Source organism: Archangium violaceum (genome assembly GCF_016887565.1).
In the GTDB taxonomy this organism is placed as follows: Bacteria; Myxococcota; Myxococcia; order Myxococcales; family Myxococcaceae; genus Archangium; species Archangium violaceum_B.
Window position 1 is genome coordinate 8,732,648 of record NZ_CP069396.1, and the last position, 56,999, is coordinate 8,789,646.

At 69.2% G+C, this 56,999-nt stretch carries 47 protein-coding genes (2 of these 47 running past the window's edge); 15 read left to right on the forward strand and 32 right to left on the reverse strand.

Annotated features, from left to right (window positions below):
• The 4 genes from JRI60_RS34760 to JRI60_RS34775 all read right to left on the reverse strand — a co-directional run.
• Nucleotides 1-368 carry the 5' portion of a hypothetical protein gene (locus JRI60_RS34760; protein WP_204220218.1) on the reverse strand. The gene continues 376 nt to the left of window position 1, outside the view, so the window shows 368 of its 744 coding nt (coding positions 1-368); its start codon is at nt 366-368; its stop codon lies off the left edge, out of view.
• Nucleotides 369-418: 50 nt separating this feature from the next.
• Nucleotides 419-1,978, reverse strand: coding sequence for a hypothetical protein (locus JRI60_RS34765; protein WP_204220219.1), 1,560 nt, complete (start codon nt 1,976-1,978; stop codon nt 419-421).
• A gap of 176 nt (nt 1,979-2,154) precedes the next feature.
• Nucleotides 2,155-3,552: an MFS transporter gene (locus JRI60_RS34770; RefSeq protein ID WP_204220220.1), complete on the reverse strand. Its 1,398-nt coding sequence runs from the start codon at nt 3,550-3,552 to the stop codon at nt 2,155-2,157.
• Between the two features lie 54 nt (nt 3,553-3,606).
• Nucleotides 3,607-4,281: an NUDIX hydrolase gene (locus JRI60_RS34775; RefSeq protein ID WP_204220221.1), complete on the reverse strand. Its 675-nt coding sequence runs from the start codon at nt 4,279-4,281 to the stop codon at nt 3,607-3,609.
• 121 nt (nt 4,282-4,402) lie between these two features.
• Between JRI60_RS34775 and JRI60_RS34780 the strand changes: the two genes are divergently transcribed.
• The 4 genes from JRI60_RS34780 to JRI60_RS34795 all read left to right on the forward strand — a co-directional run bounded on the left by JRI60_RS34780 (nt 4,403) and on the right by JRI60_RS34795 (nt 10,912).
• On the forward strand, nt 4,403-6,772 hold the full coding sequence (locus JRI60_RS34780; RefSeq protein ID WP_204220222.1) for a bifunctional metallophosphatase/5'-nucleotidase: 2,370 nt from the start codon (nt 4,403-4,405) through the stop codon (nt 6,770-6,772).
• Nucleotides 6,772-8,781, forward strand: a complete 2,010-nt coding sequence (locus tag JRI60_RS34785) for a hypothetical protein (protein ID WP_204220223.1) — start codon at nt 6,772-6,774, stop codon at nt 8,779-8,781. Before JRI60_RS34780 ends, JRI60_RS34785 begins: the two co-directional genes overlap by 1 nt.
• A gap of 125 nt (nt 8,782-8,906) precedes the next feature.
• Entirely contained in the window at nt 8,907-10,406 is a 1,500-nt protein-coding gene (locus JRI60_RS34790) for a hypothetical protein (RefSeq protein ID WP_204229223.1), read from the forward strand.
• Between the two features lie 149 nt (nt 10,407-10,555).
• Nucleotides 10,556-10,912, forward strand: a complete 357-nt coding sequence (locus tag JRI60_RS34795) for a VOC family protein (RefSeq protein ID WP_204229224.1) — start codon at nt 10,556-10,558, stop codon at nt 10,910-10,912.
• 16 nt (nt 10,913-10,928) lie between these two features.
• Here JRI60_RS34795 and JRI60_RS34800 read toward each other — a convergent pair whose 3' ends face one another.
• The 10 genes from JRI60_RS34800 to JRI60_RS34845 form a co-directional block, all read right to left on the reverse strand.
• Nucleotides 10,929-11,276 carry a hypothetical protein gene (locus tag JRI60_RS34800; protein WP_204220224.1) on the reverse strand — a complete coding sequence of 116 codons (348 nt, stop codon included), beginning with the start codon at nt 11,274-11,276 and terminating at the stop codon, nt 10,929-10,931.
• Nucleotides 11,277-11,367: 91 nt separating this feature from the next.
• A complete protein-coding gene (locus JRI60_RS34805; RefSeq protein WP_204220225.1) occupies nt 11,368-12,702 on the reverse strand; it encodes a TldD/PmbA family protein in 1,335 nt (444 codons plus the stop codon).
• Nucleotides 12,703-12,713: 11 nt separating this feature from the next.
• Nucleotides 12,714-14,270 (reverse strand): TldD/PmbA family protein, encoded by a 1,557-nt coding sequence (locus tag JRI60_RS34810; protein ID WP_204220226.1) that lies wholly within the window; start codon nt 14,268-14,270, stop codon nt 12,714-12,716.
• A gap of 174 nt (nt 14,271-14,444) precedes the next feature.
• Nucleotides 14,445-16,286, reverse strand: a complete 1,842-nt coding sequence (locus JRI60_RS34815) for a GspE/PulE family protein (RefSeq protein ID WP_204220227.1) — start codon at nt 16,284-16,286, stop codon at nt 14,445-14,447.
• Entirely contained in the window at nt 16,271-18,043 is a 1,773-nt protein-coding gene (locus JRI60_RS34820; protein ID WP_204220228.1) for a dickkopf-related protein, read from the reverse strand. Before JRI60_RS34820 ends, JRI60_RS34815 begins: the two co-directional genes overlap by 16 nt.
• Nucleotides 18,044-18,126: 83 nt before the next feature.
• Nucleotides 18,127-18,888: a uroporphyrinogen-III synthase gene (locus JRI60_RS34825; RefSeq protein ID WP_204220229.1), complete on the reverse strand. Its 762-nt coding sequence runs from the start codon at nt 18,886-18,888 to the stop codon at nt 18,127-18,129.
• Between the two features lie 103 nt (nt 18,889-18,991).
• A complete protein-coding gene (gene hemC, locus JRI60_RS34830; protein ID WP_204220230.1) occupies nt 18,992-19,933 on the reverse strand; it encodes a hydroxymethylbilane synthase in 942 nt (313 codons plus the stop codon).
• Entirely contained in the window at nt 19,930-21,243 is a 1,314-nt protein-coding gene (hemA, locus tag JRI60_RS34835; protein WP_204220231.1) for a glutamyl-tRNA reductase, read from the reverse strand. The genes hemC and hemA overlap by 4 nt, the downstream gene beginning before the upstream one ends.
• A 2-nt stretch (nt 21,244-21,245) precedes the next feature.
• On the reverse strand, nt 21,246-22,055 hold the full coding sequence (locus JRI60_RS34840) for a cytochrome C assembly family protein (RefSeq protein ID WP_204220232.1): 810 nt from the start codon (nt 22,053-22,055) through the stop codon (nt 21,246-21,248).
• A gap of 29 nt (nt 22,056-22,084) precedes the next feature.
• Complete coding sequence (locus JRI60_RS34845; RefSeq protein WP_204220233.1) at nt 22,085-22,459, reverse strand: hypothetical protein; 375 nt, start codon at nt 22,457-22,459, stop codon at nt 22,085-22,087.
• A 193-nt stretch (nt 22,460-22,652) separates the two neighbouring features.
• Between JRI60_RS34845 and trxA the strand changes: the two genes are divergently transcribed.
• Complete coding sequence (gene trxA, locus JRI60_RS34850) at nt 22,653-22,982, forward strand: thioredoxin (RefSeq protein ID WP_204220234.1); 330 nt, start codon at nt 22,653-22,655, stop codon at nt 22,980-22,982.
• Between the two features lie 59 nt (nt 22,983-23,041).
• Here trxA and JRI60_RS34855 read toward each other — a convergent pair whose 3' ends face one another.
• The gene (locus JRI60_RS34855; protein WP_204220235.1) at nt 23,042-23,824 is read right to left on the reverse strand and encodes a PilZ domain-containing protein; all 783 of its coding nucleotides are present in this window, start codon (nt 23,822-23,824) and stop codon (nt 23,042-23,044) included.
• Nucleotides 23,825-23,920: 96 nt separating this feature from the next.
• Between JRI60_RS34855 and mgtE the strand changes: the two genes are divergently transcribed.
• Complete coding sequence (gene mgtE, locus JRI60_RS34860) at nt 23,921-25,300, forward strand: magnesium transporter (protein WP_204220236.1); 1,380 nt, start codon at nt 23,921-23,923, stop codon at nt 25,298-25,300.
• On the opposite strand, the gene JRI60_RS34865 is transcribed toward mgtE, so the two are convergent.
• The 5 genes from JRI60_RS34865 to mreC form a co-directional block, all read right to left on the reverse strand.
• Entirely contained in the window at nt 25,275-27,710 is a 2,436-nt protein-coding gene (locus tag JRI60_RS34865) for a PAS domain-containing sensor histidine kinase (RefSeq protein ID WP_204220237.1), read from the reverse strand. The genes mgtE and JRI60_RS34865 overlap by 26 nt on opposite strands.
• A gap of 228 nt (nt 27,711-27,938) precedes the next feature.
• Nucleotides 27,939-29,090 carry a rod shape-determining protein RodA gene (gene rodA / locus JRI60_RS34870; RefSeq protein WP_204220238.1) on the reverse strand — a complete coding sequence of 384 codons (1,152 nt, stop codon included), beginning with the start codon at nt 29,088-29,090 and terminating at the stop codon, nt 27,939-27,941.
• Nucleotides 29,074-31,071 (reverse strand): penicillin-binding protein 2, encoded by a 1,998-nt coding sequence (mrdA, locus tag JRI60_RS34875; protein ID WP_204220239.1) that lies wholly within the window; start codon nt 31,069-31,071, stop codon nt 29,074-29,076. The genes rodA and mrdA overlap by 17 nt, the downstream gene beginning before the upstream one ends.
• A complete protein-coding gene (locus JRI60_RS34880) occupies nt 31,068-31,577 on the reverse strand; it encodes a hypothetical protein (protein ID WP_204220240.1) in 510 nt (169 codons plus the stop codon). The genes mrdA and JRI60_RS34880 overlap by 4 nt, the downstream gene beginning before the upstream one ends.
• Nucleotides 31,577-32,437 carry a rod shape-determining protein MreC gene (mreC, locus tag JRI60_RS34885; protein WP_204220241.1) on the reverse strand — a complete coding sequence of 287 codons (861 nt, stop codon included), beginning with the start codon at nt 32,435-32,437 and terminating at the stop codon, nt 31,577-31,579. The genes JRI60_RS34880 and mreC overlap by 1 nt, the downstream gene beginning before the upstream one ends.
• Nucleotides 32,438-32,678: 241 nt before the next feature.
• On the opposite strand from mreC, the gene JRI60_RS34890 reads away from it, so the two are divergent.
• Nucleotides 32,679-34,250: a peptidylprolyl isomerase gene (locus tag JRI60_RS34890; protein WP_204220242.1), complete on the forward strand. Its 1,572-nt coding sequence runs from the start codon at nt 32,679-32,681 to the stop codon at nt 34,248-34,250.
• Between the two features lie 65 nt (nt 34,251-34,315).
• Here JRI60_RS34890 and JRI60_RS34895 read toward each other — a convergent pair whose 3' ends face one another.
• The gene (locus JRI60_RS34895) at nt 34,316-35,407 is read right to left on the reverse strand and encodes a GGDEF domain-containing protein (protein ID WP_204220243.1); all 1,092 of its coding nucleotides are present in this window, start codon (nt 35,405-35,407) and stop codon (nt 34,316-34,318) included.
• Nucleotides 35,408-35,453: 46 nt separating this feature from the next.
• On the opposite strand from JRI60_RS34895, the gene JRI60_RS34900 reads away from it, so the two are divergent.
• Nucleotides 35,454-36,053 carry a Maf family protein gene (locus tag JRI60_RS34900; protein ID WP_204220244.1) on the forward strand — a complete coding sequence of 200 codons (600 nt, stop codon included), beginning with the start codon at nt 35,454-35,456 and terminating at the stop codon, nt 36,051-36,053.
• Nucleotides 36,050-36,715, forward strand: coding sequence for a YggS family pyridoxal phosphate-dependent enzyme (locus tag JRI60_RS34905; RefSeq protein WP_204220245.1), 666 nt, complete (start codon nt 36,050-36,052; stop codon nt 36,713-36,715). The genes JRI60_RS34900 and JRI60_RS34905 overlap by 4 nt, the downstream gene beginning before the upstream one ends.
• A gap of 25 nt (nt 36,716-36,740) precedes the next feature.
• Here the strand turns inward: JRI60_RS34905 and JRI60_RS34910 are convergent, their stop codons facing one another.
• On the reverse strand, nt 36,741-36,947 hold the full coding sequence (locus JRI60_RS34910; RefSeq protein WP_204220246.1) for a hypothetical protein: 207 nt from the start codon (nt 36,945-36,947) through the stop codon (nt 36,741-36,743).
• A 293-nt stretch (nt 36,948-37,240) separates the two neighbouring features.
• Here JRI60_RS34910 and JRI60_RS34915 point away from each other — a divergent pair, with 293 nt between their 5' ends.
• From JRI60_RS34915 to JRI60_RS34925, 3 genes are read left to right on the forward strand one after another with little or no spacing between them, the layout of a single operon-like run.
• Nucleotides 37,241-38,047, forward strand: a complete 807-nt coding sequence (locus JRI60_RS34915; RefSeq protein ID WP_204220247.1) for a DUF3108 domain-containing protein — start codon at nt 37,241-37,243, stop codon at nt 38,045-38,047.
• A 36-nt stretch (nt 38,048-38,083) separates the two neighbouring features.
• On the forward strand, nt 38,084-39,766 hold the full coding sequence (locus tag JRI60_RS34920; RefSeq protein ID WP_204220248.1) for a DUF4091 domain-containing protein: 1,683 nt from the start codon (nt 38,084-38,086) through the stop codon (nt 39,764-39,766).
• Between the two features lie 32 nt (nt 39,767-39,798).
• On the forward strand, nt 39,799-40,683 hold the full coding sequence (locus JRI60_RS34925; protein WP_204229225.1) for a DUF3108 domain-containing protein: 885 nt from the start codon (nt 39,799-39,801) through the stop codon (nt 40,681-40,683).
• On the opposite strand, the gene JRI60_RS34930 is transcribed toward JRI60_RS34925, so the two are convergent.
• The 7 genes from JRI60_RS34930 to cysS all read right to left on the reverse strand — a co-directional run bounded on the left by JRI60_RS34930 (nt 40,673) and on the right by cysS (nt 51,121).
• Nucleotides 40,673-41,041: a hypothetical protein gene (locus tag JRI60_RS34930; protein ID WP_204220249.1), complete on the reverse strand. Its 369-nt coding sequence runs from the start codon at nt 41,039-41,041 to the stop codon at nt 40,673-40,675. The two genes, JRI60_RS34925 and JRI60_RS34930, sit on opposite strands and share 11 nt — an antisense overlap.
• 99 nt (nt 41,042-41,140) lie before the next feature.
• The gene (locus JRI60_RS34935; RefSeq protein WP_204220250.1) at nt 41,141-42,862 is read right to left on the reverse strand and encodes an elastin; all 1,722 of its coding nucleotides are present in this window, start codon (nt 42,860-42,862) and stop codon (nt 41,141-41,143) included.
• Nucleotides 42,863-42,958: 96 nt separating this feature from the next.
• Nucleotides 42,959-43,477: a DUF507 family protein gene (locus JRI60_RS34940; RefSeq protein ID WP_204220251.1), complete on the reverse strand. Its 519-nt coding sequence runs from the start codon at nt 43,475-43,477 to the stop codon at nt 42,959-42,961.
• A 139-nt stretch (nt 43,478-43,616) separates the two neighbouring features.
• The gene (uvrC, locus tag JRI60_RS34945) at nt 43,617-45,554 is read right to left on the reverse strand and encodes an excinuclease ABC subunit UvrC (RefSeq protein ID WP_204220252.1); all 1,938 of its coding nucleotides are present in this window, start codon (nt 45,552-45,554) and stop codon (nt 43,617-43,619) included.
• A 6-nt stretch (nt 45,555-45,560) separates the two neighbouring features.
• Nucleotides 45,561-47,723, reverse strand: a complete 2,163-nt coding sequence (gene uvrB / locus JRI60_RS34950) for an excinuclease ABC subunit UvrB (RefSeq protein WP_204220253.1) — start codon at nt 47,721-47,723, stop codon at nt 45,561-45,563.
• Nucleotides 47,724-47,801: 78 nt separating this feature from the next.
• Nucleotides 47,802-49,478: a M20/M25/M40 family metallo-hydrolase gene (locus tag JRI60_RS34955; RefSeq protein WP_204220254.1), complete on the reverse strand. Its 1,677-nt coding sequence runs from the start codon at nt 49,476-49,478 to the stop codon at nt 47,802-47,804.
• Between the two features lie 188 nt (nt 49,479-49,666).
• A complete protein-coding gene (gene cysS / locus JRI60_RS34960) occupies nt 49,667-51,121 on the reverse strand; it encodes a cysteine--tRNA ligase (protein WP_239470874.1) in 1,455 nt (484 codons plus the stop codon).
• 232 nt (nt 51,122-51,353) lie between these two features.
• Here cysS and JRI60_RS34965 point away from each other — a divergent pair, with 232 nt between their 5' ends.
• Entirely contained in the window at nt 51,354-52,712 is a 1,359-nt protein-coding gene (locus JRI60_RS34965; protein ID WP_204220256.1) for an FHA domain-containing protein, read from the forward strand.
• 4 nt (nt 52,713-52,716) lie between these two features.
• Here JRI60_RS34965 and JRI60_RS34970 read toward each other — a convergent pair whose 3' ends face one another.
• The gene (locus JRI60_RS34970; RefSeq protein ID WP_204220257.1) at nt 52,717-53,388 is read right to left on the reverse strand and encodes a hypothetical protein; all 672 of its coding nucleotides are present in this window, start codon (nt 53,386-53,388) and stop codon (nt 52,717-52,719) included.
• A gap of 60 nt (nt 53,389-53,448) precedes the next feature.
• Nucleotides 53,449-53,943 carry a CarD family transcriptional regulator gene (locus JRI60_RS34975; protein ID WP_204220258.1) on the reverse strand — a complete coding sequence of 165 codons (495 nt, stop codon included), beginning with the start codon at nt 53,941-53,943 and terminating at the stop codon, nt 53,449-53,451.
• Nucleotides 53,944-54,147: 204 nt separating this feature from the next.
• On the opposite strand from JRI60_RS34975, the gene JRI60_RS34980 reads away from it, so the two are divergent.
• Both JRI60_RS34980 and JRI60_RS34985 read left to right on the forward strand, forming a co-directional pair.
• Nucleotides 54,148-56,619, forward strand: coding sequence for a DNA internalization-related competence protein ComEC/Rec2 (locus tag JRI60_RS34980; RefSeq protein WP_239469879.1), 2,472 nt, complete (start codon nt 54,148-54,150; stop codon nt 56,617-56,619).
• Nucleotides 56,620-56,623: 4 nt separating this feature from the next.
• On the forward strand, nt 56,624-56,878 hold the full coding sequence (locus JRI60_RS34985) for a hypothetical protein (RefSeq protein ID WP_204220259.1): 255 nt from the start codon (nt 56,624-56,626) through the stop codon (nt 56,876-56,878).
• Nucleotides 56,879-56,881: 3 nt separating this feature from the next.
• Here the strand turns inward: JRI60_RS34985 and JRI60_RS34990 are convergent, their stop codons facing one another.
• Nucleotides 56,882-56,999, reverse strand: the 3' end of a protein-coding gene (locus tag JRI60_RS34990; protein WP_204220260.1) for a carbohydrate-binding family 9-like protein. The gene runs 1,082 nt beyond the window's last position; the window shows 118 of its 1,200 coding nt (coding positions 1,083-1,200); its start codon lies off the right edge, out of view; the stop codon is at nt 56,882-56,884.

Here is a 56,999-nt window from a genome sequence, read left to right on the forward strand (position 1 = left end):
GCGGCGCCCTGGGTGGCCACGTCGTCCACGCAGTATTCGTTGGTGAAGAAGCGCTCCAGCCAGAAGGCCCGGACCGAGGGGAAGTGGGACTCCACCTCCTCCTCCGTCAGGCCGCACCTGCGCATGGCGCCTCGCATGTCGAAGCCGCTCTCCCAGTGGTGCGGCTCACAGGCGCCCAGCTTCTCCACCGCCCGGGCCAGTCCGAACTCCCGGAGGATGCGCGCCTGGCGGGGACGGTTGTCGAAGAGGGTCGAGTCCAGATCGAAGGCGAGCACCGCCTGGGAGCCGAGCGAGCGAGCCTCGTCCAGGATGGAGCGCAGCGTGCTCTGCCAGCCCTCCCGGACGCGGGTCTTGAGGTCCGAAGCCATGGACCTCTCTATAGGCCACCCGGCCCCCGGAGCGCGCGGAATTCGGACGTTCAGGCGGCCGAGCGCAGGGGCTCGGGCCGGAAGGGCTGCTCCGGGTACAGGCGAAGCATCCGCTTGATGCCGTTGCGGTCCATCACCAGCCGGACGAGCTGCAGCGACACCCGCTCCTGCCCCGCCTCCTGGACGATGAAGCGGAAGGCCAGGTCCACCTGGTAGCTCTTGGCCCCGCGCACACGCCCCACGGAGAAGTCCTCCAGGTCCACGTACTCCAGCGCGTACTCGGGCTCGTCCATGTCGCGCAGGAAACGCTCCACGTTGAGCCGGATGATGTCGGTGATGCCGCTCACCCCCCGCTCGGTGCGCGGCAGCAGCTCCACGTCCAGCACCACCTGCTTCTGGTAGCGGATGACCGTCTCCGTCAGCTCGCCCTGGGACACGGTGATGAAGTCGTCCCGGGAGCGCAGCGCGGCCACCTCGGCGGGCACCCGCACCGCGCGCCCGTAGTCCACCTTCTCCTCGCACGTGCCCAGGCACTTCTCCGTCACCGGGTCCACGATGCCCGCCGTCCTGTCGTAGAGGTGCCGCGACGCCACCTGGCTGAAGATGCGGCGCATGCCCTCCTTGATGCGGTCCTTCATCATGTAGCCCACCACCATGATGAGGAAGAAGTTGAGGCTGACCTGGGTGTAACGGACCTGCGCCCAGAAGGCCACCGACGTCGCGAAGGCCATGGCCACGCCCGCCGCGAGCGCGAACAGCACCTCCTCCCAGCCCTGGCGCTTCTGGTTCCTCCGTGCCGACAGGAAGAGGATGTTCATGCAGAACTTCTTCAAGAAGCCGAACCGGTGCATGTACTCCTCGTTGTCACCGGTGGGGCTGATGACCGAGCGCAGCTGGTGGTCCTTGCGGTACTGCTCCTCGCGCAGCACCTCGTCCATCAGCTCCTTGCGCAGCTCGAAGTAGACGCCCGAGCGCGGCAGCGCGTCCATGTCCGCCACGGCCTTGCGGAAGAACTGCTCCACCGTGAGGCTCATGTACTCGTCCACCAGGCGGATGGAGGCGCGCGTCTTCTCCTGCAGCCGGTAGCGGTTGGCCGAGCGCGCCCACGCGCGGAAGCGCTCCAGCACCCGCCGAGCGCCATCGCTCACCGTGTGCGCCTCGGACTCCAGCCGCGCGCACACGGACTCCGCCGGGCCTCGCGCCAGTCCCTCGCACTGCTCGTCCACGCCGTTGGCGAAGCGCCGCAGCACCCCGCGGAAGATGCAGGACAGCAGCTTCGACTGGTAGACGAGATCCGCCTCGCTCACGAGCCCCGTGAGCAGCCCCGCCTCCAGCCGCGCCAGGGGCGCGCTGTCCGAGGACAGCAGCTCCGCCAGGCTCATCACCGGCGTCTTGAAGCGCACGTAGTTGTGGATGTCCGCGTAGAAAGCCGACCGCGGATACGTCTCCGCGTCGATGTTCAGGCTCGACGGAAGGAAGACGTACGTCTCCACGAGATAACGCGTCTCGTCGTCCGCCCCGGAAGGCTGGTACTCGAGCTTGATCTCGAACTGTTTCCGGTCGTGGACGTCCAGCCGGTTCTGCAGCAAAGGTGCGGGAGACGGGGACACACCCATACTCTAGGTCACGGGTCTGTCACGTCATAGTGACCCCCAGGTCAGGCCTGATGGTCAGTGGACATGGTTGCAACGCAAAGGGTCGTACCGCCGCTCCTGGCCATCACGGCCGGGCCCAGCCTTCCCGGGCCCGCAGCTCCGACACGCGCGAGCGCCCCGCGTCTTGATGACTACCCCTGGGTGCCGGTCCGGGAGCTCCGCTGCGGGTCGGCGGAGGGCGCCTCGGGGGTGGGGACCGCCGGAGCCGTCTGGGCCGCGTGCGCCTTGGGCCGGGCGTTCCACAAGGTGAGCATGAGGATGCCGCCGACGGCCGAGAAGCCGATCATGCTCGGGCCCCAGGCGCCCCAGCCGAAGCTGTCCAGCAGCCAGCCCATGCCGATACCCACCACGGAGCCGCCCACGTACTGCATGCCGTCGAACATGCCCGCCGCCGTGGCCGCGGCCTTCTTCCCGCCGAAGTCCATGGACGAGGTGCCCGACAGCATGGAGTGCACGATGCTGATGGAGAAGGAGTTCACCACGAAGGCGGCGATGACCAGGTTCAGGCTCGGCGCCTTCCAGATGATGGCCATGCACACCACCTGGAGCACGTAGCCGATGAAGGCCACGGGCGGCCGGCGCGCCTTGAAGAGCAGGTCGGACATGAAGCCCGCGCAGAACGCACCCGCGATGCCCGCCAGCACCACGCCCGTGGCGCCCTTCTGGAAGATGGGGCTGTCGAGCGACAGCTTCTGAGCCTCCAGCATGTAGCGGGGGAACCACTGCTCGAAGCCGTGGCGCACGAAGCCGGTGCAGAACTCGGCCGCCGCGATGGTGAGCGTGACGGGGTTGGTGAAGACCACCTTCGCCACGTACTTGAAGTCCACCTTGCCGGTGTAGCCGCTGGAGGCATCCGCCGTGTCCAGCGCGGGCAGCCCCGCCTCGTCCGGCGCGTCGCGCACCCAGAGGAAGGTGAGCAGGCCCAGCGTCGCCATCACCAGCGCCGGCACGAAGAAGACGAACTGCCAGGGCAGCGCCAGCACCAGCAGCGGCCCGATGAAGTAGATGAGCGCCCGGCCGCCTTGGATCATCGACCCGAAGATGGCGGAGAACACGCCGCGCTCGCTGATGTGGAACCAGCCCGAGTTCACCTTGATGAGCGCCAGGGCCGAGTAGGACTGGAAGTACATGTTCAGCGACCAGACCGTGGCCAGGTAGCCGAGCAGCACCGTCCCCGTGCCCAGGAAGCCCAGGTACGCGCCCAGGCCGAAGGCGAGGTTGAACACCACCGCGCCACCAGCGCCCACCAGCATGGCCTTGCGTCCGCCGATGCGGTCCGCCAGCGGCCCGTTGAGGATGGCGGACAGGCCGTAGATGAAGGTGGCCGCGCTGATGATCGCGCCCACCTGCGTCTTGTTCCAGCCGTACGTCTCCGACAGCCGGGCGTTGGCGAAGGAGAAGTTGTAGCGGCCCATGTACATGGCCGCGTACATGGTTCCGAGCGTGAGCCAGTTCTGTGCCCGGCGGAGGCGGAAGGCCCGCGAGTACTCCGGCCGTGGCGTCGAGGACGAGGGGGCTGCGTCGTGCATGTCGCCGGGCACCCTACCCGCCCGGCGGGCTCCCGACAATCGCACCCGCCTGAATCACGGCTGCTCGGCCAGCAGCCGCAGGATGGCGATCTCCGTCTTCGCGTCCGGCACCTCTCCGCGCCGGCACATCGCCAGCAGCTCGCGGATGGGCCTCCACTGCAGGTGCGTGCCCTCCTCCAACGGGGAGCCGTCCCCTTCCGGCACTCCGGGCTCCTTGCCCGTCACGTCCACCGCCGCCGGGAACACCTTCTCCGACAAAATGCCCGGCGCCAGGAAGAAGCCCGCCCCCAGCAATTGGATTTCCTCCGGCTTCACCTCGAACCCGGACTCCTCGAGCACCTCCTCCGCCGCCCGGTGCCTCAGACCCGCCTCGCCCTTGTCCTCCGGCTCCAGCAGCCCCGCGACGATCTCCTCCACCCGCAGGTACGAGGCCCCGTCCGGCACCGTCATGTCCTTGCCGCGCCGGAAGTAGGCCGCCGGCCGCAGGTTCATCCGCGTCAGCACCTCCAGCCCCGACGCACCGCGGCGGTAGATGAGCACCGCCACCGCGTCCAACCTCGGCCGATCCACCACGTCCACCCGGTACACCTTGGACGCCGTGCCGTCCGCCCGCCGGTTCTGGCACCGCAGCCGCCGCACTCGCAGAAAGCCCTCGTCGCACTTCGCGGTCGACGAGAAATCCTCGATGATCTCGATATCCGTCACAGCAGAATGACTGCTCGGTCGCATGGCCGTTCCCTTACCGGAGAAGCCTGACGTAGGGGCGTTGCTTGCCCACCTGCGGATCATCTCGTACCTTGGGCCGTCGTCTAGCGCTCAATTTCTTCAATCCCCTCGGATCCGCCCCCGAATGCGACGTTTCCTGCTCGGCCTCTTGTGCGCCCTGCTCTCCGCCTCGTGCATGCCCGTCATGGAGGGACAGGACATCGATCTCAGCGGACAGGAAGTCCGGCTCACCTTCCTCCATACATCCGACATCCACTCGCGGCTCATCCCGTATGACTTCGCGCCGCTGAAGACGGATACGGACCTGGGCATCATCCCCGAGGCGGGTCCCTTCGGTGGGGCCACCCGGCTGGGCGCCATCCTCAAACGCGAGCGCAACCGCGCCGAGCGCGTGCTGCACCTGGACTCGGGCGACTGCTTCCAGGGCGCCCCCATCTTCAACGTCAACAGCGGCGAGGCCGAGTTCCGCTTCCTGTCGAAGATGCGGCTGGACGCGGCTGTCATCGGCAACCACGAGTTCGACGCCGGCCTGGCCAACTTCGTCCAGAAGGCGCGCGACTTCGCCACCTTCCCGCTGATGGCGGCCAACTACTACTGGGACAGTCCGAAGGATCCCGGCAACGAGCAGGCCGCGCTCAACTCCGAGCCCTACGTCATCCGCAACGTGCAGGGCCTCAAGGTGGGCATCATCGGCATGGCCAACATCTCCTCGCTCAACTCGCTGGTGGAGGGCGGCAACTCGCTGCAGGCCACGCCGCTGGAGCAGAACGAGGCGGCGCGCGCCTACGTGGAGATGCTGCGCCCGGTGGTGGACCTCATCGTGGTGGTCAGCCACCTGGGCCTCACCGAGGATCAGGATCTCATCCGCGGCTACGAGGCCTATTACGAGTACGAGCGCGCCCGGCCCTTCATCGAGCGCGACCGCGACCAGTGGAAGGTGATGGAGTGGGCGGACCCCGACCTGGAGGGCAACCCCAAGGCGGTGGTGAAGGTGTTCATCCCCGGCGTGTCCGGCCTGGACGTCATCATGGGTGGCCACCTGCACGTGGTGCTCAACCCCCCGCAGGAGCTCACGGACCCCAGCGGTCGCAAGGTGGTGCTGGTGCACTCGGGCGCCTTCGCCAAGTACGTGGGGCGCATGGACATGGTGGTGAAGGTGCCCAGGACCGAGGAGCGCACGCTGGATGGCGCCGAGGTGAGCAGCCACTCCTACCGCGCCTTCCCCCTGGACGGGCTGTGGTGCAACGAGGCCATGCGCGCCTGGTACCGCGACAACTTCTGGAACCCCGGCCAGTTCATCAACGCCCCGGGCGTGCGCGAGGCCATCGCGCAGTGCCAGCAGCAGGAGGACCGGGAGACCACGGACCTGCTCCAGCCCTACATGCTGGGCATGGACTTCAACCTCCAGCTCACCTCCATCTTCTCCTACGCGCCACGCGACGTGGCCCGCCGCAACACCTCCTCGGGCGGTGACTCGCCGCTGGGCAACATCACCGCGGACTCCATGCGCAAGCGCCGCGCCGTGGAGGCGGAGATGGCCCTCACCAACTCGCTGGGCATCCGCGACAACCTCTACGCGGGCGTGGTGACGCAGGAGGCCATGTTCAACGTGTTCCCCTTCGAGAACACCATCAACATCATGTACCTGTCGGGCACCGAGGTGCAGGAGATGTTCGACTTCGTGGCCGAACGCTCCGCCAGCCGCGGCTGCGTCAGCCAGGCCCAGGTCTCCGGCGCGCGCTTCACCATGGACTGCGCCCAGGTGCAGCTCAACGACCTGCGCATCCCGTGCGACCCCGCCAGGAACGCCTCGGACTGCCCGCAGGAGGAACGCGAGGGCCACGCCCCCTGGCAGTGCATCGCGGACCAGGACGGCGAGCGCTGCTACGCCCACCCCGCCACCGACATCTCCATCAACGGCAACCCCATCAACCCCAACGGCATGTACCGCGTGGCGGTGAACGACTACATCGCCAAGGGCGGCTCGGGCTTCAGCGTCCTCAAGCGCAACACCACGCGCCAGGAGACGGGCATCTCCCTGCGCGACTCGCTCATCGGCTACATGCAGAACTTCTGCACCTGCGATGACGTCAACGCGGGCCGCGAGACGTCCAAGACGGGCGAGCGCTGCGGCACCCTCATCGAGGGCAAGTGGGTGGTGGACGACCAGACGCGCAACTTCTGCGCCAAGGCCCAGGAGTTCGAGGACGCGCTGGCGCGCACGGTGGGCGACTGCACGTGCCGCCAGCTGCTGAACATCCCCGCCGAGGAGGCCGCCGCGCGCTGCCACGTGGAGGATCCGGCGGAGATCCAGAGCACGTGCAACGTGCCCGCGGGCCCGTACACCGGACGCTGCAACTGCCGCGACGCGCTGTCGGGCCTCCAGGAGTGCGGCTCGGTCACCCGGCAGCTCGAGACCTTCTGTGAGAACCCGACCGAAATGCCCATCGCCAACGCCATCGAGGATGGCCGTATCGGCAGGAGGGTGAAGTGATGAAGAAGCGTTTCCTGCTCCTCGCGGCGAGCGCCGTCGCGGCGTCCGGCTGCTACGACGTGGAAGGGTCCACGCCTCCGGGCATCGGCTCGTTCCGGGTGGTGGTGCAGAGCGTCACCGCGGTGAATGCCAACGGCGGCACCCAGCCGCTCGACGTGGTCGCCTCCTGCATCTCCCGCTTCGGCGGTACCAGGACGGAGCACGTGCCCCTCGAGGCGCGTGGCAAGGAGGACTGCCGCTACGTCATCCCCCGTGGCCAGGTGGAGATGCTGGTGGACGTCACCGCCCTGGACAAGGCCGGCAAGCCGCTCGACTTCACCGGGCCGGTGAGCTTCAAGGTGGTGCCGGGCGATCTCTCCGACGACTACAGCTACAACTGGATGACGTTGTCCCGAGGCCGCGGCCTCGGGAAGCTGCGCGCCCAGTACATCTACGGGGACGTACGCGTCTGGGCCATGGACGAGCCCGTGGAGCTCAACTACACGGATGGCGGTATCGCGGGTGACCCGACGAAGCTGCCGAAGGAGCCCGAGTCGCGCACCTACGCCGCCGGCTCCTCCTCGCCCCTGCTGTTCGCCGAGCCCACGCTGGCCGCCGTCCAGACGCCGCAGCTCTACGACAACACCACCTCGCCCTTCGTGACGAAGTTCGTCACCGTGGGCCGGGCCCCCGAGTCCGGCTCCATCCTGTACCAGAACTGCCCCAGCGTGGACCTGGACAAGGACGGCAAGCCGGATCCGCAGCCGCCCGTCACCCTGCTGGTGACGGGAACGGACCCCTCCGGCTTCTTCGTCACGGACATCACCGCCTGCCGCGTCCCCGAGGACATCAGCACGGCCGCGCAGGTGGCCGTCCCCGAGCCCAACGGCTACCTGCCCGGCAGCTACGCCTCGATGTTCGTCTACAACTACAGCTACCCCGAGGGACTCGACCCGGGAGATCTGCTGTGGACGCTCTCCGGCTCCATCCAGGAGTTCACCTCCACCACGCAGCTGACCTTCCCCTCGTGGACGGTGCGCGAGCACGTGCGCCAGCTGCCGCCCAACCAGTGGGACAAGTACCTGAAGCTCAACCCGCCGGTGGAGATCAACCTGCGCCACTGCGGACTGAAGAACGAGCTGGCGGTCAGCAACGTCGACGGGCTCTGCGGCTACTACACGAGCAACCTGAAGATGGAGAGCCTGGAGTCGGGGCTGGTGAAGGTGCGCCACGTGCGCTTCCCGCGGGTCTTCAAGACCTGCGACTTCAACGGCGATGGCGATGTCCCCTTCTTCTGCAGCAAGAAGGGCGCGTGGAGCTTCTGCGGCGACGTGGAGCCCGAGGACATGGACGAGGTGCAGTGCAACATCGACTGCACCACCGGCGCCGGTGCCTACCAGCGCACCGTCTGCGCCGAGCGGACCCAGTACAGTGGCTACGGCCAGTTCGTGGTGGAGATGACGGGCCCGGGTCCGTACGCGGCCGGCCTGGATGACTCGCTGCCCCTGCGCGGCCAGGAGGTCACCCTCTCCGACACCCAGTCCAGGCCCATCGCCAAGGGCTACCCCGAGGGCGAGCCCATCACCGTCTGGTGCGACGTCGACACGTACATCCGTTTCGGAGCCAGCACCGCCACCACCGCCACCCCCGCGGACACGCTGCTGCCGGCGAAGTCGCGGCGGGACGTCACCGTGCGCGCTGGCGAGGGCTACGTGGCCTTCCTGGCGAAGCAGCTCCCGGCCGGGCAGTCCAAGTGCTACGTGGGCAGCAGCACGCACACGCGCATCATGGTCATCACCAAGGACGCGGTGCCGGACCTGCGGGTGGACTGCGACGAGAACGACGCGGACGCGGATCGCGCCCAGCAGTGCCGCTTCCTGCACGGCGCCACCTATGACGTGGTGGGCCACCTGCGGCAGGTCCAGCCGGCCCGTCCGCGCTGGATGGTGATGCCGCGCGACGCGGATGACCTGTGCTGCCACCCGGGAGAGGGCCTGGAGTGCCCGCGCCCGCTGAAGGCTTGTGAGTGAAGTAGTGCCTTGATGAAGTGAAGCGCCCCGTTCCCAGCGGGGCGCAGGGAGAGGAGCGGCTTCCCCCGCCGCCCCTTGGAGGGACTTTGAAGAAAACGCTGCGCACGCTGGCCCTGACCGGGCTGATGGCCCTCTCCATGCCCGCATGGGCCGGAGACTTCGTCGACACCCGCTTGTCGTTCGCCTTCGCGGACGACAACGTCTTCGCCAACGCGGGTGAGACGACGCCCAACAGCCCCACGGCCCGCTTCGGCGCGGGTCTCCAGAACACCCAGTTCTACGACAACTTCAACACCCGGTTCTCCGGCTTCGAGACGCTGTCCAACATCGTCCTCTACAAGAAGATGCCGGCGTTCTTCGAGGGCCTCACCACCGAGGCGGCCCTCACGGTGCTGTTGCTGGAGCGGCCCTCGGGTGGAATCGACCTGCGGGACAACTCCAGCTACATCCGCCTCAACTACCGGCCGCCGGGCTGGGGCGAGAACGAGGGCCTGTCCCTCACCGGCTTCCCCGTGTCCGCGGACCGCTTCCGGCTGGGCTATGCCTACCGCATCTCCTGGGGCGGCAGCGGCGTCTTCACCACCCGCGCCACCGCGGCGGGCGTGCCGGGCGCCAAGCTGCAGCTCACCCGCGACAGGTGGTACGCCTTCGCGGGCGCCAAGACGGCGCTGGTGCTCAACGATCTCATCAAGGAGCAGGAGACGCTCTACGGCTTCATGGCCGGCGCCGGGTGGGACGTGCTCGAGACGCTGCGCCTGGAGGCCGGTGGCGGCTACTTCCAGAAGGGCATCGTCCCGGGCCTGGCCGCGCTGGGCGTGGAGGCGCCAGTGAACTCGGCTGGCGTGTCCGCGCAGGCCGTCTACCACGTGGGCGTACCGGTGGGCACCAGCGTGGACTTCCGGCTGTACCGCAACGATCCGGACGTCTACCAGCGCTTCTTCGCCCCGGAGCAGTACCCGGGCGGGCTGTCGTACTCGGTGTCCGTCGAGGGCAGCTACCTGGTGCAGACGCTGTCGGATCCGGACGTGTTCGGCCGCACGGTGCCCCAGGACGCCACCGCGGTGGCGCTGCAGGCGCGCGCCAAGTGGAACTACTGGCGCTTCCACGTGCTGGGCCTCTACCGCAGCCTGTCCTTCATCCAGTTCGAGGTGCCCGGCCTGCCGCCCTTCACCGACTTCCCGGACGGCACGAAGCTCAAGCCGGAGATGTTCATCGCCGCGGGCGCGGACTTCCACATCCCCGCGCTGCACTTCACCCCGGGCTTCACCCTGGGCGTGCAGCAGCCGGCGTCGTTCCGCAGCCCGGAGCCGCTCTTCGGCGGCAACAACCCGCCCCCGGGCCTCACGGGCACGCGCACCGTGGTGGTGCGTGACGTCAACGTGCTGAGCATCCTGCCCACCACGTGCGGCAGCGACAACAGCACCTGCGAGGCCGAGCCCATCATCTCCGCCAAGGGCACCTTCCGGTGGGATCTGTCGGAGATCGTCTCCACGGTGGGCGAGGTCTATTACACCTACGACTCCAACCGGACGACCTTCCGGGACGACGTCTTCGGCGTGGCGCAGCCCAGCTTCGAGAAGCCCCACGCCCTGGGCTTCAACATGCTGCTGCAGGCGCGCTTCTAGGCGGCCCGCGTCGACTCGCGCCACCGAGGCCTCGGGTTCCGCGCGGAACCCGGGGCCTTTTCATGTTCACGACGGCCGCACTGGCCTCCGGGACGCGAGCGCCCGGCGTGCGCGCCGTGTTACAGACGGCTGGCATGGATAGCGATCAGCTGTTGTCGTCCTTCGTGAAGTTGCTCGTGTCGGACGCCGAGCGCTCCGCGCGCTTCTACGAGGCGCTCGGGTTCAAGCGCATGCACGCGGAGCCCCCCTTCATCCACCTGCGCTGGGAGAATCAGGCGGAGGTGTACCTGGTCGCCGTGCCCTCGGCGGTGGCCCTGGAGGGCCGGCGGGGCGTGGGCGTGCTGCTGGGATTCCGCATCGGCGCCACGGGCCTGAACGAAGTGGCCGAGCGGGCGCGGGCGCACGGAGCGGGCGTCGAGGGCCCCACCGTGCAGCCCTGGTACACGCGGGAGATCATCGTCACGGATCCCGACGGCTACCGGCTGAACTTCATCGAGCCCGTGTAGCCACCGCGGCCCTGCCTCACGGAGGTGGTGGGGTGGGGTTGCAGGAGTTCGAGCTGCCGATCTCCACCACCTCGCAGCCGTGCGAGTCGACCTTCCGAGTGTAGGGCCCCGGCCCATCGCAGATGCCATGGCATTTCGAGAGGTCGTCCGTGTCGACCCAGCCGCCGGTCCGGAAACAATTGCAGGACGGTGTCTCGATCGGGCAGCAGAAGCCACCCCCCGTAGGGGCGGGCTGGAGCGTGGAGCCACCATCCCCCGTTCCGCCATCCCCACGGATTCCGCCATCCACCGGCACCTCATCCGGCGGCGTGAGGCCATTGCACGACACCAGCAGGACACACCCGAGCAGGAGCGCTCTCCTCATCACTTCCTCCAGTGCGGCCTCCCCGGCCAGGGGCCGGGACGAACCATGCCAGCACTGCTCCTGCCCGGGCCAGACCTTTCCGGCTTCCGGCTCAGACGCCCGCGAACTGCACACCCTCGAAGACGAGGGTCGGCGTGCGCATCGCGCTGTAGGCGAACGGGTCATTGCCCACCGCCACGAGGCGCTTCCACAGGTCCATCTGGTTGCCGGAGATGTTCATCTCGCTGATGGGCTCGGCGATCTTCCCGCCGCGCACGCGGAAGCCCTGGACGCCGAGGGAGAAGTCCCCCGTCACGGCGTTGGAGTTGCCGCCGAGGAACCCCGTCACCAGGATGCCCTCCTTCAGGTCCGCCAGCAGCGCGGCCTGCCCCTTCTCGCCGAGCTTCCAGGAGAGGTTCGAGGCACCGCCCGTCGTCGGGCGGGCCTTCAGCTTGCGGCCGTAATAGCTGTCGATGAAGTAGGAGCGGAGCACGCCCGCCTCGAACAGCGGCAGGGGCTTCGCGGCGATGCCCTCACCATCGAACAGGCGGGAGCCGAGACCCCGCGGGATGTGCGGCTCATCCGTGAGCACCAGGCGCTCGCTGCCCACCTTCTGGCCCTGCTTCCCGTCGAGGAACGAGCGCTTCTGCTGGAGGGCCATGCCCGTCATGGGTCCGAGCAGCATCGACACGAGCCGGCCCGCGGCCCGGTTGTCGACGGCCATCGTCAGCACGGCGGACGCGCCCTTCGCCGCCCCGAGGCGGCCCAGGGCGCGCTCTCCGGCCCGGCGCCCCAGGGTGGTCGCGTCGGGCAGGTTCTCGAAGAAGCGCGCGACGGCGAAGTCGCTCTCCTCCGGCCGGCGTCCGTCCGAGTCCTTGGCGCTCACGTCGGCGGAGGCGAAGAACTGGGTTCCCCGCATCCCACCCTCGAAGCCGTTCGAGCTGACACGGTACGTCTCGCGCAGGACGTCTCCGAAGGCGGTGGTGACGGACAGGATGGCGCCCTTCGTGTCGACCGCGCGGGCAGCCGCCTCCAGCTCCCGGACGATGCGCTGGCGCTCGTCGGCGCCGAGCTTCGCCTGGTGAGGATCCTCGATCGCCAGGTCCACCTGCGTGCGGCCCGCGTACAGCTCGGGCTCCGGCAGCCGGCGGTGCTCGTCACGCGCCAGGGCGCGCGTCATCGCGATGGAGTCGGAGATGAAGCGCTCCAGCGCCTCCGGGCGCAGGTCGCTCGTGGACACCGCGGAGTAGCGCCCGTCGACGTAGAGCTGCACCGAGAGACCCCGCGTCGTGGCCTCGGAGATCTTGTCCAGCTGACCGTCGCGCCACTGCACCTCGACCTCGCGGGCGCGGCTGGCGTTGGCCGCCGCCTCGGAGGCGCCCTGCTTCTTGGCCAGTTCGACCGCCTGACGCGCGACCTCGGCCAGATTCGTGCTGTTCGTGCTCATGTCGGCCCCCTTCACGAGTTGCGTCCGCCCACGGTGATCGACGAGACCCGGACCGTGGGAAGGCCCTGGGACACCGGCACGCCCTGGCCGTCCTTGCCGCACGTCCAGCCGCCCTCGTCGATGACGAGGTTGTCGGCCACCATGTCCACCTTCTCGAGCACCCGGGGCCCGTTGCCGATGATGTTCACGTCCTTGATCGGCCGGGTCAGCTTCCCGTCCTCGATGAGGTAGCCGTTCTTCACGTAGAAGGTGAAGTCGCCTCCGCCGATGTTCACCTGCCCGTTGGTGAAGTTCGAGCAGTAGATGCCCTTCTTCACCGACGCGATGATCTCGTCGTGCTTGTGCGGGCCCGGGAGCATGTACGTGGAGCGCATGCGCGGCAGGGGCGCGTGGCGGTAGCTCTCGCGGCGGCCGTTGCCGGTGGGCTTCACCTTGTAGTGCTTCGCGGAGATGGAGTCATGGAGGTACGTGGTGAGCACGCCGTTCTCCACGAGCATCGTCTTGCCGGGCACGTTGCCCTCGTCGTCCACGTTGATGGCGCCGCGCGCGTACTCGTTCGTGCCGTCGTCGACGATGTTCACGAAGGGGTGCGCGATGGGCTTGTTGATCTTGTCCGAGTAGATGGACGTGCCCTTGCGGTTGAAGTCGGCCTCCATGCCGTGGCCGATCGCCTCGTGCAGGAGGATGCCCGACGAGCCCGCCGCGAGCACCACCGGCAGCTCGCCCGCCGGAGGCTGCACCGCCTCGAAGAGGATGGTGGTGCGGCTCACCGCCTCGCGCACGATGCGGTCGAGCCGGTCGGGCGAGTAGAAGTCGAACCCGGCGCGGCCGGAGACGTTGTAGCCGTTCTGCTCCCGCTTGCCGTTCTGCTCGGCCACGCACGAGAGGCCCAGGTGCGTCATGGGCTGGAGATCCTCGACGAGCCGCCCGTTGCTGTCGGCCACGAGGACCGCCCCGTACTCATTGGAGAACGAGAGGCTCACCTTGACGATGCGCGGGTCCGACTTGAACACCGCCGCGTTCAGCCCCTCGAGGATGGGCAGCTTCTGCTCGGGACGCACGGCATCCCAGCCCACCTTGAGCGCGTAGCGCTGCGGCAGCTCCTTGAAGAGGTGGAAGCTCTGGGGGCCGGGCCGGGAGGGGCCATCGGCGATCGCCGCGGCCGTCCGGGCGGCGCTGCGCATCGCGTCGAGGGTGAGCTCCTCGGTGTAGGCATAGCCCGTCTGGTCTCCCTTGACGACGCGCACGCCCACGCCGAGCTCGACGGTGGTGAACGCCTTGTTCACCGAGCCGTCCTCGAGCGCCATGGAGGTGGAGACGCGGTGCTGGAAGAACAGGTCGCTGTAGTCCCCGCCCCGTGACAGGGCGGCCGCCAGCGTCTCGCGGATGAGGTTCTCGGTGACGCCGAAGCGGGCGAAGTACCCGATCGAATTCGACGGCCCGCCCGAGCCACTACCCAATCCACCCGGGCCCGCCTGCTGGGTCGTCGCACAGCCGCTCAACAGCTCGCCTGCTCCCGCCATGGCCATTGCCGCCGTTCCGAGGCCCACGAAGTCACGTCGCGTCATTCCGGTTTTTCCTCTCGCCATGGCTCTCCTCAAGGGAAACGCACCACGCACTCGGAGCGTAACTCCCCGCGTGGGGGAGTATTCCTCGAATCCGCCGCGCCTCGTGTTGCGTGGGCTACACGACAGAGAACGGACCGGGCGACGGTTCGTCGCACCGGTCCGTCCCGGAGCCCCTCACGACACGGAGGTCATGCGCACCACTTCGTCGAAGGAAGTGAGGCCCATGGCCAGCTTGCGCACCGCCGCCTCGCGCAGGGTGCGCGTGCCACCCCGGCGCGCCGCCTCCAGCATCTCGTGGTGCCCGGCCGCGCGGGAGATGTGCTCGCGCAAGTCATTGGACATATTGACGATTTCGAAGGCGCCCGTGCGGCCCCAGTACCCGGTGCCACGGCAGCGGATGCACCCGGCGCCCTTGACGATGCGCACCCCGCCCGGCAGCAGCGGGATGGGCACGCCCAGCATGCTCAGCTCGTCGGGCGTGAGCGTCGTCGGCTGCGCGCAGTGCGGGCACACCCGCCGCATCAGCCGCTGGGCCATGATCCCGATGAGGCTCTGGGCCAGCAGGAAGGGCGGCACCCCCAGGTCCTTCAAGCGCGCCACCGCTCCAATGGCGTCGTTGGTGTGCAGCGTGGAGAGCACCAGGTGGCCCGTGAGCGCGGCCTGGATGGCGTTCTCCGCCGTCTCCGCGTCGCGGATCTCTCCCACCATGATGACGTCCGGGTCCTGACGCAGGATGTGACGCAGCGCATTGGCGAAGTCGAGCCCCACCTTGGGCTGCACCTGCACCTGGTTGAAGCCGTCCCACACCATCTCGATGGGGTCCTCGATGGTGGTGACGTTCACGTCCGGGCCGGCCACCGCCTTGAGCGCCGAGTAGAGCGTGGTCGTCTTGCCGCTGCCCGTGGGGCCGGTGACGAGGATGAGGCCGTGGGGCTGGTCGATCCAGTTCTCGAAGACGCTCTTCTCCTCCGGATCGAAGCCGAGCTGGGCGATGTCCTGCACCAGCGTCTCCGGGTCGAAGACACGGATGACCACCTTCTCGCCGAAGGCGGTGGGCAGGGTGGAGACGCGCAGCTCCACCTCGCGCCCATCCCGCTCGGTCTTGATGCGGCCGTCCTGGGGCTTGCGCTTCTCGGAGATGTCGATGCGCGAGAGCGTCTTGATGCGCGAGATGATGGGCGCGTGCACGCCCGCCGGCAGCGTGTACACGGGGTGCAGCACACCGTCGATGCGCAGGCGCACCAGCGAGGTGGTGCGCTTGGGCTCGACGTGGATGTCCGAGGCGCGGTTGTCGAAGGCGTAGCGCATCAGGTAGTCCACCGCCTGGACCACCGGCTGATCCGCCGCGTCCAGCTCCTGGCGACCGCTGAGCGAGACGAGCTGCTCGAAGTTGCCGATCTGCGACGCGTTCTGGGGGTTGGCGCCGAAGTCATCCGCGGCGCGCGCCAGCGTGCGCTTGAAGCCGTAGATGTCCGCGATGGCCTTGAGGATGTCCCCCTTCGCCGAGAGCACCGGCTCGATGGGCATGCCGGTGAGCACGTGGAGCCCCTCGAAGAGCTCCTTGTCGAAGGGGTTGGCCACCGCCACCAGCAGCCGGCCATCCTGACCCTTCTCCAGGGGCAGGATGAAGTGCTTCTGCGCGAAGGGCCGGGACACGGTGCGGGTGGCCAGCGCCATGTCCAGCTTGAGCGGGTCGATCTTCCGGTGGGCGATGCCGGCGGCGCGGGCCGCCAGCTCGCTGATGCGGTCCTCGTCGAGCACCCCGCGGTTGTCCGCCAGGGGCACCTGGAAGGCGGCGACGATCTCCACCGGCGACACCTCGTAGCGCGCCGCGTCTTTGCCCACCACCCCCTGGTTCTTGAGGACGCGGGCCCGAGCAGCCTGCTCACGCGCCAGGATGTTCTGCGCCTGGTCGGACGTGAGCACCCGCTGCGCGACGAGCGCATCGAGGACGAAGGAAAGGGTGAAGTCTGTCTTGCTCCGGGAGGGAGCGGGCGAGGTCACGGGCGCTGGCAACGGCGTCTCCTGGCGGCCACGAGGAACAAAGCAAGGGCGCCGAGGAATCCCGGCGCGTTCACGGCGGAACCCTGGCAGCCACACCCGGGGCCCGCCGACCCTCCCGAGCCCGTCCCGCCGTCCGTGGGAGACGGGTTGGGGCCGGTCCCCGCATCGGGGCTACCGGGACCCGGGCACAGGGGGCAGGAGCCACCGTCGTACGAGCCGCTCCCCACGCACTGGCCCGCGTTGCAGGTGGAGCCGCCAGGGCAGTCATCCTGGGTGCGGCACGAGGGCAGGCATCCGCTGGTGCCATCGGGGAAGGGAGCGCACTGCAGCCCCGAGGCGCAGGTCAGCGCGGTGCAGCTGCGCACGCACATGGTGGTGCGATTGGGGCCCACTGTCTGGCAGGAGGAGCCCTCGGGGCAGGAGCACGTGGTGGTCCCCGCGCAGGTCTGCGAGCAGAAGCCTTGGGGGTGGCCGTTCACCTTCAGGCACAGCTGGCCCGTGCCGCACTGCGCGTCGTCGTTACAGGCATCCCCAATGACCACGCCGGAGTTGCGCACGGGGGCGCACACGCCCTCGCAGATGCGGCAGGCGAACCCGGAACCGCAGTCCGCGTCGCTGTAGCACTTCGAGATGCAGAGGTTGCCCCCGGGCTGGCTCGCGCAGACGTAGCCATCGCGGCAGTCCGCCAGGGTGTTGCACTGGTCGAGGCACATGTTCGCGGTGGAGCTCACCTGGGTGCAGACCGAGCCCGTGGGGCAGGTGCCGACACCGCTACCGCACATCTCCGAGCAGTAACCGCCATACCAGGCCGTCCCCGACGAGGGCAGCAGCACCGGCTGCTGGCAGAAGCCGTACGCGGAGCCGCAGTTGAGGTCCTGCGTACAGGCATTGCCCACCTGGGTGGAGGAATCCGCGGGCAGGCACGCGTACTGGAAGCCCGGCACCGCGGTGGACGGCTTGCACACGAACGGATCCGGGCACTCCCCGGGCGTGGTGTTCGTGCAGCCCTTGGTGCAGAAGTTGTAGGCCACCTTGCCGCCCGTGCTCTGCGGCGTCACGCAGGTGAGTCCATTGGTGCAGGTGTTGGTCGACGAGCACGGCGCGGACACGTAGTTCGGCGTCGTCGGATAGCGGTTGCACAGCAGGTTGATGTCATACGTGGTGAGCGTGCGCCGGTTGCCGCCAACAGGCAGCTCGTTGAACATCACCGCGCTCGTCTCCTCGTACGTGACGTTCAACCCCTGGCAGAAGCCCACCGCCTGCAGCAGGTACGTCTGCAGGTCGTAATAGCCCGCCTGCGTCGGAGTGGTGACGGACCATTTGATGTCCCCCGTCCCGTTGAGGAGGATGTCGCACTGGGACAGGTGGCCGCCGTAGTAGAGCGGCACGGCGAGGAAGGGACGGGTGCCGAGATTGTTGCGGTAGAGCGGATCCTCCTTGTCGGTGATCCACACGGCGGCCACGTTGTAGCGGTCGTTCAGGGTGCGGGGCTCGGCGACGGTCGGCTTGCTCGGCCCCGCGTAGCTGAAGCTGGTGGTCGCGCAAGAAACGTTGTCCCACGTCTGGAAGGCGTTCTTGACGGCCGTCTCCACCAGGGACAGCTGGATACCCGCCGGCTGCGGGTACCGGGAGTCCACGTAGTACACGAAGGGGTTGTCCTTCGTGTTGAGCATCCGGAAGTTGAAATAGTTGTAGGCCTGGGCCAGCGCCACCTGGCTCCAGACCAGCACCCCGAGCAGCATCACGCCGCGCAACGACCCGTGCCTCATCTTGAGGACTCCTCGTTCCACCCGGAGCGCCAGGGGACGCACGCGTGCCCCCCCTCCCCCTCCGGCATTCAGTGGACGGCAGTCTACTCGCGAATCGCCCGGATGGTGGCGTCGACCAGTGCCTCGGGGGTGGGACGCTCGGCCACGGCGGCCACCGGCAGACCCAGCTGCGCCAGCGCCGCCGCGGTGGTGGGACCGATGGCCACCAGCCGGGCCGTGCCGATCCGCTCGCGCCCCACCGCCTCCAGGAACGCCTCCGCGGTGCGCGGCGAGGCGAAGAGCGCCACGTGCGGAGGCGAGGACTCGAGCAGCCCCTGGGCCTCGGGCGGCAGCGCCGCGGCCCGCGAGCGGTACGCCGTCACCCGCGTCACCCTCGCGCCGTGCTCGCGCAGCGCGTCCTCCAGCTCGCGACGCCCCTCCTCCGCGGCCGGCAGCAGCACCTCGTCCTCCGGCTCCAGCCCGGGGCGCATCACCTCGTAGAGCGCCGAGCCCGTGCCCTCGGGGGACTCGACGGACACCGTCAGCCCGTAGCCCTCCACGGCCCGCGCGGTGCGCGGACCCACCACGGCGATACGCACCCGTGACAGCAGGTCCATCGTGCCCGCCTCGCGTACCGCCTCCAGCAGCGCCTCCACCGCCGAGGCGCTGGCGAACACCACCCACTTGTAGCGCTGGATGGACTCCGCGGCCGCCGTCAGCGGGCGCGGATCCTCCGGGGGCAGCAGCTCCAACAACGGGACATGCAGCACTTCCGCGCCCTCGTCCTCGAGGAGGAAACACAGCTCCTCCGAGCGTTCACGGGGGCGCGTCACCAGGACGCGGATGCCTTCGAGTCGCTTTTGCACGGGCGCGCACTGTAGGCCATCTGGGCCGGGTCCACAGTTCCTCGTCGCGTCTCGATTTCGAGATAGAGGTAGGACCGCCGGGGGAGACTTCCGAGGTTCCCCGTCAGGACTCCGGCACGGGCTTGGAGCGGCCAAAATCGCGGAGGATCTCCGCCGCGCCACGCGACAGCAGCTCCTCGGCGAGCGCCTCTCCCACGGCGTGCGCCGCCTCCACCGGGCCGCTGCGCTCGCCCTCCACCACCTTCGAGCCGTCCGGCCGCCCCACCAGTCCGCGCAGGTGGACGATGCCCCCGTCCACGGTGGCGTGTCCGGCCAGGGGGACGGTGCAGCCCCCCTCCAACCGGGCCATGAGGGCGCGCTCGGCCGTCACCGCCACGCGCGTGGTGGCGTCCTCCAACGGCGCCAGCAGGCTGCGCACCATCGCGTCCTCGGTGCGGCACTGGATGGCGAGCACCCCCTGCCCCACCGCCGGCAGGCTCAGGGTGGTGGGCAGCACCTCGGAGATCTCCGTCTCCAGCCCCAGGCGCTTGAGGCCCGCGTAGGCGAGCACCGCGCCGTGCAGCTCCAGCTCGCGCATGCGCGCCAGCCGCGTCTGCACGTTGCCGCGCAGGCTGACGATCTCCAGGTCCGGCCGCCGCGAGCGCAGGATGCAACTGCGCCGCAGCGAGGATGTCCCCACCCTGGCCCCCTGGGGCAGCATCTCCAGCATGAGCCCGTTCGGGCTGCAGAAGGCGTCGCGAGGATCCTCCCGCCGGGGCACCGCCGCGAGCAGCAGGCCCGCGGGCAGCACGGACGTCATGTCCTTGAGGCTGTGCACGGCCAGGTCCGCGCGGCCATCGAGCAGCGACTGCTCGATCTCCTTCACGAACAGTCCCTTGCCGCCCACGGTGGACAGGGGCGCGGAGAGGAAGCGATCCCCCGCGGTGGTCATCTCCACGAGGGAGACCTCGAGCCCCGGGTGCTGCTGGGTGAGCAGCCCGGCCACGTGACGGGCCTGCCAGAGCGCGAGCGGGCTCTGCCGGGTGGCGATACGTACGGCCTTCATCCCTTGCCTCCGTTGGCCACCACATTGGGCCCGTTCACCTGCCCGCCGGACGCGGGCACCTCTTCGAGCCCGAAGAGCTCGGCGGCGGCTCCAGCCAGCCGGTTGCCCTCGTGCTCGGGACCCACCGCCCGCAGCCTGGCCGTGGGCTCGTGCAGCAGCTTGTTGACGATGGCGCGCGCCATGGCCTCGATGCTCTTGCGTTGCTTGTCGGAGAGGCCGTCGCCGATGGTGGCCAGCGTGCGCTCCACCTCCGCGCGGGCGATGGACTCGCCCCGCTGGCGCAGCTGGGCGAGCACCGGCACGCCGTTGCGCACCGCCCGGTCACGCGCGAAGCGCGCCACCTCCTGGGCCACCAGCACACCGGCCTTCTGCGCCTCCTCGGCGCGGGCGGCGGCGTTCTCCGCGACGAACTTCTGGATGTCGTCCACGTCGTAGGCGTGCACCCAGTCCAGCTCCCCCACCTCGGGGGCGATGTCGCGGGGCACCGCCAGGTCCACCATGAAGAGCGTCCGGTGCTTGCGGGCCTTGCCCACCGCCCCCACGTTCTCCTTGGTGAAGATGGGCACGGGCGAGGCCGTGCTGCACACCACCACGTCCGCCGCGGTCAGCAGCGAGAACAGCTCCTCGAAGGGCCGCGCGGTGGCGCCCACCTCGGCCGCGAGCGCCTCGGCGCGCGCCAGCGTCCGGTTGGCCACGAAGACGCGGGTGGCTCCTGCCTGCTTCAGGTGGCGCGCGGCCAGCTCCGCCATCTCCCCCGCGCCCACCAGCAACACCGTCTTGTCCCCCAGCCCGTCGAACACCTTGCTCGCGAGCGCCACGGCCGCGCTGGCCATGGAGGTGGCGGCCCGGCCGATGGCCGTCTCGGTGCGCACCCGCTTGGCGCAGCCGAAGGCCGCGCCACACACGCGCGTCAGCTCGCCGCGCACCGCGCCCGCCCCCTGCCCCCGCTCGAAGGCGTCCTTCACCTGGCCGAGGATCTGCGCCTCGCCCAGCACCATGGAGTCCAGGCTGGCCGCCACCCGGAAGAGGTGGACGAGCGCGGCCTCGCCGCGGTGCTCGTACAGGTGCTCCAGCGTCTCCGGGCCGCCGAGCCGCTGCAGCTCGTTCTGGGCGACCTCGCGGGCCCGGTGCACGTCCGGCGCCGCCAGGTACAGCTCCACCCGGTTGCAGGTGGAGACGAGGAGCGCCTCGTTGGGCGACTGGGCCAGGCGCTGCAACAGCTCCACCTGCTGGGACTCCGGCAGCGCGAGCCGCTCACGCACGGACAGCGGCGCGGTCCGGTGCGATAGACCGATGCACAGGAAGTCCATGGCTAGCGCAGACCTCCGCCGACCTGGATGAAGTCATACGACGAGAGGAAGCACACCAGCAGCAAACCGAACCCCGTCATGGTCAACAGCGCGACCCGCCGGCCTCGCCACCCTCCGAAGGCGCGGGCACCCACGAGCGCGGCGAATACACCCCACGCCACCAGCGTGGCGATCTGCTTGGACTCCCAGGCCCAGAAGAAACCCGGCGCCGCGCTGGAGAAGAAGGCCCCGGTGACGAGCGTCACCGACAGCGCGATGAAGCCCACCACGCCGAGCTGCCGGTTGAGGGTGTCGAGGAACTCCAGCGAGGGCAGGCGCGAGAAGAGCAGGCCGAAGCGCTTGCCCTTCACCTGCCGCTCCATCAGCAGGTACATCGTCGCCACCCCCGCGGCCACCGCCGAGGCGGCCACGCCCAGCAGGGCGATGGTGATGTGCAGGGGCAACAGGGGCCGCCGCAAGTCCGGGCTCAACGGCTGTCCCCCGTCCAGCAACAGGCCCGGCAGCAGCACCGCCACCGCCAGCGGGGTGATGAAGGCGCCGATCACCGGCCTGCGGTAGCGCACATCCACCACCAGGAAGATGGCCAGCAGCAGGAAGGCGAACGTGGAGAAGCCCTGGGCCACGCCCACCGGACGCCCGCCCTGGGCGCCGAAGAGCCCGAAGAGGGCCACTCCGTGGAGGGCCAGCCCCGTGCCCACCAGCACCCGGCCGGTGGTGGCGAGCGCCCCCGACTGGCGGACGAGGTAGGCGAGGTAGACCAACGCCGCGACGACGTAGGCGTGGCAGGCGAGGGAGACCAACGCATGGTTCATGGCGGATACAACCCACTGGACTGAACGAGTCAGCCCATCTTGTTCAGGAGGAAGGCGGCGAGGAGATCGGCTTCGGAGCCCGACCTGCCCTCCGCCGAGGAAGCATCCGAGGGAGGGATGGGCACTTCGGCCACATAACCGGGAACCACTTCGTATGCCGTATCTCCGAGCAGCACCGAGTCGGCCATCTGCTCGGCCCCCAGGCGCTCGAGCTGCTCCTCGGTCTTCACCTTGGACACCAGCCCGTTGGCGTCCTCGCCGGTGACGAGCTGCACGATGTGGACCGCGGGTACCACCGGGTACACCCCTTCCTCACCGGTCACCACCAGCACCCCGTCCTTGACGTCCGCTTTGTCCTCCAGTGCCCACTCCTCGAGCTGGGTCTGGGGAAGGAAGAGCCTCATCACACCGCTAGCTTACACCTCCACGCCCCGGGCCGAAGCGCCATCTCACCCGGGAACGTGAACGGGTTGCGACACTCCCGCCCCGTCCGCATCTAAGCAGGCAAAGGACCAGGAAGCCGGACCTTGCAGGCCCGACGGGCGCGTACTAGAGCACGCGCCGCCTTGCTTACCTGCACGCCGACGAGGAGACACCATGGCTGGCGATGACGTGATGAACATCGGGGACGGGGATTTCGCGAAGGAAGTGCTGCAGTCCGACAAGCCCGTGCTGGTCGACTTCTGGGCCACGTGGTGCGCCCCGTGCCGCGCCATCGCCCCCGCCGTGGCGGAGCTGGCCACCCAGTACCGGGGGAAGGTGAAGGTGGCCAAGGTCAACATCGACGACAACCAGGACACGCCGCAGCAGTACGGCATCCGCTCCATCCCCACCCTGCTCGTCTTCAAGGGCGGCAAGGTGGTGGAGCAGATCGTCGGCGCCGTGCCCAAGGCCAAGCTCGAGGCCGCGCTGCAGAAGGTCCTCTGAGGCCCACCGCCCGGCGCGGAGCTCCCCTCCGGGGCTCCGCGCGGGCGTTCACCGCCGGCTCACTCGCCCCGCCACGAGTCGGTGGGGTTGTTGGCCTTGAGCAGCTCCCACGCGGCGAGCGCGTCCACCACCCGCTCCAATTCATTGGGCAGGCCCCGGGCGCGATTGGAGCGCAGGTATTCCTCGGCGAAGGTGCGCAGCCGCATGTCGAGGAAGAGGCGCGCCAGCGACACCTCCGTCTGTCCGTAGAACTCCTCGAAGCGGATGCCGAAGCCGGACGGCTCGTCCTCCCGGCGGGGCCGCTGCTCGCGCACGATGCGGGCGCGTGCTTCCACGGGGGCGGCTCCCTCCTCCAGCGAGAAGCGCACCCGCAGCTCGGTGTCCAGGGGCAGGAAGAAGGTGCTCTCCAGGAAGGCCCCGCCCACGCTCACGTTGGCCGAGCGCAGCGTGGCCGTGAAACGCCGAGCCCCCTCCTCGTCGATCCACAGCTCGAAGTTCGTGGCGAGCCGCGCGCGGGGGAAGTGCCGGTGCTCCACCTCCTCCTGGGTGCCCACCTCGATGATGGGGGAGTAGAAGCTCTTGGCGCCCGGGGGACGGGCGGGCGGCCCCGGCCGCGTGGCCAGGGGCGCCGGGGTCGGAGGGCGGCGGAACGAATCCACCCGAGGGGCGGGCGCTAGCGGCTCCACCCGCCGGGCCGGCTCCGGCTTGGGGGCCGGGGGACGAGGGACCTCCGGAACGACCGGAGCCGCCGCCTTGGGAGGAGCCGCGGGAGGGGCCGCCTCCGGGCGCTGGGTGTCCGCTTCCTGGGTGGGAGCCTTCTTCCGGGAGCCCTTCCTGTCCATCTTCTCCTCCGGTGGCACGGCAGATTGCCGTACCCCTACCGGCGCGTTTCATACACCATGCGCCATGCGCGTGTCCGTCCACGCGCGGAGATCGCAATGCTGGGAAACCTCCTGAAGCCGGAGTTCGAAGCGCTCATCGCCGCCAAGGACTGGAACTCGCTGCGCGATGCCTTCACGGGCATGGAGCCGACAGACGTGGCCGAGGTCCTCGAGGACCTGCCCGCGGATGAGAGCGGCATCCTCTTCCGGCTGCTGCCGCGCGACACGGCGGCGCTCGTCTTCGAGTACCTGCCGCTGCACCAGCAGACGGAGCTCCTGGAGACGTTGGGGACCGAGCAGCTCAAGAACCTGCTGGACGAGATGGCGCCGGACGATCGCACGCGCCTGCTCGAGGAGCTGCCCGCCGAGGTGACGAAGCGGCTGCTCACCACGCTGTCCCCGGAGCAGCTGAAGGTCGCCCGCAACCTGCTGGGCTACCCGGAGAAGAGCGCCGGCCGGTACATGACGCCGGAGTACCTCACGCTGCCGGAGAACCTGACCGCGGGCGAGGCCCTCGCGTACGTGCGCGCCCATGGCCAGGGCCGCGAGACGCTGCACGTGCTCTACATCGTGGACGAGAAGGGCCGGCTGCTGGACGACGTGCGGCTGGCCTCGCTGGTGCTGGCGGATCCGGGCACGCGGGTGACGGACATCCACGACCGGCAACTGGTGAGCATCCCGGCCACGGCGGACCGCGAGGAGTTCATCAGCATGTTCGAGAAGTACGACCGGGTGGCGCTGCCGGTGACGGACTCGCGGGGCGTGCTGGTGGGCATCATCACCGTGGACGACGTGCTGGACGCGGCCGAGGAGGAGGCCACCGAGGACATCCAGCGCATCGGCGGTATGGAGGCCCTGGAGGCGCCGTACCTGGACATCGGCATCAGCGGCATGCTGCGCAAGCGCGTGGGGTGGCTCACGGTGCTCTTCGTGGGGCAGATGTTCACCGCCACGGCCATGGCCCACTACCAGGACGCCATCGCCCAGGCGGTGTTCCTCAGCGCCTTCGTCCCGCTCATCATCTCCTCGGGAGGCAACTCGGGCTCGCAGGCCACCTCGCTCATCATCCGCGCGCTGGCGGTGCGCGACGTGCACCTGAGCGACTGGTGGCGGGTGGCGGCGCGCGAGGTCGTCAGCGGCGTGGCGCTGGGCATCTTCCTGGGGCTGCTGGGCCTCTTGCGCATCCTGATGTGGCCCCAGCACGAGATCATCTACGGTCCCCACTACGTCTGGGTGGGGGTGGCGGTGGGCCTGAGCGTGGTGGGCGTGGTGACGTTCGGCACGCTGTGCGGCTCGATGTTGCCCTTCCTGCTGCGGCGCTTCGGGTTGGATCCCGCCACCGCCTCGGCGCCCTTCGTCTCCACGCTGGTGGACGTCACCGGCGTGGTCATCTACTTCACCGTGGTGACCCTCATCCTCTCGGGTCGCGGGCTCTGACCCGCTGGGGCAGGCGCACGGTGAAGGTGGTGCCCTCCCCGGCCAGGGAGCGCACCTCGATGGTGCCCCCATGCCCGAGGATGATCTGCCGGGTGATGAAGAGGCCCAGTCCGAGATTGCCCCGGCCCGAGCCCCCCTCCGTACCGCGCCGGTACGGCTCGAACAGCAGGGGCAGCAGCTCCTCGGAGATGGGAGGACCGTCGTTGTGCACCTCCAGCACGACGCTCCCCTCCTCCGCCCGCGTGGACACGCTCACGGGGGACTGCGGAGGGCCATGCTGGAGGGCGTTGCCCACCAGGTTGGTGACGACCTGGGCCAGCCGGCCCTCGTCCCACTCGCCCCGGCCATCGCCCTGGGTGTGCAGGTCGATGCGGCGCCCGGGGTTCGCCAGCCGCACCTCCTCCACCACCCGCCGCACGTTCTCGTGCAGGTCCAGGGACCTGGGCTGGACGGGGATGCCTCCCACCCGCGCCTGGGTGAAGTCGAGTAGATCCCGGATCATCCGCGTGGCCCGGTCCGCCGCCGCGGAGATGCGGCCGATCATGCTCGTGGTGCGCGCGTCCACGTCCCCGCGCTGAAGCAGGGAGGTGGCCGCCAGGGAGATGGCGCCCAGGGGGTTGCGCAGATCATGGCTGACGATGGCCACCACGTCCTCGCGCACCCGGACGGCCGCCTGGGCCTCCTGGTAGAGCCGGGCGTTGTCGATGGCCACGGCCGCGCGGTCGGCCAGGCCCCGGGCCACCTCCAGCTCCATGGCCGGCGACGAGGCTCGGGGGCGGGTCCAGGCGAGGTTGATGAGGCCGAGCTTGCGGCCCCGGGCCACCAGGGGCACGAGGACCGTGGACTTCGGGGCGAGCGCCTCCAGGATGGCCCGGTGCTCCGCGTTCCGGGCGGCGGCATCCATCCAGGCGGGAGTGATCTCCGGCACGCTCGCGATCTCCCCGCCATCCAGGACGCGGGTCATGGGACTGCCCCCCCCCACCAGGGGCGGGTATGCCATCGACCGACGGAGGAGTGCCTGCCGCTCCGGATCTCTCGCCGCCACCTCGAGGCGGTGCAACTGCCCGTCCTCCCCCAGCAGATCCACCATGCAGTAGTCGGCCAGGTGCGTCACGATCAGCGCGGCGAGGCTCTTGAGGGTGGTGGGCACGTCCAGCGACTGGGACAGCAGCGTGCCCGCTTCGACGAGGAGGGCCTGTGTCCGCTCGGAGTGTTTGCGCTCGGTGACGTCCAGCACCAGGCTGCCCACGAGAAACACCTGCCCGGCGCGGTTGCGCACGGGATAGGAGCTGACGAGCCAGTGGCGCACCTCTCCCGGGGTTCCCGGAGTGGCGCCCGTCATCTCCAGATCGAACCAGGCCCGCCCCGTCGTGAAGACCTCGCGCAGGACGGGCTCCATCCGCGAGGCCAGCTCCGGAACGACCTCGTGGAGCGTGTGGCCCAGCGTCTGCTCGATGGAACGGCCATTGATGCTCGCCAGCCGCTGGTTGATGCGCGCGTAGCGCAGCTCCCGATCGAAGAAGCACAGGCCCACCGGCACGGTGGTGAGCAGCATCTCCAGCAGCGCCAGGGCCTCCTCCACCTCCTGACGCGCGCGTTGCTCCCGGATGAGCAGCTCCGCCCGCTCGGCCTCGGCGCGCTTCTGCTCGGTGATGTCGACCGTCGACCCCGTGATGTGCAGTGGCACGCCAGAGGCGTCGGTGAAGATCTGCCCCTTCTGGCGCAACCAGCGCACCGTGCCCCCCGGAAGCAGGATGCGGAACTCGCGCGAGGGCCAGCGCATCTCGCGGTGGCTCAGCTCCTCTCCCGCCTCCATCCCGGGCCGGTCCTCCGGATGCACCCGCTCCAGCAGCGACTCCGGGGGATGGTGGGACTCCACGGGCTCCCGCCCGAAGAGGCTGTTGAGGGTGGCGTCCTGGTAGGACTCGCCCGTGCGCAGATCCCTCCACCAGGTGCCCACGCCCGCGGCGGAGATGGACTCCCGCAGGCGCTCCGCTCCACGCCCCCACCGGGCGGACAGCTGTCGCTGGAACTCGTCCGTGGCCTCGGCGAGGCCAGTGGAGAAGAAGGCCGTGAGGGCGCGCACCTCGGGCAGGGAGACATGCACGCCCGCCTCCTCCGCCAGATCGAGAAGGCACTCGCGCAGCACGTCGCACTCGCGCAGCAGCGCCTTCAGGTCGAAGCCGGGGCGCAAGCGCCACGTCCCCCGCGGCTGGCCCGCCCCACTCCCGCCCGGCACCGGGCTGGAAGCGGCCTGGCGCAGCACGGCCACCACCTCTCCCAGGATGTCGTCGAGGGACCCCTCCAGCTCGGCTCCCTCTCCCACCCGGTCGCGCCAGCGCTGGCGGAGCGCCTCCGTCCGGGACTCCAGCACCTCCGCCAGCGTGCGTGAGGATGTCTCAAGGCCCATGAGCGCCCCCCTCCACCCCGGCGTGGTCGGGTGGCGGACGGGTCTGGCACATCGCGGGAGTGGAGGACTTCCACTGCGGCATGAGGGCGTTCACCGTGCTCGCGGGTAGGCCGCGAAACACCTGAACAGCCTGCTTACCATGCCATTCACCGTACGTCAGGTAGTCTTGACGCGAGGTGTCGCCCGGGGACGGGTGGGGGGGTCGACCCTCCCCGGCGCGAGGAGGGCTCAGAACATGTGGCGGCGCATGCTGATGTTCACCAGCAGCCCGATGCTGAGCATCACGCTCACCAGCGAGGAGCCGCCGTAGCTCAGCAGCGGCAGGGTGATGCCCGTCACCGGCAGCAGGCCGATGACCATGCCGATGTTCTCGAATACCTGCCAGAAGATCATCGCCACCACGCCCACCGCCACGAAGGCGCCGAACCTGTCGCGGGCGTTGAAGCCCACCCCCAGCCCCAGGGTGAAGATGAGGCCGTAGAGCACCAGCAACAGCACGCACATGACGTAGCCGTGCTCCTCCGCCCACACGGAGAAGATGAAGTCCGTGTGCTGCTCGGGGAGGAAGGACAGACCCGTCTGGGTGCCCTCCTTCCAGCCCTTGCCGGACAGACCGCCGGAGCCCACGGCGATCTTCGACTGCGCCGCGTGGTAGCCGCTGCCCCGCAGGTCCGACTCCGGATCCAACCACCCGGAGATTCGCTTGCTCTGGTGCGCCTTGAGCATGTGCCGGACGATGGTGGTGCGCGGCTCGGGCACGTCCCGCACGTAGTCGTTCCAGATGATGATCGCCCCGGCGAGGATTCCCGCCACCATCACCGCCACCAGGTACCAGCGCACCTTGCCGAAGAGGATGACCGTCAGCGAGGACAGGAAGATCATCAGCGCGGTGCCCAGGTCCGGCTGCACCAGCACCAGCACGAAGGGCACCATGACGATCAGCACCGGCTTCACCAGGCGCTTGAGGCCGTAGGAGCCGTCTCCGGGCTTGAAGTCGTCGTGGTAGACCTTGGCCAGCATCAGCACCACGCCGATCTTCATGAACTCGGCGGGCTGGATGCGGATGGGGCCCAGCACGAACCAGCTCTCGGCGCCCTTGGCCTTGTGACCGATGACGCGCAGCGCGAGCAGCGCCACGATGTTGAGGACGTAGATGGGCAACGCCATGCGCTGGATGACGCGGTAGTCCACCAGGCACACGATGAGGCCGATCAGCAGGCTGATGCCCAGGTACGCCGCCTGGCTCGTCCACACGGGCGAGCTCTGGGCACGCGAGGCCGAGACGAGGTTGAAGAGCCCCAACCCCGACACCGCCAGCACGCTGAGAATGAGCCCCCACGGAATGTGGGGCACCATGCGTCGCTCAATCCGCAGCTGCATCGTCGTCTCCAGCACCCGGGGTGCTCCGGGTGAGCGCCACGTCGTCCAGGCTCGGCGCGTTCGGCAGCGTCGAGACGTAGGGCGTGTTCTGACGCGGCGGCGGGTTGGCCGCGTCCTCCTTCTTCAGATCGAAGTACTTCTGGATGACCGCCATGCCGGCGGGCGCGGCGTCCACGCCACCGTGGCCACCGTGCTCGTTGATCACCACCACGGCGATCTCCGGCTCGTGCGCGGGCGCGATCGCCGCGAACCACGCGTGGTCACGTTGGAAGAAGTCCATCTGGTGCGTCTTGAGACGCACCGCGCCGATCGTCGCCACCTGCGCGGTTCCCGTCTTGCCCGCCACCACGATGTCCTTCAGCCGCTGCCTGTAGGCGGTACCGCCCGGCTCGTTCACCGTGGCGATCAGCCCCTCCATCACCGCCTTGCGGTGCGCCTCGGGGATGTTCACCTTGTTCACCACCTGGGGCTCGAAGTTCTTCACGACCTCGCCATCCAGACCCTCGACCCGCTCGACGAGCTGCGGCTTGAGCAGCGAGCCGCCATTGGCGATGGCCGCGTACACCATGGCCAGCTGCAGCGGCGTGACGTTGTCATCGCCCTGGCCGATGGCGCTGTTGAGCGCCATGCCCTTGGTGTAGCCACCCGGGGACAGCTTGTTGTGGTACTCGCTGGACGGCATGATGCCCGGCACCTCGGCGAGCACGCCGATGCCCGTGGGCGAGCCCAGGCCCAGGGCCTTGCCCATCTCGGCGATGGGATCCAACCCCAGCGTGTCGGCCACCTTGTAGAACCAGGTGTCACACGAGTACTGCAGCGCCGTCTTGCCGTTCACCGGCCCGTGGCCGCTGTCCTTGTGGCAGCGCCAGGTCCGCGCGCCCAGCCGGTAGCCACCGGGGCAGTTCACCACCGTCTCGGGCCGGAAGAGGCCCGACTTGTAGGCCGCCAGCGCGGTAATCACCTTGAAGGTGGAACCCGGGCTGAAGTGGTCCGCGGACAGGCGGTTGATCATCGGCTGGAGCGGATCCTTCGCCAGCGAGGCCATCTGCGCCGGGGTGATGCGGCCGGTGAGCAGGTTGGGATCGAACCCCGGACGCGACACCACCGCCCGGATGAACCCCGTCTTCACGTCCACCACCACCACCGTGCCCGCAGCGCCCGGGAAGGCCCGCTCGGCCTCCTCCTGCAGACGCATGTCGATGGACAGCACCAGGTTGTTGCCCGGCCGCGACGACACCACCGAGTCCTTGCCCAGCTTGTTCTGCAGCTCCTCGATGACCTTGCCGCGCGCGTTCACCACTTCCTTGCGCACGCCATCCGTGCCGCGCAGCGTCGTCTCGAAGTAGCGCTCCAGGCCACGCCGGCCGATGTAGTCGCCCAGCGCGTAGTGGCCCCCCTCGGAGTTGAGCTTCTCCAACTCGTCGAGGTTGATCTCGTTCATGTACCCGAGCACGTGGGAGATGACGCTCCCGGTGCGGTAGTTGCGGTGCGGCACGGGCACCACTTCCACGCCGTCCAGCATGTCGCGGCGGGCGTTGATGCGGTCGTACTCGTCGCGCGTCAGATCGATTCGCACCGGCAACGGCTGGAAGGGCGCGGTGCGGCGCGCCTGCTTCACCTGATCCTCCACCCGCTTGCGCGTGGGCTCGTCCCAGCCGAGCAGCTCGCCCAGCCGGGGCAGGACCTCCACGGCGCAGTTGGTGCAGAAGGCCGGGGTGACGAAGGCATCGAAGGACGGACGGCTGTCCACCAGGATGGTGCCGCGCCGGTCCTTGATGAGGCCGCGGTCCGCGCGCAGGCGCACCTCCTTGACGAAGTTCGCCACGCTCTTGGCGGCGTACTCCTCACCCTGGGTGATCTGCAGGCGGTAGAGCTGCACGGCGAGCGCCACCATCCCGGCCACCATGGCCAGTCCCACCCATACGAAGCGGCGCTTGAGATCGCGCCCTGGAGTCGTCTCGGCCAGAGTCGGAGGCGTCAACGCAGCAACCCCGTGGAAGAAGAGCGATCCTGCGACGCCTCGAAGCGGCGCAGCAAGGGATAGAGGAACACGGCCGCAAGGCCCGTGAGCGCCACCTGCGGCAGCAGGCCGGGCAGCAGCGCCGCCGTGACCGAGCCATCCTTCGTGGTGAGCCACGTGAAGAAGTTGGCGAGCACCCCATGGCCCAGGTCCGCCCCCATGGCGAACAGGACGAAGGCCGCGCGGCCGCGCACCTCCACCAGGCTCACCGCCAGCTTGCCCACCAGGAAGGTGAACACCGCCAGGAAGGTGAAGAGGCCCGTGGGCTGGCCGCTCATGAGATCGAGCAGGTAGCCCACCGAGAAGGAGGAGATGGCCCCCTCCAGCGTGTTGGCGCGCACCGCCAGGAAGGCCACCAGCACGACGGTGACGTCGATGCGGGTGATGGCCAGGCCCAGCTGCTGCACGAGCACCGACTCCAGGGTGAGCAGGAGCAGCGCCAATCCAATGGTGACCAGGAACTTCATCAGCGATCACCTCCGCTGGCCGCCGGGGCCTGCGCCACGCTCCCGAAGGGATTGCCGACCACGAGCACCTCCTCCAGCTTGGTGGTGTCCACCGCCGGTTCCACATCGCCGCCCAGGAACATGCCGTGCTCCGTCTTCTCCAGGTGCGTCACCTTCCCCACCACCAGGCCCGGCGGGTACACCCCGTCCGTACCGGAGGTGATGATGGAGTCGCCCTCCTGGACATCCTCCGTGCGCAGCATGTTCTCCAGCCGCAGCGGACCCTTGCCCGCTCCGGCCGCCGTACCACGCGCCCGCGAGCGTTGCACCCGCACACCCACCCGGCTCTGCACGTCCGTCACCAGCGCCACGTCCGCCCAACCTCCCGTGGTGCGCACCACCTGGCCGACGATGCCGTCCGGCGTCACCACGGACATGCCGCGGAACACCCCGTCCGTCTCGCCCCGGTTGATTCGCACCGACAACAGCTTGGCCACCGGGTTCACCCCGATGACCCGCGCGGCGATCTCCGGTCCCGGCGCGGCCTCGGCGTAGGAGAGCAGGCCTCGCAGCCGCTCGTTCTCCGCCCGCGCCTCGCCCAACACCTGCACGCTCGCCCGCAGTTGCAGGTTCTCCGAGCGCAGCTGCTCGTTCTCCCTCCGCACCTCGCGCAGGTCGATGTAGCCGAACACCACGGCCTTGACCCCATCGATGAGGCCAATCAGCCCGCGTTGCAGGGGGGCGGTCAAGCCAATGACCGCCCGGTCCACGAAATTGGGCGTCCGCCCCCGCCTCCCCGTCGTCAGGAACGCCCCGAACGGGTAGAGCAGCAGCAGGCCCACGATGAGCAACGTACGGTAACGCTTGAGAAGCGACAGCACTTCGTGAAGGTCCGTGTGGGAGAGAGGGAGCGGCAGGAACGACGAGGGGCTCGCTAACTACTCTGAATCGCTTGCATTTTCCGGGGTGTTGCTCTAGGCAGTCAAGGTCTTCACGGAGGTGGGAGTCTCATCGTCCACCATCCGACCGGGCACCCAACACACACGCGCCGAGAATCCTTCCGCGAGGGGGGAAACACCGGACGCGTTTCACGGCAGCTAAAAGAAACACGGGCACGGCAACATGGACAGTCTCGAGCCGCGGAAGGTCCTCTCGCTTCTCTTCATCATCGCGATCGCGGTGGTGTTCACCCTGCAGTTCGGCCCGGGCAGCAACGGGTTCGCCACGGGTCAGCCGGGCGTTGAGGCTGCTCCCTCGGCCGCCGCCGTGGTCAACGGCCGGGAAATCCCCGTGCAGGAGTTCCGCCGCGAGTACGCCGGGCAGATCCAGTACCTGCGCCAGCAGGGCAGCCCGGTCACCGAGGCGGTCGCCCGCCAGTTCGGCCTCCCCCAGCAGGTGCTGGAGCGGATGGTGAACACGGAGCTGCTCGCCCAGGCGGCCGAGCGGCATGGGCTGCGCGCCTCGGACGAGGAGCTGCTGAAGATCCTCCACCGCAGCCCCGAGTTCCAGAAGGACGGCCAGTTCGACTACGCCACGTACCAGGCGACGCTGCGCGACTACTTCCGCCAGACCCCCGCGGACTACGAGGAGGACCTGCGCAAGCGGCTGACGGCGCAGAAGATGCTGGAGATGGTGCAGAACGGTGCCGCCGTGTCGGATGACGAGGTGCGGACCCGCTTCGAGAAGGAGGGCAACCAGGCGCGCATCGTGTTCGCCCGCTTCCTGCCCACCATGTACGCCGACAAGGTGCCGGCCCCCACCGCCGCGGACCTGACCACCTTCAAGCAGTCGCACGAGAAGGAGATCAAGGAGTACTACGAGGCCAACCGCTTCGTGTACCAGCAGCCCGAGCGCATCCGCGCGCGGCAGATCCTCCTGAAGGTGCCCGCCAACGCCACGCCGGAGCAGAAGGCCCAGGTGCTGGCGCGCGCGCAGGGGCTGGCCAAGGAGCTCGAGGGCGGCAAGGACTTCGGCGAGGTGGCCCGGGCCAGCAGCGAGGACGCCGGCAGCAAGGCGAACGGTGGAGACCTGGGCTGGGTGGAGCGCGGCAACTGGGAGCCGGAGCTGGCCAACGCGGCCTTCGCGCTCGAGGCCGGCAAGGTGACGCAGCCCATCGAGACGAAGTACGGCATCCACCTGGTGAAGGTGGAGGACAAGAAGCCGGCCCAGGACAAGAAGCTGGAGGAGGTGCAGGACGAGATCGCCACCTCGCTCTACAAGCGTGAGAAGGCCAAGGACCTGGCCCAGGCCGAGGCGCAGAAGGCGCTGGCCGAGCTGAAGGCCGGCAAGGCGCTGACGGCCCTGTTCCCGCCGGAGAAGGAGGGCCAGCCGGCCCTGCTGCGCTTCGAGACGGAGACGCGTCCGGAGGCGGTGCAGACGGACATCTTCAACGCGGCCAGCACCAACGTGCCGCACCTGGGCCCGGCGCCGGACCTGCTCACCGCCATCTTCGCCGCCAAGGGTCCCGCCCCGCTCGACCAGGCGTACCCGGTGGGCGAGGGCTTCGTGGTGGCGCAGGTGACCGAGCGCCAGCTGCCGGACGACGCGAACTTCGCGGCGAAGAAGGACGAGCTGCGCAAGCAGGCCGTGCAGGCCAAGGAGTACGAGGTGGCCGACTCCTTCCTCAAGCAGCTGAAGAAGAGCAGCAAGGTGGAGACCAACGCCGCCGCCATCGACCAGGTCGCGGGCGGGTAGTCGCCGAGAGAGAGGCCCGGACCTCTCGACCAGGGGGCGTCACCCTTCGGGGCGGCGCCCCCTCTTCATTTCTTGCCGGGCTTCGGCGCCACGCCGCCGGGCATGTCCGCGTGGGGCACGGCGAGGCACACGTCGTCACGACCCCGGGCCTTGGCGGCGTACATGGCGAAGTCCGCCGCGCGCACCAGGTCCACCGCCGACAGGGCGTGCTCCGGGTAGGTGGCCACGCCCAGGCTCGCCGTCACCTGCAGCTCCAACCCCTGCGACTGCTGGAAGCGCCGGCCACGGAAGGCGTCGCGAACCCGGGTGGCGCTCGTCATCGCCCCGTCCGTCCCCGTCTCCACCAGCAGCAGGGCGAACTCGTCCCCGCCGTAGCGGAAGACGTAGTCCAGCTGCCGGCAGCACGAGACGAGCAGCTCGCCCACCTCTTTCAGCACCGCGCTGCCCACCAGGTGCCCGTGGGCGTCGTTGATGGACTTGAAGCGGTCCAGGTCCAGGAAGACGAGCGACACCGGGTGGTGGAAGCGCTGCGAGCGCCGCACCTCGTGCTCCAGCTGCGCGCGCAGGTGCCGGGCGTTGTAGACGCCCGTGTGCTCGTCGGTGATCGTCAGCTCCTGCACCCGCCGGAAGTTGCGCGCGTTCTCGATGGCGATCGCCGCGAAGTCCGCGATCGCCGTCAGCGCCATCAGGTCCTCCTGGGTGAAGGGCCGGTCGGTGATGCCGTTCACCAGCTCGATGACGCCCAGCACCCGCCCCCGGGCGATCATCGGCACGGCCACGATGGAGCGGGTGCGGAACGCCGAGGCGGCGTCGAACCGGGCCGCGAAGGCCGGGTCATGCGCCACGTCCTCCACCAGCCGCGACGTCCCCGTGGAGAAGACCGAGCCGGCGATGCCCTCGCCCGGGGCCAGCTGCAGCCCCTTGAGCACGTCCGCCCCCTCCCCCACGGCGACCTCGAAGTAGAGCTTCCCCGTGCGCTCGTCCTGGAGGAGGAGCGACCAGTTGCGGGGTCGGAGCAGACTGCGCACCTTCTCCATCACCAGGTTGAGCACCTCGTGCAGCTCCAGCGTCGAGGTGAGTGCCTTGGCGATGTCGTTGTAGGCGGCCAGCTGCTCCACCGTGCGCGTCATGGCCGCGAGCAGGTCCGCGGGATTCATCCAGAGTCCACTCCAAGGCGCAGTTCTGCTAGAGGCGAGCCGTAACATGCACACACCAGTGGGTCAAACAAGGCTCGTCCTCGCGTCCGCCTCGCCGCGTCGGCGCGAGTTGCTCGGCCAGCTCGGGTTGAGCTTCGAGGTGTCCGCGGCGGATATCGACGAGACCCCTCGGCAGGGGGAACCGGCCACGAACTACGTGCTCCGTCTGGCCCAGGAGAAGGCCCGGGCGGTGACGGCCCGCCACCCCGGGGCCTGGGTGCTGGCGGCGGACACCACCGTCGCCCTCGGTGACGAGCTGCTCGGCAAGCCCCAGGACGCGGCGGAGGCCCGGGGGATGCTCGGCCGTCTGTCGGGTAGGACACACGAGGTCCACACCGGGGTCGCCCTGGCGGGGCCGGGCGGCGAGCACTCCACCGTGGTCCGCACCCGTGTCACCTTCCGGTCACTCAGCCTCGGGGAGATCGATTGGTACGTGGGCACTGGCGAGCCCCTGGACAAGGCGGGCAGCTACGCCATGCAGGGCAAGGGTGGATTCCTGGTGGCGGCGGTGGAGGGAAGCCCCACCAACGTCATCGGTCTGCCCCTGGGCGAGACGCTCGAGCTGCTCGCCCGGGTCGGCGTCCCCCTGCCCTGGAGAGCCCCATGAGCACCGTCGCCGAGCGGCTGGGGGAGATCCAGGCCCGGGTGGCCGCGGCGTGCGCCCGCTCGGGCCGGGCCCCCGGATCCGTCACCCTGGTGGCCGTCTCCAAGCTGAAGCCGGCGGCCCTCATCCGCGAGGCGTACGCCGCGGGACAGCGGGACTTCGGGGAGAACTACGCGCAGGAGCTCCGGGACAAGGCCGCGGAGCTGGCGGAGCTGGAGGGGCTGCGCTGGCACGCCATCGGGCCACTGCAGACGAACAAGGTGAAGTACGTGGCGAAGGCCGCGCACTCCTTCCACGCGCTGGACAGGTTGGAGGTGGCCCAGGAGCTGTCCCGCCGCCGGCAGGACGCCCCCATCCCCTGCTACGTGGAGGTGAACGTGGGCGGCGAGGCCTCCAAGAGCGGGCTGGCCCCCGAGGCGCTCGGGCCCTTCCTGGAGTCCGCGCGGGCCCTGCCCGGGCTGCGCCTGGAGGGCCTCATGTCGCTGCCCCCGCCCACCGAGGACTCCCAGGTGGCACGGGGCTACTTCCGCACCCTGCGGGAGCTGGCCCGCCAGCACGGGCTGACGGGCCTGTCCATGGGCACCACCCACGACTTCGAGCTGGCCATCGAGGAAGGCGCCACCCTGGTGCGGGTGGGCACCGCCATCTTCGGCGAGCGGGCCTGAAGCCGAGGCCCCCCGCCCGGGGGCCTCACAGCTCCTTGAACTTGAAGCGGCCGTCGTCCGAGCCCTTCACCAGGAACTCGCTGCCGCAGTAGTTGCAGAGCAGCTCCTGCCCGTCCGCGAGCGCGTCCTCGAGCGGGTTGTTGGCGTTGCACTCGGGACAGTCGAAGTCCTTGCGAGCGCCCTTCGAGCCCGAGTCCTTCTCGTCCTCGTCCTCGTAGTGGTTCAACGGCATCGCGTGTCTCCTCCCGGCTCTGGAGCGCCGGCTGGTACGCTCCAGGCTACCAGCGCCTCTGGAACTTCTTCCAGGCCCGGTCGGATGCTGGACGACCGAGTCCTACCCGCTGTCCGACCGGACGGACATGAATGACGGAATTCACGGTTGAATGGTGCCTTCGACCATCCGTCCATGGGCATGCAACCGGGACAGTCGGGACGGGCGGTGGAGTTGGCGCGCCAGGACGGGGCTGCCTACCTTCCCCGCCTGCCAACTGGCCAGGTCGCGGGGTACCCAGCCAGGAGCCATTGATGCGTAAGCAGTTCAGGGGAGTGTTCACCGGTGTGCTGTTCGGCCTCGCGCTGTCGGGGACGGCCCTGGCCCAGGGACAGACGGCCTTTGGCCCCGGTGAGCAGGCGCGCTACCGCGTCCACTACCTCGGGGTGACGGCGGGCACGGCCCAGGTGACGGTGGGCGCCCCCATGAAGCAGTGGGGCAAGGAAGTGTGGCCCATCGTGGCGGTGGCGAAGACGGACTCGGTGGCCGGGGTGTGGCCCATCAAGGACAAGTTCGTCTCCTACTGGGACTTTGGCGCGCAGCGGGTGCTGGGCTCGGACATGCACGAGGACGAAAACAACCGCCGCCGCCGCGTGCGCGTGAAGCTGGGCGAGGACGGCAGGTCCGCGCACGTGGTGAAGCAGAAGGAGGGCGAGACGCCCCGTGAGTACGATCACGAGCTGGCCGAGGGCACCCTCGACGTGGCCGGGGCCACCTTCGCGCTGCGCAACCGCGCGCTGGTGGTGGGCGGGGAGTACAGCTACCCCGTCTTCACCGGCTCGAAGAGCTTCCTGATGAAGGCGAAGGTGGAGGCGAAGGAGACGCTCTCCACGAGTCTGGGCAAGCAGGAGGCGTACCGGATGCGGGTGTACACCGAGTTCTCCGGCAACCTGGCCTCCAAGCGCGACATGGTGGTGTGGATGACGGCGGACGCGCGGCACCTGCCGGTGCGCATCGAGGCGGACCTGGCCCTGGGTTCGCTCGTCGCCGAGTTGACGGGGTACGAGCAGGGCAAGGCCATCGCGCCGGCTCCGGCGGTGGCGTCCGGAACCGGAAACTAGACGCGCGGCCCCGGATGGCCGCGACAGGGGGGACACATGGGGGCGGGTTGGTTGGCGGAGGGGTTGCTCGCGGGCCTGCTGGCCGCGGCACCCGAGCCGCGAGTGGTGTCCGCGCTGGAGAAGGTCCGGCCGGGAGTGGAGCTGAAGGGGGAGAAGGAGGCCCGGCTGAGCCTCGCGCGCGGTGAGTGCGAGGCTGCCCAGGTGGTGCTCCCCCCGGGCACCTCGGGTGTGCGGGTGAAGCCGTTGTCGCTGCGCGGGCCGGGCAAGGTGGAGCTGAAGGCCTCGGTGTGGCGCGAGGCCTTCCTGGACATCCAGACGCCCTCCAACTCCCAGGGCGGCACGGGCCCGTGGCCGGATCCGCTGGTGCCCGTGGAGGCGCCGCCAGGGCCGAAGGGAGTCCCCACCGTCCTCTACGTGGAGCTGTGCGCGCCGGAGTCCCAGGCGCCGGGCACGTACCAGGGCGCGCTGCGCGTGGAGGCGGAGGGCAAGGCCCTGGCCTCCGTTCCCTTCACCGCGGAGGTGCAGCCCTTCGTCCTGCCGGCCACCTCCTCGCTGCCGAACAGCTTCGGCGTCTCGCTCTACAGCATCGCCCGGAGACACGGGTTGAAGCCCGAGTCCCCCGAGGCCCGCGAGCTGCTACGGGCCTACGCGGGCGAGCTGCTGGCCCACCGCGTCAGCGCCCACGGCATGAGCATGGAGCCTCCACCGGTGCGCTTCGAGGGCGGCAAGGCGGTGGTGGACTTCCGCGCGTACGACGCGGAGATGTCGCCCTTCCTGGAGGGGACGGCGCTGGCCTCGGGGGCCCGCTTCACCACCGCCGAGGTGCGGGACAACCCCACGGCCCGTACCGACGCGGAGAAAGCCGCGTACTACCGCGCCTTCGCCGAGCACTTCCGTCAGAAGGGCTGGCGCGCGCAGCTCTTCTTCTACGCCAAGGACGAGCCGAAGCCCGAGGACGTGGCCCTCGTGCGCGCCCAGGCGCAGCGGGTGCGCACGGCCGGCGAGGACGTGCCCGTGCTCGTCACGACCCCGCTGGATGACGCACTGCGTGGCTCGGCGGACATCCTCGCCCCCACCCTCAACTGCTTCTTCCCCCGCCCCGGGCCGCAGACGTGCCGCAACGTCGTCCCCGCGCAGACCCTCCGGGGCAAGCTCGACCCCCACGTGAAGGTGTGGTGGTACCAGAGCTGCAACTCGCACGGCTGCACCGGCGGCCCCGCCGAGGACCCCGAGGTGGAGAAGGTCTACGGCAGCTGGGCCTCCTACATGGTGGACCACCCCGCCCCGCTCAACCGGGCCATGGGACCGCTGGCCTTCCTCTCCGGGGTGGACGGCGAGCTCTATTTCGACACCGTCTACGCCTACAACACGAAGGACCCCTGGAAGGACGTCTTCGAGTTCGGCGGCAACGGGGACGGCACCCTCTTCTACCCGGGTACCCCGGAGCGGCCGGGCTTCACCCGCCACCAGCCCGTGGTGTCCCTGCGCCTCAAGCACATCCGCGACGGGCTCGAGGACTACGAGTACCTCCGGCTGCTGGAGGCGCTGGGGGATCCGTCCTTCGCCCGGGAGGCCGCGCGCCGGCTCGCCCGCTCGGGGTATGACATCGAGACGGACACCCGGCAGTGGGAGCAGGTGCGCCGGGAGGTGACTTCCCGACTCAAGAAGCGCTGGGAAGCGTCCGAATACGTGAAGCGTTCGGGCGTCCGTCCGAAGTGACTCGAAGACTCTTCATGGGATCATCCAGGATGATGACCGACATGCGCCCCCTCCTCGCGGCCCTCCTCGCCTGCTTCTCCTCCGCTGCCTGGGCCCAGCTGCCCGACTCCGAGTCTCCCTCCGAGGAGAAGGCGCCGAAGTCCGCGCCGGCTCCGGCCAAGGTCGCCCCCTGTGGCCAGCGGCTGCCCGTCCTGCGCAACCCGCTGGCCTTCGCCCCGGGCGAGCTGCTCGAGTTCGACCTCGACGCCATGGGCGCCACCGCCGGGAAGATGACCATGCAGGTGCAGAAGAAGCAGGACGGCTCCCTGCCTGTGCAGATCAAGGTGCAGACCAACTCCTTCTTCTCCAAGGTGCGCAAGGTGGACGCCACCGCGGTGAGCTACCTGCACCCCAAGACGCTCCGGCCCTCGCGCTACACCGAGGACGCCACCGAGAACGAGGTGCGCCGCACCGTGGACGTGGCCTTCAACCCCAAGGACCGCAGCGTCCGCGTGAACTACACCCAGAAGGGCAAGCCGGGCACCAACAACTACTCCTACGACCACGAGGGCCTGGACGTGGCCGGCACCATCTACATGATGCGCCAGCTGCCCATGAAGGAAGGCCTGCCCGTGTGCTTCGACGTCTACGGCGTGCGCCGCATGTGGCGCATGACGGGCACCGTGATGAAGCGCGAGCACGTGTCGATGCCGCTCGGCGAGTTCGAGGCCTGGCACCTGTCGGGCACCGCGGTGCGCCTCGACAAGCCCTCCATGTCGCGCGAGGTGCACGTGTGGATCACCGACGACGAGCGCCGGCTGCCGCTCGCGGCCGTGGGCAGCATCGACCTCGGGGCGGTGCGCGCCACCCTCACCTCGTACTCGCGCCCGGGCGAGAAGGCGAAGCAGGCCCAGGGCAAGGAACAGCTCAAGTGGTAGACGTCTGGCGCATCAACCCCGCCGCCTGCGACAGTCGGCGGCGGACCCGCGTCACCACGTCCACCAGCACATCCAGCCGCTGCAGCACGAGGTAGTCGTCTCCCGCGTCGAGCAGCGACATGGGCGAGAGCGACCCCGGCTGGAGCGCATCGAGTACGTCGGTGAAGTGCGCCTCGACGTCGCCGAGCGCATCGAGTCCCTCGCGGAGGTCATCTTCCAGGAAGTCCAGCAGCACGGTGGCGTCGGCACGCTCGGGAAGGGCGTGGCCGAGATGCTCCATCGTCTGACGGAGCGGATCGCCCCCCGCGCGGCGCAGCGTCGCGGGGGCGGCAACGAGGGCGGCAGCGGGTGTTGTCATGTGCGACAAGCTACAGGCCGGTAGCAGGGGGTCAATTTTTCGCCCCCGCCGACGACCCTCACCCCAACCCTCTCCCAGAGGGAGAGGGAGCCGACACGGTCAGGGCGAGGGAGCCGCGCCACCCGAAGTCCCCCCGGTGGTGCCCGTCACCGGGGGCACCAGGCCCGGAGTCGTCGTCGGCGTCGTCGCACCTGGAACGGCCGTGGCCGCCGACGCCGGGGAACCCGGGAGCGTCCCCGAGATGGGTTGCGAGTTGAGCGGCGGCGGACTGGCGATGAGGGGCACCGCGGGCTGCGCGTTGATGGGCTGTGGCGTGGAGACGAGCGGCACCGGCTGCTGCGCGTTGATGGGCTGCGGCGTGGAGACGAGCGGCACCGCGACCGTCCGCGACTGCGCGGTCCCTGGCGTCTGAATCACTCCGGTCGCCAGCCGGGGGCCACCGAAGGCGAAGCCCGACCCGACGGGCACCCCGGGAACCGACGACACCACGGAGAACGAGCCACTGGTGGACAGCTGGGTGGGCTGCTGCACCGGGGTCTGCGGTACGAAGCCGCTCACCGTGGTGGGGGGCAGCTGGGTAGAGGTCGTCTGACGCTCGGGGTTGAGGAAGTTGCCCGGGAGGGGGTTCGGCTGCAACCCGGGGACCTGCGCGTCGAAATCACCGGGCGTCGAGGGCGCGCCCACGCTGATCGCCACCCGTCCCGTGTTGTCCGGCGACACGAAGGAGGGAGGGATGGTCTCCGGCCGCGTCCCGTCCGGCAGCGCATCGGGCTGGTCGGCTCGCGGCCGGGAGGTCGACACCCGGCCCGGGTTCTCGAAGGCCACGGCCGAGTCATCCAGGGACCGTGCGACTCCCGGCAGGGTGATGTCGGTCTCCGGCGTTCCCTGCTGCGTCCCCGCCTGGGGCGACAAGCCCGTCCCCAGCGTGACACCCGGCTGCGTGCCCGCCACGGCCCCCGTGTCCGTCTGTCCGGTGCCCGCCAGTCCGGAGCCCCCCACACCCTGCTGCTGCTGTGGCTGCGACGAGGTGCTGGGGACGGACGCGGGCGAAGACCCCCCTGGCACTGGCGTGCTCGGCGACGGCACCCCCGCGAACAGGCCCGCCGCGGGCATCGCCGCGACCGAGGGCACCGAGGCGCCATCGACGGTAATGGCCACGTCGTCGAAGCCCAGCTGGATGAAGCCACGAGGCTCGGAGGTGGGCGGCAGGTTCCAGACCAGCACCTCCACCTCGGTGTCTCCCTGCCGGGCTACCGGCAGCACGCGGAAGGTGTCGTCGTCCGCGTGCGCCCCGTGGCTCAGCGCGGAGGCGTAGATGAGGGCCGTGTCCGAGAGCAGCGCCCCGTTGCGCCAGACGCGGCCCACGCCCCACACCGCCGCCACCGCGTGCACCTGCGTCGTGCTGGGGAAGCCGAGCCCCGACATGCCGTGCACGTCCTGGTTCAGCAGCACCCCACCCCCGATGGCCTGGGCCGGAGGTGGAGGCAACGTTCCCGTGACGGTCCCGGACAGGGCCTGGGCAGGCGGGAAACCCGCCCGGTCCATCTCCACCCGGTACGTCTCACCGGCAATGACGAAGGTGGCGACGAGGCTCCCGGAGTCACCATAGGTGGCCCGGGGGTCGCCAATGCGGTCCCTCACGCTCAACTCGACCGAGCCGGTACCCCGCTCGAAGAGGTCCGTGAAGGGAACGGTGCCTTGTGTGAAGAAACCGACGTTCCCCACCGAGCGAGCGGTGACCTCGGGACCGTCGAAGCTGAAGCCGTCCGGGCCGGCCGTGAGCAGCCCGGCGAGCATGACACTGGAGAGGATTCCCACCATCGACACTGCCTCCTCTGGGGAGGGTAGGCAGCGGGGGTGGGGGTTGGCGCCCCTGAGCGACCGAGCGGGCCAGCGCCCGCTCCGCCCGACGGGTGCCTAGATGAGACCGCGAGCGCGGCGGATCTGCTCCACCGTCTTGTTGTACTCGATGTCGAAGGCGCTGGTGCCCTCCTGCAGGTGCTTCAGGCGGGAGCGGGCCTCCTTGTCGATCTCCTCGTCCACGTCGAGGTGCTTCTTCATCACCACGTGGATCTTCTGCCGCAGGATGTTGTCGGCGGCGTAGACCTCCTCGACGTTCCGGCTGATGAGGAGGAATTCGATCATCTGGTTGATGACGTATTCGATGCCCTCGTCGCCCATCTTGAAGCCGCGAACGTCGGCCATCTCACGCTTGACCTGGTTGAACTTGGAGTAGTCGTAACCGCGACGCTCCAAGGCCTCGCGCGTGGCCTGGTTCACGCGCTCCTCGTTGGCCAGGTACTCGCGCATGATGGCGGACAGGTCCATCTCGGCGTCAGCCACGCGCATCGGCTCCACCTCGATATCCCCGTCCTGCATCAACCTTTGGACGACCTCCCGGGAGATGATCGGGATCACCTTTGGATAGAGCCTCATGTCGGTCCCTCGTCCTCTGAACACATATCGACTGGACCCGTTCGCTATAAATCAGCGTGAAGCCCAGTCGCAATGAAAAACCCCAGGAACATCGCGGATTCAGCAGCCTTATGCCGTTCCGCTTTCGAGCGGAAATTAATCACGGCGAGCCGGGTGGCGACCCTTCTTCTGACTTTTCGTCCACCAGGGCACCCGCATCCGCCAGGGACGCTTCGCGGATGGGATCCTCCGATTCCTCCTCGGGGTGGCCATGGAGCGCCGCGTGGACCCGCTCGGACACCGTGGGCCCGAGCACCTCGGCCAGCTCCTCGATGGTGGCCTCGCGCACCCGCTTGAGCGAGCCGAAGTGGCGCAGGAGCAGCTTCTTGCGCACGTCCCCCACCCCGGGGATGTCCTCCAGGACGGAGTGGAAGTTGCCCTTGCGCATGCTTTTTTGCTGGAAGGTGATGGCGAAGCGGTGGGCCTCGTCGCGCAGGCGGGCGAGCAGGTAGAGCTCCGCCGAGTTCTGCCGCAGGACGATGGGATCCTTGCGGTGGGGGATGAACACACGTTCCGGGCTGCGGGAACTCTCCTCGTCCCGGTCGTGCACCTCCTGGTCCCGGCTCTTGGCCAGGGAGATGATGTCCACGCCCTCGATGCCCACGTCCTTGGCGGCGGCGAGCGCGCTGGCGAGCTGTCCCTTGCCTCCATCGATGACCAGCAGGTCGGGCAGGTCCCCCTCCTCCTGGCCGCGTTGGAGCCGGCGGGTGATGACCTCGTGCATGCTGGCGAAGTCGTCCTGCTTCTCCAGGGTCTTGATGCGGTAGCGGCGGTAGCGGGACTTGTCGATCTCCCCGTCGGTGGCGGCCACCTGGGAGGCGACGATGCTGGCGCCCTGGAAGTGCGAGATGTCGAAGCACTCCATGCGGCGCGGCAGGTTGCGCAGGTGGAGCCGCTCCTGGAGCCGGCGCAGCACCACCTCCGTCTCGTCCTTGGTGCGGCGGCGCTCGATCGTGGCCTGCTCGGCGTTCTTCTGCGCCATCTCCACCAGGTCGCGCTTCTCGCCGCGCTTGGGCACCATCACGCGCACCCTGTCGCCCTTGCGCTCGGTGAGCAGCGCCTCCAGACCCTCACGCTCCTCGATGTCGAGCGGGAGCAACACCTCCTCGGGGACGAAGTTGCCCTGGTCGTAATAGAGGTTGACGAAGGACGGCAGCAGCTCCTCGTCGGGGAACTCCTGGCTGCCGAGCGGGAAGGCCATGCCGCCGTTGAGCCGGCCCTGGCGAACGTAGAGGACGTACACGAGCAGCCGATCCCCCTCGCGGTGGGCGGCGAAGACGTCCTGGTCCTTGAAGTCGGTGGTGGCCACCTTCTGGCGCTCGAGGCTGCGCTCGATGGCGAGGAGCTGATCCCGGATGCGCGCGGCCTCCTCGAACTTGAGCTCGCTGGAGGCCTGCTTCATGCGCGCGCGCAGTCCGTCCACCAGCTCGCCGGCCTTGCCCTCCAGGAAGAGGGCCACCTCGTCCACGCTCTTGCGGTACTCCTCCACGGAGACGGGGTAGACGCAGGGCGCGGGGCAGCGGCCGATCTGGTGCAGCAGACAGGGCCGCTTGCGGTTGGCGAGCACGTGGTCCGTGCACGTGCGCAGGTGGAAGAAGCGGTTGATGATGCGCAGGGTCTCGCGGATGGCGCTCGCGCTGGAGTACGGGCCGAAGTAGCGCGCGCCGTCCTTCTGGTACTTCCGCACCACCTCCAGCCGCGGGTAGTCCTGGGAGCGATCCAGCCGCAGCGAGATGTACTGCTTGTCGTCCTTGAGCAGGACGTTGAAGCGCGGCTTGTGCTTCTTGATGAGCTCGTTCTCGAGGAGGAGGGCTTCCTTCTCGTTGTGGACGAGCACCGTCTCGATGTCGCCGAGGAACCGATCCAGCAGCGACACGAAGGCGCGCGTGTCCCCGGTGCGGGTGAAGTAGGAGCGCACGCGGTTGCGCAGGTTGACCGCCTTGCCCACGTAGATGATCTCACCCTGGCGGTCCTTCATCAGGTACACGCCGGGCTCGGTGGGCAGGGCGTCCAGCTTGGCCTGGAGCTTCGCGTCCATAGGGGTTTAGCGGCTCTTCCTCGGTCCGATGCCCGTCTTGCCGTGAGGAGGGCCGCCGGTGTCCTTGCCTCGGGACGGGCCTCCCCGCTTTCCACCTCCGCCACGAGAACCGGGCGTGCCGGGCTTCTTGTCATCGGCGGGCTTGAGCGGGGCCTTGAGCAGCGAGCGACTGGGGGGCTTGAGCCCCAGCTCCATGTCCTTGAGCAGCAGGATGCGGTCGCGCAGCTCGGCGGCCTTCTCGAACTGCATCTGGTCCGCGTAGTGCGTCATGTCCTTGGTGAACTCGCCGATGAGGCGCTTGAGCTCCTTGGGCTCCAGCACGTCGTTGGCCGAGTCCGCCGCCATGGGCAGCGCGGACGGATCCGCGTCGTAGAGGTGCTCGGCCAGGTCGAGGATGTGGCTCTTCACCGCCTTGGGCGTAATCCCGTGCTGCTCGTTGTAGGCGCGCTGCACCTCGCGGCGGCGGTTGGTCTCCTCGAGGGCCAGCTTCATCGAGTCCGTCATGCTCTCGGCGTACATGATGACGCGGCCGTTGAGGTTGCGCGCGGCGCGGCCGATGGTCTGGATGAGGGACACGTGGCTGCGCAGGAAGCCCTCCTTGTCCGCGTCGAAGATGGCCACCAGGGACACCTCGGGGATGTCGAGGCCCTCGCGCAGCAGGTTGATGCCCACGAGCACGTCGAACTCGCCCTTGCGCAGGTCGCGGATGATGGCGGTGCGCTCGATGGCGCCGATGTCCGAGTGCAGGTAGCGCACCTTCACGCCCACGTCGGCGAGGTACTCGGTGAGATCCTCCGCCATGCGCTTGGTGAGGGTGGTGACGAGCACGCGCTCGTTCTTCGCCACGCGCTTGCGCACCTCCTCCAGCACGTCATCCACCTGGTTGCGCGCCGGGCGCACCTCCACCTCGGGGTCCGTCAGGCCCGTGGGGCGGATGATCTGCTCCACCACCACGCCCTTGGACTTCTGCAGCTCGTACTCGGCGGGAGTGGCGGAGACGAAGATGGCCTGCTGCACCATCTCCTCGAACTCGTTGAACTTGAGCGGGCGGTTGTCCAGGGCGCTCGGCAGGCGGAAGCCGTGACCCACCAGCGTCTCCTTGCGCGAGCGGTCCCCCCGGTACATGGCGCCGATCTGCGGCACCGTCTGGTGGCTCTCGTCGATGAGCACCAGCATGTTGCGCGGGAAGTAGTCCAGCAGGCACGGCGGCGGCTCGCCGGGCGTCCGGCCCGAGAAGTGCCGCGAGTAGTTCTCGATGCCGTTGCAGTAACCCACCTGCTCGATCATCTCGAGGTCGTACATCGTGCGCTGCTCCAGGCGCTGGGCCTCCAGCAGCTTGCCCTCGTGCTTGAACTGCTGGAGCCGCTCGGACAGCTCGTCGCGGATGGTCTGCAGCGCACGCTTCCGCGTGTCCACCTCGGTGACGTAGTGGCTCGCGGGGAAGATGACGACCTTGTCCAGCTCGCCCAGCGTCACGCCGCGCAGGGGATCGAACTCGGTGATCTTCTCCACCTCGTCGCCGAAGAAGCTGACGCGCACGGCGCGCTCCTCCTCGTAGGCGGGGAACACTTCCACGGTGTCGCCGCGAGCGCGGAAGGTGCCGCGGTGGAAGTCCAGATCGTTCCGGTCGTACTGGCTCTCCACCAGCTTGCGGATGAAGCTGTCGCGGCCCAGCTCGGCCCCCAGATTCACCGTCACGGCCATGTCCACGTACGAGCGCGCGGTACCGAGGCCGTAGATGCAGGACACGCTGGCCACGATGATCACGTCGTCGCGCGTGCGCAGCGAGTGCGTGGCCGAGTGGCGCATCCGTTCGATCTCATCGTTCACCGAGGAGTCCTTCTCGATGAACGTGTCGGTCGTGGGGATGTACGCCTCGGGCTGGTAGTAGTCGAAGTAGGAGACGAAGTACTCGACGGCGTTGTGCGGGAAGAGCGACTTGTATTCGCCGTAGAGCTGCGCGGCCAACGTCTTGTTGTGCGCGATGAGCAGCGTGGGCCGCTTCACGTTGGCGATGACGTTGCCCATGGTGAACGTCTTGCCCGACCCCGTGACGCCCAGCAGCGTCTGGTAGCGGTCCCCGCGCAGCACGGCTTCGGTGAGCTCTCCGATGGCGCGCGGTTGGTCGCCCTGGGGCTTGTAGTCGCTGACGAGTTGGAACTCAGGCATGGCCCCAGGTTTAACACCCGGAGTAGGGGGTTGCCGGGTGCAAAACGTCCATCCGCGAGAGGGTGAACGAAGCGAGCGCTACCTCGCCCCCTGGGATTTCAGGTCTTCGAGCGCCTGAAGACGCGGGGCCTCGAACTCGTCCCCCTTGTTCCAGCGAGGCAGCTCCCTCGTCCGGGCCACGTTGGCGCCCAGCAGGAAGAAGAGCTGTACGTCCTCCACCGCGCCGGAGAAGTCCCAGTCCGGGGTCAGCTCGTCCGAGGGCTGATGGTAGTGCTGGGCCTCCCACTTCTCCCGGCGCTCCTTGCCCCACCCCGGCGGCCGGCCAATGAAGTCCATGCCGCTGCTGAAGTAGGCGGCGGGAACGCCCAGCCGGGCGAAGTTGAACTGGTCCGAGCGGTAGAAGAACCCCCGGTCCGGCAACTGGTCCGCCTTCACGATGCGCCCCTGCGCCCGGACCATCGCCACCAGGACGGAGTCCAGCGAGGACTTGCCCAGTCCGATGACCGTCACGTCCCTCGTGCGCCCGTGGATGTTGAGCCCGTCGATGTTGATGTTGGCCGCCACGCGCCCCGGAGGCACCGGCAGGTGCTCGGCGAGGTACTGCGAGCCCAGCAGCCCCTGCTCCTCCGCCGCCACCGCCGCGAAGAGGATGGAGCGCGGCGGCGCCTTCGGCAGCCGGGAGAAGGCCCTGGCCACCTCGAGCATCGCCGCCACGCCGGACGCGTTGTCCACCGCCCCGTTGTAGATGGCGTCCTCGCCCGGCTTCGCGTCCTCCTTCAGGCCCAGGTGATCATGGTGCGCCGAGTAGAGCACCACCTCCCGCGACAGCTTCGGATCGCTCCCCGGCAAGAGGCCCAGCACGTTCGCCGTGGGCCGGCGGCGCACCTGGTTGGCGAAGCGCGTGGACACCGTCACTCCCAGCGGCACCGGCTGGAAGTCGCGCTTCTGCGCCGCCGCGCGCAACACGTCCAGGTCCCTCCCCGCCAGCTGCAACACCCGCCGCGTCGCCTCGTCCGTCATCCACCCCTTCACCTGCAGGCGCGGCTTTTCCCCCAGCGCTGGTAACTCGAACTGCTCCCCCGACCAGGACGTCTGCACCACCTGCCACGAGTACCCCGCGCTCGGCGTGGTGTGGATGATGAGTGCCCCCGCCGCCCCCGTCTTCGCCGCCTGCTCGTATTTGTAGTCCCACCGGCCATACCTCAGCCGCGCCTTGCCCCCGAAGAGTGTCGGGTCGTCCTCCGGATCGTTGTTCAGGATGACGAGCGTCTTGCCCCTCAAGTCCTTGCCCTTGAAGTCGTCCCACTCGTACTCGGGCGCCTGGATGCCGTAGCCCACGAAGACCAGCTCCGACTCCCGCAGCACCGCCTCCGCCGCCTGCGCTCCCGAGGTCGCGATGAAGTCGTCGTGGTACTGGAGCTCCGCTCGGCTTGAGCCGCTCGTGAAGCTCAGCGTCTTGGGGTGGCCTGTCATCCCCACCAGCTCGAGCGGTTGGAGGTAGCTCCCGTTCGTCCCCGCTGGCTTCAGGCCCAACAGCTGGAATTGTGTTGCGATGTACTGCTGCGCCAGCGCGTCTCCGCGCGTCCCGGGGCCTCGGCCCTCGAGCAGATCCGACGCCAGGAAGCTCACGTGCGCCTGGAGATCCTCGCCCCGGATGGTCCGGGACGCGGATTTCTCCGCGGGCGTGGTGAGCTGCGCCTGTGCGGCGAGCGGGAGGAGCAACAGGGCTGCGAGGAGCACCAGCGTTCGCTTCATGGCTCGTGTGCCCCTAACACGACCTGTTGGGTGTCGCAGGGGGTTTTGTCGCTCGGATGGTCCGACGGTAGACCCTCACCCCAGCCCTCTCCCAGAGGGAGAGGGGGCGGACACCGATTCAACCTGGGATGCGAGCGACCCTCACCCCGTCCCTCTCCCGGGGGGAGAGGGGTTCTTCGAGGGGTTTTTCAGGCGCTCGGCTGCTCGGGTGCTACCGCCGGGCACACCTTCCACACCGTGCCTCCCGCCGTGTCCATGCTCTCGACTCCCAGCGCCTTGAGCTCCTCGCGCAGTCGGTCCGCCTCCGCGAAGTTCTTGGCCTTTCGTGCATCCGCACGTGCTTGGAGCAGTTGCTCCACCTTCGCCACGTCGATGCCCCGCTCCTTCACCGCGCGATCACGTCGTCTGAGCAGCCACTGCGATGGTTCGTCCTCGAACAGGCCCAGCACCCCAGACACCTTCCGCACGCTCTCGCGCAGCGCCTGTAGCGTCCTCCCCACCTGCGCCTTGTCCTTCACCGGCGGCTTGTCCGTCAGCTCGTTCATCTGCGCGAACAGCCCCGACAGCACCCCCAGCGCCCCCGCCGTGTTGAAGTCGTCGTCCATCTGCGACTCGAACTCCGCCAGGAACCGCGCCGGCTCCCCGTACAGCGCCCCCTTGCCGAAGTCCTTCCCGCTCACGCGCTCGTCCACCTTGCGCAGCGTCTCGTAGAAGTACTCCATGCGCTGCTCCGCGTCCGCCAGCCCCTTGTCCGCGAAGCCCAGCGGGTGCCGGTAGTGCGTCGACAGGAAGAAGAAGCGCAGCGCCTCCGGATCCACCTTCCCCAGCGCGTCCCTCAGCCGCACCACGTTCCCCAGCGACTTGGACATCTTCGCCCCCTCGAGGTCGAGGAAGCCGCAGTGCATCCAGTAGCGCGCGAACGTCTTCCCGCTCGCCGCCTCGCTCTGCGCGATCTCGTTCTCGTGGTGCGGGAAGATCAGATCCAACGCCCCACCGTGGATGTCGAAGGTCTCTCCCAGGTACCTCGCGCTCATCGCCGAGCACTCGATGTGCCAGCCCGGCCGCCCCTTGCCCCACGGGCTGTCCCACGCGGGCTCTCCCGGCTTCGCCGCCTTCCACAGCGCGAAGTCCAGCGGCTCGTGCTTCTGCTCGCCCGGATGCACCCGCTCGCCCGCGCACAGGTCGTCCACGTTCCGCTTCGACAGCTTCGCGTACTCCGGGTACTTCCTCACCGAGAAGTACACGTCCCCCTGCGACTCGTACGCCACCCCCCGCTCCACCAGCTTCTCGATGATGCCGATGATCTCCGGCAGGTGGTCGCTCACCTTCGGCGACACGTCCGGCTCCAGCAGGTGCAGCGCCCGGGCGTCCTCCCGGAACACCTCCACGAACCGCGCCGCCAGCTCCACCGCCTGCTCGCCCGTCTCGTGAGCCGCCTTGATGATCTTGTCGTCTACATCCGTGTAGTTGCGCACGTACTTCACGTCGAAGCCGCGATAGCGCAGGTAGCGCACCACCACGTCGAACGAGGTAAACGTCCTCGCGTTCCCGATGTGGATGTAGCTGTAGACCGTCGGGCCGCAGACGTAGACTCCCAGCTTGCCCGGCACCGCCGGCTCCAGGGTCTCCTTCTGCATCGTCATCGTGTTGAAAAGGCGGATCGATGCTGCGGCCACGTTCTCGAACCTCCGTTTGTCCGTCCGGGGTGGAACGCCGGACTCTAGGGCTTCCCCACGGCCACCACCACAAGTGCCTGACAGGACAGTGAACACTGCCTCCCCCTGAGCACTCCAGGCAGCCGAAAAAGGACTCTCCTCCGCCTTTCTCGCGGCACCCTATCTCCGTCTGCCGCCAAATCTGGGAGAATGCCCCCCGATGAGCCCTCCCAATCCCAAGCGCCCGCCCCGCTCGCCCGGCCCCCCTGGGGATCCGGCGTCGCGCCAGGATGCGGAGGTGGAGCTCCCCTTCGATGATGACGAGGTCGCCCCCCTCCAGGCCGACGACCCCCGCCCCCAGCGCGTCCCCCAGTACCCCGCTGGCGCCCGCCGCCGCCGCCGCCGGGGCCCCGGGGGCCTCTCGCGCGAGGCCCGCGACCGGGAGATGCCCGCCCGCTTCGACTCCGGCGAGTACGAGGACCCCGGTCATGCCCCCGCCTTCCTCTATGTCGAGCGCGGCCCCGGTGCCGGTCAGCTGATCCCCGTCAAGCAGGGCGTGCTCGTGCTCGGCCGCGCCTCCACGTCCGACCTGCGCCTCCAGCACCCCTCCATCAGCCGCCGCCACGCCCAGCTCACCCGCCGGGGAGATGCCCTCTCCCTCAAGGACCTCGGCAGCCAGAACGGCACCTACGTCAACCGCGACCGCCTCACCGCCGAGGTCGAGCTCCACCCCGGAGATGAGATCGCCCTGGGCAACGCGCTCCTGCGGCTGCGCGGGCCCGGCCCCACCCCCGAGCGGCCTCGCGCCTCCCTCCACAGGCCCACCTCGTCGCTCCGCGTCGGCATGAGCTCCCGCCGCCTGGTGCTGCTCGCCGCCGCCACTGGCTCCCTCGTGGCCGTGTTCCTCACCCTCGCCGCGGTGCGACTCGTGCGCTCCCGCGGAGAGACCGCCGGCCCCGAGGCCCTGGTGGAGCCCGGATACCCGGCCGAGGTCCCCGTGGCCGGGACTTCCGAGGCTTCGCGGGCCGCCCCGGCCGAGGTGTCCTCCTTCACCGAGGAGCCCCTCGTCGCCGAGCAGGCTCCTGCCCCCGAGCGCCCGGGTGGGAAGGTAAGGGGCGCCGCCGGGACACGGGCTCTCAGTGCCCAGGCCCTCGCGGAGACCTCGAAGGGCGCTGGCTCGAAGCAGCGGGAGGTGGGCGCTCGAGCGAAGGCGGGGACAGGGAAGGTCGTCTCCAAGCCTCCGCCCACCGAGCCCCGGTCCGCCCAGGACTCCGCTGACGAGGCCGAAGCCGAGGCCCGCTCCCGCTACGAGGCCGGCAATGTCGAGGCCGCCCTCTCCCTCGCCCGGCGCGCGCACCTCGATGCCCTGGCCTCCACCCTCTCTCGCTTCCAGGCCGAGTGGATCGCCGGCAACGCGGCGCTCGCCGCTCATGACCCCTCTTCCGCCCTCCAGCACTTCTCCACCGCCCGCGAGCTCGACCAGGAGCTCGCGAATGGTTGGGGCACCTATGCGCCCTTGATTCGCAAGGCGCTCGCTCAGGCGCAGATGCAGGAGAGCAAGCAGGGGAACGAGCGGTAGACCCTCACCCTGGCCCTCTCCCAGAGGGAGAGGGGTTGAAGCGCTTGTGGAGTCCTCGGATCAACAGCGCCGCGTTCGCCAGGATGAACGTCACCAGCACCAGCGCGATGAACGGCACCCCTTTGTCCCCTCGCGGTCGTTCACCCTCCACCACCAGCCACAGTCTTCCATCCCTCGGCTGCACCTCCCCCCACTCCCTCAGCAGCTTGAAGCCCTCCTGGTGGCGTCTCGCGTCCTCCTCCGACAGCAGCCTCCCCCTCACCCCGAAGGGTCTCTGGTCCGGCTGTCTCGGCACCCGCCCCGGCGTCCACTCCTCCCCCGGCAGCGCATGCCGGCGCACCAGGAAGGGCGACTCCCGCAGGCCCACCACCACGTACACGTCTTCGCCGTCTCGCCCGTAGGCCCCTCGGATCGTGGGGATTCCGTGCACCTGCACGTAGCGGTTGGACTCCAGCACCTCGTACCGGTACGCCCCCTCCGCTCCCAGCGTCAGCGGCGTGCTCGGTGAGAAGAAGTACGTCAGGTCCTTCCACAGCAGCCCCAGCAGCACGCTCCCCACCACCATCGCGAACACCGCCACCGGCGCCCTCACCCCCACCCCACGCCGGCGGATCCTCGCCTCCAGCTCCGCGATGCGCTGGTCCCGCTCTTCCCGCAGCTCCGACTCGTTCGACATGAAAAAACCCCGGTCCCCACCTTCGGGGAACCGGGGTTTTTTAACTCCGCCTCGTGACGACTAGGCGATGTTGAAGATCTTCTTCAGATCCGACTCGATCTCTTCCTCGGAGCAGTCCTTGGCCAGCGACAGTTCCTTGATGAGCAGCGAGCGCGCCGTGTCCAGCATCTTGCGCTCACCGAACGACAGGTCCTTGTCTCCCTTGAGGAGGTACAGGTCGCGAAGCACCTCGGCGATCTCGAACACCGAGCCCGTCTTGATCTTCTCCATGTACTCCCGGTAGCGACGGTTCCACGTCGTGGAGTCGACCGAGATGTCCTTCTCCTTCAGGATGGAGTAGACTTGCTTGACATCCTCCTCGCTGATGATCTCCCGGAGGCCGACCGATCCCACCTTGTTGATCGGGATCATGATCCGCATCCCATTCTCCAGGATGCGCAGCACATAGAAGGATTGGCGCTGCCCGGCTACTTCGGTGTGCTCGATACCCATCACCTCGCCGACACCCTGCCCCGGGTAAACCGCCTTATCGCCGGTCTTGAAGCTCGTCTGCACTCGTTACCGCCTCCTTACGATGGCTTGGCTTGACACCCGGCCTCAGAAAGCAGAGCACGAGTACCACAATCGACCCCATCCAGCAACATTGAAGCCTTGACCCGCCCGGAATTTCCCGACTAGCCTGGGCACCTTTGCGTGTATGCGCTCGCTCGGTAGGGCGGTGCACCACGACGGGACGGATCGGGTGGGTGGTGGGGGTGGATGGTGGGCCGGTACTCGTGGCGCGATCTGACCGCGCGTCCTCTTTTCTTTCCCGCTGTGAGCCTCATGCTCGGCGCGGGTCTGGGACTGAGAACGCAGGTCATTGGTGGATTATTCCAACTAATGGTTGCTTCGGCCCTGGGGATTCTCTCCCTGTGGCTCGCTCGCTTGCCCGGTGCTCATCTGGGCGTGCTCCTGTGTCTGGGGTTCACCGGCGCGGGCCTGGCCACCCTGGAGGCCGGTGCCGATGTGCCTCATGCCCTCGCGGCAGGAGGCACCACGGTGCTCGAGGGCGAGGTGGAGCGCGTGGACCGCTTCGAGGACTCCACTCGACTCCTCGTCGCGGTGGCTCGCGTGGGACAGGGCGCCGGAAGCCCCGCGCGCTTCCACGCGAGCCTCTACGTCCATGGCGAGCCACCCCCGCTCCTGCCCGGACAGCGCCTGCGCGCCGAGGCGAAACTCAAGCCGCTCGAGCCCGCGTCGAACCCCGGAGAAAAGGATTTATCCGCGACACGGTGGCGACAGGGACTCGCCTTCTCCGGCAGCATCCAGGGCTCGCGGCTGCTCGTGCTGTCCCCGCCTTCCGGCTGGCGCCAGTACCTGGTGCGCACGCAGGAAGGGCTCTCCCAGGCGGTGCGCGCCGTGGCCCCCTCGCCCGACGCCGCGGCCCTCTTCCTCACCCTGGCCGCCGGACAGCGCGCCGCGCTCGATGACTCCCTGGAGGAGGATTTCTCTCGGAGTGGGCTCGCACACGTACTCAGCGTGAGTGGACTGCACGTGGCGGCGCTCGCGCTCATGACGCTGGCCCTGCTGCGCCAGGTGTTCGTCCGGGCCGGGGCGCGGCTGCGGAGCCTGCGCCGGGTGGATGCCCGCCGGCTGGCGGCCCCCGCCTCCGTGCCCTTCGTCTGGGCCTACGTCGTCTTCACCGGCAACCAGCCTCCCGCGGTGCGCTCGGCGGTGATGGCCAGCGTGGTGCTGTTGGGGCTCGCGCTCTGGCGGCGGGCCGATGGGCTCAACAGCCTGGCCACCGCCGCCGCGGTGCTCGTCGCCTGGGCGCCCTCCAGCGTCGTCGATCTGTCGCTGCAGCTCTCCTTCCTCGCCGTCTTCAGCCTGCTGCTGCTCACCCCCGCCCTGCGCGAGGCCATCCCCCTCCCTCCTCCGGACCCGAAGGAGTCCCACCGGGTGAAGCGCCTGCTCGCGAGCACCCGGGAGACGGTGCTGGAGACGTTCTGCGCGAGCGCCGCGGTGACGGTGGCCAGCATGCCCCTGGTGGCGGGCACCTTCGGCCGCGCGAGCCTCGCCGGCCTCGTCTCCAACATCGTCTGCATGCCCCTGTGCGGCCTGCTCACCGGCTTCGCGGCGGGCGGCGCGGCCCTGTACGTGGTGGCGCCCGTGCTGGCCACTCCGCTGCTGTGGGGCGGGGCCTGGGTCTCGGAGCTGCTGCTCTGGCTCACCCGCTTCTTCGCGCACGTGCCGCTGGCCACGATGGAGCTGCCCTCCTTCGGCGTCACGGCCTCCCTGCTCTACGCCGCGGGGCTCGCGTGCTGGGCACTCGGTGAGCGGCGCTGGCGTCTGGGTGGGCTCCTCACCCCGCTGGGGGTGGTGCTCGTCGTCCTCCTGCCCCGCCTCGCGCCCGAGCCCGGTCTGCGCATCACCTTCCTCTCCGTGGGTCAGGGAGACTCGATGGTGCTCAGCTCTCGCGGGCACCACGTGCTCCTCGACGGAGGCGGCGTGCCCGGCGGCGCGGATCCGGGGCAGCGGGTCATCGTCCCCTTCCTGAAGGCCTCGCGCATCGACAGGTTGGACCTCACCGTCCTCTCCCACCCCCACCCGGACCATGCGCTCGGGCTCATCTCCACGCTGGCGCAGGTGCGCACCGAGCGCCTCTGGCTCTCCGCCGGCAGCGCGGACGGGCCCCTGTCGAAGCAGCTCATCGCCGCGGCCATGGGGGCCCGGGTGGAGGAGGTACAGCTCGGGCACCCCGCCTTCCCACTGGGAGAGGCCACCCTGGAGGTGCTCGGCCCGCCCGAGGACCGTGAGTTGATGGAGGGCGCGAACGACAAGAGCGTGGTGCTGCTCGTGCGCCATGGAGACGTCACCGTGCTGCTCCCCGGCGACGTGGAGGAAGAGGGCGAGGCCGCGCTCCTCGCGACCGGGAAGCTCGGACGGGTGACGGTGTTGAAGGCCGCCCACCATGGCTCGCGCACCTCGTCCACGGAGGAGCTCCTCGAGCGGGTCCGCCCCCGGTATGTCGTCTTCTGCGTGGGCCGCCGCAACCGCTTCGGCTTTCCCCATCCGGAGGTGGAGGAGCGCTACCGCACCCTGGGCACCGAGTGCCTCCGTACGGATGTGCACGGTGCCATCACCCTGGAGAGCGATGGGAAAGACGTCCGCCTGAGTGCCTTCCTGCCGCCCGATGGCCCAGCTCCGGAGCCCCAGGTTGCCCCGGTGGCCTCGCATCCCCAACCTTGAGGCGATGATTTCCGACGACCTTGATCTGCGTCAGCTCACCGCCGAACTGAAGCAAAAGCTGGCCCCGGGCGAGCCCGTGGGCTACCTGCGCGGCAAGTCGCTCATGCGCGACATGCTCGTCGACATGAAGGGCTTCTCCGAATACGAAGCCGAGGAGCTCATCGACACCCTCGAGCTGCGCGGCTTCCTGCGCTTCCTGGGGGACCCCACCGAGCGCTCCATCGCGGACGCCCACTGGGAGATCTCCCCGCACTCGTAGCGGCTACTCGAAGACGAGCCACCCGAAGCGTGGCAGCGCGTGGAAGTCCCCCACGAAGAGGGGGGAGAAGGCCTGGCCTTCCACCTGCCGCCGCTCCACGTGCTCCAACCGGTAGAGGTTG

What these genes read in the sequence shown, in the direction of transcription:
- rodA (WP_204220238.1), bottom strand. Translation starts at nt 29,090, where the DNA reads ATGCAGCTGCGGATTGAGCGACGCATGGTGCCCCACATTCCGTGGGGG.
- cysS (WP_239470874.1), bottom strand. Translation starts at nt 51,121, where the DNA reads ATGACGATGCAGAAGGAGACCCTGGAGCCGGCGGTGCCGGGCAAGCTG.
- JRI60_RS34865 (WP_204220237.1), bottom strand. Translation starts at nt 27,710, where the DNA reads ATGGGCCTTGAGACATCCTCACGCACGCTGGCGGAGGTGCTGGAGTCC.
- hemA (WP_204220231.1), bottom strand. Translation starts at nt 21,243, where the DNA reads ATGGACTTCCTGTGCATCGGTCTATCGCACCGGACCGCGCCGCTGTCC.
- JRI60_RS34780 (WP_204220222.1), top strand. Translation starts at nt 4,403, where the DNA reads ATGCGACGTTTCCTGCTCGGCCTCTTGTGCGCCCTGCTCTCCGCCTCG.
- JRI60_RS34820 (WP_204220228.1), bottom strand. Translation starts at nt 18,043, where the DNA reads ATGAGGCACGGGTCGTTGCGCGGCGTGATGCTGCTCGGGGTGCTGGTC.
- JRI60_RS34845 (WP_204220233.1), bottom strand. Translation starts at nt 22,459, where the DNA reads ATGAGGCTCTTCCTTCCCCAGACCCAGCTCGAGGAGTGGGCACTGGAG.
- JRI60_RS34900 (WP_204220244.1), top strand. Translation starts at nt 35,454, where the DNA reads ATGCACACACCAGTGGGTCAAACAAGGCTCGTCCTCGCGTCCGCCTCG.
- JRI60_RS34940 (WP_204220251.1), bottom strand. Translation starts at nt 43,477, where the DNA reads ATGAGGCTCTATCCAAAGGTGATCCCGATCATCTCCCGGGAGGTCGTC.
- JRI60_RS34905 (WP_204220245.1), top strand. Translation starts at nt 36,050, where the DNA reads ATGAGCACCGTCGCCGAGCGGCTGGGGGAGATCCAGGCCCGGGTGGCC.
- JRI60_RS34855 (WP_204220235.1), bottom strand. Translation starts at nt 23,824, where the DNA reads ATGGACAGGAAGGGCTCCCGGAAGAAGGCTCCCACCCAGGAAGCGGAC.
- JRI60_RS34770 (WP_204220220.1), bottom strand. Translation starts at nt 3,552, where the DNA reads ATGCACGACGCAGCCCCCTCGTCCTCGACGCCACGGCCGGAGTACTCG.
- JRI60_RS34955 (WP_204220254.1), bottom strand. Translation starts at nt 49,478, where the DNA reads ATGAAGCGAACGCTGGTGCTCCTCGCAGCCCTGTTGCTCCTCCCGCTC.
- JRI60_RS34920 (WP_204220248.1), top strand. Translation starts at nt 38,084, where the DNA reads ATGGGGGCGGGTTGGTTGGCGGAGGGGTTGCTCGCGGGCCTGCTGGCC.
- JRI60_RS34840 (WP_204220232.1), bottom strand. Translation starts at nt 22,055, where the DNA reads ATGAACCATGCGTTGGTCTCCCTCGCCTGCCACGCCTACGTCGTCGCG.
- uvrB (WP_204220253.1), bottom strand. Translation starts at nt 47,723, where the DNA reads ATGCCTGAGTTCCAACTCGTCAGCGACTACAAGCCCCAGGGCGACCAA.
- JRI60_RS34985 (WP_204220259.1), top strand. Translation starts at nt 56,624, where the DNA reads ATGATTTCCGACGACCTTGATCTGCGTCAGCTCACCGCCGAACTGAAG.
- JRI60_RS34805 (WP_204220225.1), bottom strand. Translation starts at nt 12,702, where the DNA reads ATGAGCACGAACAGCACGAATCTGGCCGAGGTCGCGCGTCAGGCGGTC.
- JRI60_RS34970 (WP_204220257.1), bottom strand. Translation starts at nt 53,388, where the DNA reads ATGTCGAACGAGTCGGAGCTGCGGGAAGAGCGGGACCAGCGCATCGCG.
- JRI60_RS34965 (WP_204220256.1), top strand. Translation starts at nt 51,354, where the DNA reads ATGAGCCCTCCCAATCCCAAGCGCCCGCCCCGCTCGCCCGGCCCCCCT.
- JRI60_RS34895 (WP_204220243.1), bottom strand. Translation starts at nt 35,407, where the DNA reads ATGAATCCCGCGGACCTGCTCGCGGCCATGACGCGCACGGTGGAGCAG.
- uvrC (WP_204220252.1), bottom strand. Translation starts at nt 45,554, where the DNA reads ATGGACGCGAAGCTCCAGGCCAAGCTGGACGCCCTGCCCACCGAGCCC.
- JRI60_RS34790 (WP_204229223.1), top strand. Translation starts at nt 8,907, where the DNA reads ATGGCCCTCTCCATGCCCGCATGGGCCGGAGACTTCGTCGACACCCGC.
- JRI60_RS34925 (WP_204229225.1), top strand. Translation starts at nt 39,799, where the DNA reads ATGACCGACATGCGCCCCCTCCTCGCGGCCCTCCTCGCCTGCTTCTCC.
- mgtE (WP_204220236.1), top strand. Translation starts at nt 23,921, where the DNA reads ATGCTGGGAAACCTCCTGAAGCCGGAGTTCGAAGCGCTCATCGCCGCC.
- JRI60_RS34935 (WP_204220250.1), bottom strand. Translation starts at nt 42,862, where the DNA reads ATGGTGGGAATCCTCTCCAGTGTCATGCTCGCCGGGCTGCTCACGGCC.
- JRI60_RS34880 (WP_204220240.1), bottom strand. Translation starts at nt 31,577, where the DNA reads ATGAAGTTCCTGGTCACCATTGGATTGGCGCTGCTCCTGCTCACCCTG.
- JRI60_RS34800 (WP_204220224.1), bottom strand. Translation starts at nt 11,276, where the DNA reads ATGAGGAGAGCGCTCCTGCTCGGGTGTGTCCTGCTGGTGTCGTGCAAT.
- JRI60_RS34810 (WP_204220226.1), bottom strand. Translation starts at nt 14,270, where the DNA reads ATGACGCGACGTGACTTCGTGGGCCTCGGAACGGCGGCAATGGCCATG.
- hemC (WP_204220230.1), bottom strand. Translation starts at nt 19,933, where the DNA reads ATGAAGGCCGTACGTATCGCCACCCGGCAGAGCCCGCTCGCGCTCTGG.
- JRI60_RS34910 (WP_204220246.1), bottom strand. Translation starts at nt 36,947, where the DNA reads ATGCCGTTGAACCACTACGAGGACGAGGACGAGAAGGACTCGGGCTCG.
- JRI60_RS34775 (WP_204220221.1), bottom strand. Translation starts at nt 4,281, where the DNA reads ATGCGACCGAGCAGTCATTCTGCTGTGACGGATATCGAGATCATCGAG.
- trxA (WP_204220234.1), top strand. Translation starts at nt 22,653, where the DNA reads ATGGCTGGCGATGACGTGATGAACATCGGGGACGGGGATTTCGCGAAG.
- JRI60_RS34980 (WP_239469879.1), top strand. Translation starts at nt 54,148, where the DNA reads ATGGTGGGCCGGTACTCGTGGCGCGATCTGACCGCGCGTCCTCTTTTC.
- JRI60_RS34890 (WP_204220242.1), top strand. Translation starts at nt 32,679, where the DNA reads ATGGACAGTCTCGAGCCGCGGAAGGTCCTCTCGCTTCTCTTCATCATC.
- JRI60_RS34915 (WP_204220247.1), top strand. Translation starts at nt 37,241, where the DNA reads ATGCGTAAGCAGTTCAGGGGAGTGTTCACCGGTGTGCTGTTCGGCCTC.
- JRI60_RS34930 (WP_204220249.1), bottom strand. Translation starts at nt 41,041, where the DNA reads ATGACAACACCCGCTGCCGCCCTCGTTGCCGCCCCCGCGACGCTGCGC.
- JRI60_RS34785 (WP_204220223.1), top strand. Translation starts at nt 6,772, where the DNA reads ATGAAGAAGCGTTTCCTGCTCCTCGCGGCGAGCGCCGTCGCGGCGTCC.